50 protein-coding genes and 3 pseudogenes are annotated in these 57,509 nt (G+C 62.2%); 31 read left to right on the forward strand and 22 right to left on the reverse strand.

What is annotated here, in order from left to right; genetic code table 11:
- Together N181_RS14160 and N181_RS14165 are read right to left on the reverse strand one after the other, a co-directional pair.
- On the reverse strand, positions 1–281 hold a 281-nt coding region (locus N181_RS14160), incomplete at its 3' end, for a twin-arginine translocation signal domain-containing protein (protein WP_155621616.1).
- Positions 282–1,362: 1,081 nt separating this feature from the next.
- On the reverse strand, positions 1,363–1,587 hold the full coding sequence (locus tag N181_RS14165) for a hypothetical protein (RefSeq protein ID WP_014329619.1): 225 nt from the start codon (positions 1,585–1,587) through the stop codon (positions 1,363–1,365).
- Between the two features lie 586 nt (positions 1,588–2,173).
- Between N181_RS14165 and N181_RS14170 the strand changes: the two genes are divergently transcribed.
- Entirely contained in the window at positions 2,174–2,383 is a 210-nt protein-coding gene (locus N181_RS14170; RefSeq protein ID WP_234885900.1) for a hypothetical protein, read from the forward strand.
- Positions 2,384–2,536: 153 nt separating this feature from the next.
- Here the strand turns inward: N181_RS14170 and N181_RS14175 are convergent, their stop codons facing one another.
- From N181_RS14175 to N181_RS14185, 3 genes are read right to left on the reverse strand one after another with little or no spacing between them, the layout of a single operon-like run.
- Positions 2,537–3,178 carry a ThuA domain-containing protein gene (locus N181_RS14175; RefSeq protein WP_014329617.1) on the reverse strand — a complete coding sequence of 214 codons (642 nt, stop codon included), beginning with the start codon at positions 3,176–3,178 and terminating at the stop codon, positions 2,537–2,539.
- Positions 3,179–3,204: 26 nt separating this feature from the next.
- Positions 3,205–4,305 (reverse strand): Gfo/Idh/MocA family protein, encoded by a 1,101-nt coding sequence (locus tag N181_RS14180; RefSeq protein WP_037394558.1) that lies wholly within the window; start codon positions 4,303–4,305, stop codon positions 3,205–3,207.
- 45 nt (positions 4,306–4,350) lie between these two features.
- Entirely contained in the window at positions 4,351–5,556 is a 1,206-nt protein-coding gene (locus N181_RS14185) for an ROK family transcriptional regulator (protein WP_014329615.1), read from the reverse strand.
- A 211-nt stretch (positions 5,557–5,767) separates the two neighbouring features.
- Between N181_RS14185 and N181_RS14190 the strand changes: the two are divergent.
- The 4 genes and pseudogenes from N181_RS14190 to N181_RS14205 form a co-directional block, all read left to right on the forward strand.
- Positions 5,768–7,066 (forward strand): annotated as a pseudogene (locus tag N181_RS14190) (ABC transporter substrate-binding protein); the annotation flags it as partial.
- Positions 7,067–7,142: 76 nt separating this feature from the next.
- Positions 7,143–8,081, forward strand: coding sequence for a carbohydrate ABC transporter permease (locus N181_RS14195; RefSeq protein ID WP_014329613.1), 939 nt, complete (start codon positions 7,143–7,145; stop codon positions 8,079–8,081).
- On the forward strand, positions 8,074–8,922 hold the full coding sequence (locus N181_RS14200) for a carbohydrate ABC transporter permease (RefSeq protein WP_014329612.1): 849 nt from the start codon (positions 8,074–8,076) through the stop codon (positions 8,920–8,922). The genes N181_RS14195 and N181_RS14200 overlap by 8 nt, the downstream gene beginning before the upstream one ends.
- Positions 8,923–8,947: 25 nt before the next feature.
- Positions 8,948–10,018 (forward strand): ABC transporter ATP-binding protein, encoded by a 1,071-nt coding sequence (locus N181_RS14205; RefSeq protein WP_014329611.1) that lies wholly within the window; start codon positions 8,948–8,950, stop codon positions 10,016–10,018.
- A gap of 734 nt (positions 10,019–10,752) precedes the next feature.
- Here the strand turns inward: N181_RS14205 and N181_RS14215 are convergent.
- A complete protein-coding gene (locus N181_RS14215; protein ID WP_037394568.1) occupies positions 10,753–11,862 on the reverse strand; it encodes a flavin-containing monooxygenase in 1,110 nt (369 codons plus the stop codon).
- Positions 11,863–12,388: 526 nt separating this feature from the next.
- Between N181_RS14215 and N181_RS33725 the strand changes: the two genes are divergently transcribed.
- The 14 genes from N181_RS33725 (at position 12,389) to N181_RS14275 (ending at position 29,697) form a co-directional block, all read left to right on the forward strand.
- On the forward strand, positions 12,389–18,481 hold the full coding sequence (locus N181_RS33725; protein WP_060563452.1) for an RHS repeat-associated core domain-containing protein: 6,093 nt from the start codon (positions 12,389–12,391) through the stop codon (positions 18,479–18,481).
- Entirely contained in the window at positions 18,478–18,825 is a 348-nt protein-coding gene (locus N181_RS34275) for a DUF7668 domain-containing protein (RefSeq protein ID WP_162130045.1), read from the forward strand. The genes N181_RS33725 and N181_RS34275 overlap by 4 nt, the downstream gene beginning before the upstream one ends.
- A gap of 440 nt (positions 18,826–19,265) precedes the next feature.
- Positions 19,266–21,356 carry a type II secretion system secretin GspD gene (gene gspD, locus N181_RS14225; RefSeq protein ID WP_037394575.1) on the forward strand — a complete coding sequence of 697 codons (2,091 nt, stop codon included), beginning with the start codon at positions 19,266–19,268 and terminating at the stop codon, positions 21,354–21,356.
- A 10-nt stretch (positions 21,357–21,366) separates the two neighbouring features.
- A complete protein-coding gene (locus N181_RS14230; protein WP_014329606.1) occupies positions 21,367–21,840 on the forward strand; it encodes a prepilin peptidase in 474 nt (157 codons plus the stop codon).
- 3 nt (positions 21,841–21,843) lie between these two features.
- The gene (gspG, locus tag N181_RS14235; RefSeq protein ID WP_050984032.1) at positions 21,844–22,305 is read left to right on the forward strand and encodes a type II secretion system major pseudopilin GspG; all 462 of its coding nucleotides are present in this window, start codon (positions 21,844–21,846) and stop codon (positions 22,303–22,305) included.
- 127 nt (positions 22,306–22,432) lie between these two features.
- Positions 22,433–23,350: a PilN domain-containing protein gene (locus N181_RS14240; protein ID WP_234885899.1), complete on the forward strand. Its 918-nt coding sequence runs from the start codon at positions 22,433–22,435 to the stop codon at positions 23,348–23,350.
- Complete coding sequence (gspM, locus tag N181_RS14245) at positions 23,347–23,940, forward strand: type II secretion system protein GspM (protein ID WP_037394578.1); 594 nt, start codon at positions 23,347–23,349, stop codon at positions 23,938–23,940. Before N181_RS14240 ends, gspM begins: the two co-directional genes overlap by 4 nt.
- Positions 23,937–24,473, forward strand: coding sequence for a hypothetical protein (locus tag N181_RS14250; RefSeq protein ID WP_014329603.1), 537 nt, complete (start codon positions 23,937–23,939; stop codon positions 24,471–24,473). Before gspM ends, N181_RS14250 begins: the two co-directional genes overlap by 4 nt.
- A 65-nt stretch (positions 24,474–24,538) precedes the next feature.
- Complete coding sequence (locus tag N181_RS14255) at positions 24,539–25,336, forward strand: general secretion pathway protein GspK (RefSeq protein ID WP_234885898.1); 798 nt, start codon at positions 24,539–24,541, stop codon at positions 25,334–25,336.
- Positions 25,333–26,973, forward strand: coding sequence for a GspE/PulE family protein (locus N181_RS14260; RefSeq protein ID WP_037394585.1), 1,641 nt, complete (start codon positions 25,333–25,335; stop codon positions 26,971–26,973). Before N181_RS14255 ends, N181_RS14260 begins: the two co-directional genes overlap by 4 nt.
- Positions 26,974–27,053: 80 nt before the next feature.
- The gene (locus N181_RS14265) at positions 27,054–28,184 is read left to right on the forward strand and encodes a type II secretion system F family protein (protein ID WP_272951715.1); all 1,131 of its coding nucleotides are present in this window, start codon (positions 27,054–27,056) and stop codon (positions 28,182–28,184) included.
- Positions 28,181–28,654 carry a prepilin-type N-terminal cleavage/methylation domain-containing protein gene (locus tag N181_RS14270; protein WP_014329599.1) on the forward strand — a complete coding sequence of 158 codons (474 nt, stop codon included), beginning with the start codon at positions 28,181–28,183 and terminating at the stop codon, positions 28,652–28,654. Before N181_RS14265 ends, N181_RS14270 begins: the two co-directional genes overlap by 4 nt.
- On the forward strand, positions 28,638–29,033 hold the full coding sequence (locus tag N181_RS31755; protein WP_037394589.1) for a type IV pilus modification PilV family protein: 396 nt from the start codon (positions 28,638–28,640) through the stop codon (positions 29,031–29,033). Before N181_RS14270 ends, N181_RS31755 begins: the two co-directional genes overlap by 17 nt.
- Positions 29,023–29,697 (forward strand): prepilin-type N-terminal cleavage/methylation domain-containing protein, encoded by a 675-nt coding sequence (locus N181_RS14275; RefSeq protein WP_037394592.1) that lies wholly within the window; start codon positions 29,023–29,025, stop codon positions 29,695–29,697. The genes N181_RS31755 and N181_RS14275 overlap by 11 nt, the downstream gene beginning before the upstream one ends.
- 548 nt (positions 29,698–30,245) lie before the next feature.
- Here the strand turns inward: N181_RS14275 and N181_RS35535 are convergent.
- Positions 30,246–30,375, reverse strand: a pseudogene (locus N181_RS35535) (transposase); the annotation flags it as partial.
- Positions 30,376–30,399: 24 nt separating this feature from the next.
- Positions 30,400–30,732, reverse strand: a complete 333-nt coding sequence (locus tag N181_RS14280; RefSeq protein WP_037394595.1) for a hypothetical protein — start codon at positions 30,730–30,732, stop codon at positions 30,400–30,402.
- A 255-nt stretch (positions 30,733–30,987) separates the two neighbouring features.
- Here N181_RS14280 and N181_RS14285 point away from each other — a divergent pair, with 255 nt between their 5' ends.
- The 4 genes and pseudogenes from N181_RS14285 (at position 30,988) to N181_RS14300 (ending at position 34,752) form a co-directional block, all read left to right on the forward strand.
- Positions 30,988–31,977 carry a PQQ-dependent sugar dehydrogenase gene (locus N181_RS14285; protein WP_014329595.1) on the forward strand — a complete coding sequence of 330 codons (990 nt, stop codon included), beginning with the start codon at positions 30,988–30,990 and terminating at the stop codon, positions 31,975–31,977.
- Positions 31,978–32,145: 168 nt separating this feature from the next.
- Positions 32,146–33,152: pseudogene (locus N181_RS14290) on the forward strand (aldo/keto reductase).
- A gap of 530 nt (positions 33,153–33,682) precedes the next feature.
- Entirely contained in the window at positions 33,683–33,919 is a 237-nt protein-coding gene (locus N181_RS14295; RefSeq protein ID WP_014329593.1) for a hypothetical protein, read from the forward strand.
- Positions 33,920–34,173: 254 nt separating this feature from the next.
- Positions 34,174–34,752, forward strand: a complete 579-nt coding sequence (locus tag N181_RS14300) for a hypothetical protein (protein WP_014329592.1) — start codon at positions 34,174–34,176, stop codon at positions 34,750–34,752.
- Between the two features lie 33 nt (positions 34,753–34,785).
- On the opposite strand, the gene N181_RS14305 is transcribed toward N181_RS14300, so the two are convergent.
- Complete coding sequence (locus tag N181_RS14305; protein WP_014329591.1) at positions 34,786–35,184, reverse strand: hypothetical protein; 399 nt, start codon at positions 35,182–35,184, stop codon at positions 34,786–34,788.
- Positions 35,185–35,358: 174 nt separating this feature from the next.
- On the opposite strand from N181_RS14305, the gene N181_RS14310 reads away from it, so the two are divergent.
- The 3 genes from N181_RS14310 to N181_RS14320 all read left to right on the forward strand — a co-directional run bounded on the left by N181_RS14310 (position 35,359) and on the right by N181_RS14320 (position 36,300).
- The gene (locus tag N181_RS14310) at positions 35,359–35,754 is read left to right on the forward strand and encodes a low affinity iron permease family protein (RefSeq protein WP_014329590.1); all 396 of its coding nucleotides are present in this window, start codon (positions 35,359–35,361) and stop codon (positions 35,752–35,754) included.
- A gap of 80 nt (positions 35,755–35,834) precedes the next feature.
- Positions 35,835–36,023, forward strand: coding sequence for a hypothetical protein (locus N181_RS14315; protein WP_014329589.1), 189 nt, complete (start codon positions 35,835–35,837; stop codon positions 36,021–36,023).
- A 34-nt stretch (positions 36,024–36,057) separates the two neighbouring features.
- A complete protein-coding gene (locus N181_RS14320) occupies positions 36,058–36,300 on the forward strand; it encodes a hypothetical protein (RefSeq protein ID WP_037394604.1) in 243 nt (80 codons plus the stop codon).
- Between the two features lie 6 nt (positions 36,301–36,306).
- Here the strand turns inward: N181_RS14320 and N181_RS14325 are convergent, their stop codons facing one another.
- The 6 genes from N181_RS14325 to hutF form a co-directional block, all read right to left on the reverse strand.
- Positions 36,307–36,879: a HutD/Ves family protein gene (locus N181_RS14325; RefSeq protein ID WP_014329587.1), complete on the reverse strand. Its 573-nt coding sequence runs from the start codon at positions 36,877–36,879 to the stop codon at positions 36,307–36,309.
- The gene (locus N181_RS14330) at positions 36,876–38,363 is read right to left on the reverse strand and encodes an HAL/PAL/TAL family ammonia-lyase (protein WP_037394607.1); all 1,488 of its coding nucleotides are present in this window, start codon (positions 38,361–38,363) and stop codon (positions 36,876–36,878) included. Before N181_RS14330 ends, N181_RS14325 begins: the two co-directional genes overlap by 4 nt.
- Positions 38,356–39,183 (reverse strand): quaternary amine ABC transporter ATP-binding protein, encoded by an 828-nt coding sequence (locus N181_RS14335; RefSeq protein WP_050984033.1) that lies wholly within the window; start codon positions 39,181–39,183, stop codon positions 38,356–38,358. The genes N181_RS14330 and N181_RS14335 overlap by 8 nt, the downstream gene beginning before the upstream one ends.
- Complete coding sequence (locus N181_RS14340; protein ID WP_012709247.1) at positions 39,176–40,033, reverse strand: ABC transporter permease; 858 nt, start codon at positions 40,031–40,033, stop codon at positions 39,176–39,178. Before N181_RS14340 ends, N181_RS14335 begins: the two co-directional genes overlap by 8 nt.
- Before the next feature lie 135 nt (positions 40,034–40,168).
- Positions 40,169–41,203, reverse strand: coding sequence for an ABC transporter substrate-binding protein (locus N181_RS14345; RefSeq protein WP_014329585.1), 1,035 nt, complete (start codon positions 41,201–41,203; stop codon positions 40,169–40,171).
- 35 nt (positions 41,204–41,238) lie between these two features.
- Positions 41,239–42,615, reverse strand: a complete 1,377-nt coding sequence (hutF, locus tag N181_RS14350; protein ID WP_037394609.1) for a formimidoylglutamate deiminase — start codon at positions 42,613–42,615, stop codon at positions 41,239–41,241.
- A gap of 132 nt (positions 42,616–42,747) precedes the next feature.
- On the opposite strand from hutF, the gene hutC reads away from it, so the two are divergent.
- Both hutC and N181_RS14360 read left to right on the forward strand, forming a co-directional pair.
- Positions 42,748–43,491, forward strand: coding sequence for a histidine utilization transcriptional repressor HutC (gene hutC, locus N181_RS14355; RefSeq protein WP_014329583.1), 744 nt, complete (start codon positions 42,748–42,750; stop codon positions 43,489–43,491).
- A 30-nt stretch (positions 43,492–43,521) separates the two neighbouring features.
- A complete protein-coding gene (locus N181_RS14360; RefSeq protein ID WP_037436888.1) occupies positions 43,522–46,449 on the forward strand; it encodes an aminotransferase in 2,928 nt (975 codons plus the stop codon).
- Positions 46,450–46,451: 2 nt separating this feature from the next.
- Here the strand turns inward: N181_RS14360 and N181_RS14365 are convergent, their stop codons facing one another.
- Positions 46,452–47,393 (reverse strand): AraC family transcriptional regulator, encoded by a 942-nt coding sequence (locus N181_RS14365; RefSeq protein WP_037394615.1) that lies wholly within the window; start codon positions 47,391–47,393, stop codon positions 46,452–46,454.
- Between the two features lie 220 nt (positions 47,394–47,613).
- Here N181_RS14365 and N181_RS14370 point away from each other — a divergent pair, with 220 nt between their 5' ends.
- The gene (locus N181_RS14370) at positions 47,614–48,660 is read left to right on the forward strand and encodes an NAD(P)-dependent alcohol dehydrogenase (RefSeq protein ID WP_037436889.1); all 1,047 of its coding nucleotides are present in this window, start codon (positions 47,614–47,616) and stop codon (positions 48,658–48,660) included.
- Between the two features lie 253 nt (positions 48,661–48,913).
- Here N181_RS14370 and N181_RS14375 read toward each other — a convergent pair whose 3' ends face one another.
- Together N181_RS14375 and N181_RS14380 are read right to left on the reverse strand one after the other, a co-directional pair.
- Positions 48,914–49,378 carry an Lrp/AsnC ligand binding domain-containing protein gene (locus N181_RS14375; RefSeq protein WP_014329579.1) on the reverse strand — a complete coding sequence of 155 codons (465 nt, stop codon included), beginning with the start codon at positions 49,376–49,378 and terminating at the stop codon, positions 48,914–48,916.
- Between the two features lie 23 nt (positions 49,379–49,401).
- Complete coding sequence (locus N181_RS14380; RefSeq protein WP_037394617.1) at positions 49,402–50,565, reverse strand: M20 aminoacylase family protein; 1,164 nt, start codon at positions 50,563–50,565, stop codon at positions 49,402–49,404.
- Between the two features lie 151 nt (positions 50,566–50,716).
- On the opposite strand from N181_RS14380, the gene N181_RS14385 reads away from it, so the two are divergent.
- Together N181_RS14385 and N181_RS14390 are read left to right on the forward strand one after the other, a co-directional pair.
- Positions 50,717–51,823: a D-alanyl-D-alanine carboxypeptidase family protein gene (locus N181_RS14385; RefSeq protein WP_037394619.1), complete on the forward strand. Its 1,107-nt coding sequence runs from the start codon at positions 50,717–50,719 to the stop codon at positions 51,821–51,823.
- Between the two features lie 58 nt (positions 51,824–51,881).
- Positions 51,882–53,021, forward strand: coding sequence for a CobW family GTP-binding protein (locus tag N181_RS14390; protein ID WP_037394716.1), 1,140 nt, complete (start codon positions 51,882–51,884; stop codon positions 53,019–53,021).
- A gap of 33 nt (positions 53,022–53,054) precedes the next feature.
- Here the strand turns inward: N181_RS14390 and N181_RS14395 are convergent, their stop codons facing one another.
- The 4 genes from N181_RS14395 to N181_RS14410 all read right to left on the reverse strand — a co-directional run bounded on the left by N181_RS14395 (position 53,055) and on the right by N181_RS14410 (position 57,328).
- The gene (locus N181_RS14395) at positions 53,055–54,878 is read right to left on the reverse strand and encodes a M10 family metallopeptidase C-terminal domain-containing protein (RefSeq protein WP_060563454.1); all 1,824 of its coding nucleotides are present in this window, start codon (positions 54,876–54,878) and stop codon (positions 53,055–53,057) included.
- A 192-nt stretch (positions 54,879–55,070) separates the two neighbouring features.
- The gene (locus N181_RS14400) at positions 55,071–55,553 is read right to left on the reverse strand and encodes a methyltransferase family protein (protein ID WP_037394622.1); all 483 of its coding nucleotides are present in this window, start codon (positions 55,551–55,553) and stop codon (positions 55,071–55,073) included.
- Positions 55,554–55,664: 111 nt separating this feature from the next.
- The gene (locus N181_RS14405; protein WP_014329573.1) at positions 55,665–55,901 is read right to left on the reverse strand and encodes a sulfurtransferase TusA family protein; all 237 of its coding nucleotides are present in this window, start codon (positions 55,899–55,901) and stop codon (positions 55,665–55,667) included.
- Positions 55,901–57,328 (reverse strand): L,D-transpeptidase family protein, encoded by a 1,428-nt coding sequence (locus N181_RS14410; protein WP_037394625.1) that lies wholly within the window; start codon positions 57,326–57,328, stop codon positions 55,901–55,903. The genes N181_RS14405 and N181_RS14410 overlap by 1 nt, the downstream gene beginning before the upstream one ends.
- Between the last annotated feature and the right edge of the window lie 181 nt (positions 57,329–57,509).

Genomic DNA, 57,509 nt, shown 5'->3' on the forward strand with positions numbered 1-57,509 from the left:
TCCTGGCCCGGATAGTAGACGTTGTTGCTCACCAGGCTCGGCGTGGGCCGGTAGTAGGGTGGAAGCGTGATCCCGCCGCTCGGCACCCCGCCGTAAGGGTTTTTCGCCTGGGCTGCGGCTGGTGTATCCTCAGCCGTCTGCGCCGTTGACACGGCGCTCGTTGTTAGCGCCGCCACTCCAGCCAGACCCGCTGTTTTGATTGCATCGCGGCGGCTCATATTTCCGTGACCAGCGCCAGCTTCGCCACTTGTGATCTTTTTTCCTGTTGATTCCGGATTCATGGCTCGTTTTCCTCACCGATGGAAGCCTTTCCGGGGCGGTTTCAAAATCTCAGCCTCGAGGCAAAACCCTAGCAGTAGTACACACCAACCGCGCAGCGCCGCACCGTGCGCCGTGCCACCCCGGCGACGCTGACCGGGGTACGTGGTCGTCCAACCCTGGCCTCGGCGGTCGTCGGCAAGCCCCGGACGAACCGGTTCATTCTGACCCGACACTAGACAACGGCGCGCTCGAAACCATCGTAACCTGGCCTCAATCCTCAGAACGGGATCGTTTGGAATGAAACAATCGCGATGTGGCCGTGATCCGCTCGGACCCGAGAGGGTTTCCTCGACACATATCGCCAAACGCACTACTGGCAATTACAAACACCAGTTCAGCGAGTTTATCTTGAAGTGAGAGGTGACCCAGGCGTGCAGGCAGGCTGATGGAACCCGCCACATATTTGGCCGCGGCTTTACTTGCTCCCGATTGGCCGAAACGGCCTCCATACAAGCATATTCTACTATAGCGTACTCCGCAAATGCAGCTCCGTCCATAGGTTGGCTCCGCATTGCTTATGGCGTTGCTGGTGCGTTGAAAGACCTTTCGTTCAAAGGGTTTCGCAAGACGGCCTCGATATCTGCGACGTCGAGTTTGAGCATGCCACGCTTGAATGGGGGTTTGCGTTGACGCATCGCGGAAAGCTAAGCCACCTCTATTTGCGCCCGACGCTCTAAATGGACAACTGAAGCGCAACTTCTGTCGCAAAAGTCGGTCGCGGGATTCAGACATTTGCGACTGAGATCTGCGACATACGGGCAGCGGCGTCGGAGACATGGTAACGGATTGTAGTGGGTCGCGCGTTTCCGGAATTTTGACACCCAAATCCGGAAAGATCGACATGCCGCAAGCTGAAAAGCTCGTGAGGAGGATGATCGTGCTTTCAGGAAGGCATCAGAAATCCGGTCGACCTGCGCGAAAGGACCAAAGACCGGTAGGGCAGATTGCCGGTCATCCGGGCTAGTCAACCCATGCCGTTGCGGCGATAGCTATAGCAAGAATAGCGATAGCAAGAATAATTGCAGGGGCTGCGAGCGCAGCTCAAGCGCCCTCCTCATCGCTCGCTAGTAATTCCTTCAGAAGCTCCTCTCTGTCCGTCAAATCAAACTCGCGGATCATGTAGAGAACTCTCAGCCCCTCCATCACAGCCGTATGGCTTATCGGGTCCACTTGATGCATTTTGCACCAGTCAGAAACGACCTGTTCCACAAGCTCGGCCTCGGTCTCTTTCGTTGGCGACGTGTTCTTTGCTAAACGCTTGGCCATTGTGGTTCCTCCCAGTCCAAGCAGGTGAAACTTCAACCACCGTGATGGCTTCGTGAAAACCTTGTCCCGTGCCTGGCTTCTGAGTAGGCCGGATCTTAGCGCGGCTTCGCGTTATCTGTTATTTGCGGCGTGTAGACAGCTGTTTCGGTCTTCTTCTCCGACCACGCCCCGCCGATTGCCAAGTAGGCCAGGATAGCGCCCACGGCGAGCAGAAGTAGGCCGATCGGGAAAGCAGTTGAGTGCGTATCATGGCGGGGTAACATTTATACACTCCCGTTCGCAGGGAGAGAACGAATGTGGCGTTTCCGGGTTCCCGCGCGCCCTGCCCAGGGGACTTAAGTCCGACGTGAGACTCGTCAAAGGTCGTATCCCCTTGCCACGCACTTTTCCCGATCCATATGCGATAGAGCGTGCCCCGGAAGAAGGGGTAAAACCCCGCGTAGGTGCGATGTCCCAGAGCGATGCCGCCCGTCCCTTCAGCAGAGCTCTGGGATTGCCGGCCGCCGGCGAATAAAGGCCGGCTCAGCTTGATTCTCAGGCAGGCGAAAAAATGTCACTAGTTCGAGTCGGCAGAGCCCGCTTGGCGATGGCCCTGCCGCGGTTTCGAAAGCAACTGCTCTCCGTGAAGAGCCGCAAGTCGGATGATCTCTTCGAAGCCTATGCGCTTGCGGCACGAACTTTGGAAAAGCTGCACTTGGGAGACCAGCCCGAACTGCTCGCCGAATACGAGACGACGTGTTTGCAAATCCAAGCTGAAGTTCTGCGGTTGCTGGGTGAAGGTGAGCGCTGTACCTAGCGAGCCGTAAGGATCAACTCGCGAGCCGCAGTACCTTTTCCGCCGCCGACCGAATAGGTCACTTGCGCCTCGTGCAAGGCGAAGTGCGCGAACGTCTCCCCACGGCCAGATCAACGCAAGCAGGCCATGTGCCAGAGCGCTCGCCGACGCGAGTCAGCGTGCCGCCCAGTTGGCACCGCGGCGGAAAATCGTGCGCATTTCGGGAACATCGAATTCCTTCGACACATGGCCAAGCGAAGAGTAGAAGACCCGGCCCTTGCCGTGCTTCCGCTTCCAGACGACCGGCATTACAACACCCTCGATCCACCAGGCGTGCTCGCCGGAGAAGGTCGTCGTCGCCAGCACCTCGTTCGACGGGTCGGCATGCATGTAATATTGCTCGGACGTGTAGGGAAAATCGGTGATGCCCTCCATCAGCGGGTCGTCCGGACGCGTGATGTTCACGCGGTAATCGATGATGTTGCCGGGATGCGCCACCCATTGGCCGCCGATGATGAACTGGTATTCGACGCATTCGCGGAAAGCGTCGCCCGCGCCACCATGATAGCCGGCAATACCGACGCCTCCTTCAACGGCGGCGGCGAGGTTCTTCACCTCCTCCTTCTCGATCTTCGACATGGTCATGATCGGCACGATCAGCGACAGGTCGTGGATCGAGGGATCGGCGAAGGCTTCGGTCGTGTGCTCCAGATAGACCTTGAAGCCGTCCTCCTGCAGCATATCGCGGATAATATTGGCGCATTCCTGCGGCTCGTGGCCGCTCCAGCCGCCCCAGACGATCAGTGCCTCACGCATGTCGAACTCCTTCTCAAGAATCTGGACTAGCGGCCGATGCGGCCGTCGACGAGCGATGCCGAAAGCGGTGCCGGACGCTCGATCTTCGTGGTGATGCTGATGGTTGTTCCGGTCTCCGCCGCCTTGCCGAAGGCCTCCATGACTTCGAGTACATGCAGCGCCAAATCTCCGCTCGCCCGGTGTGGCCTTCCCGAGCGAATGGCGTGCGCCATGTCGGCAACGCCGAGCGAGCGGTAATTGCCGTCCGCATAGGGATCCGTGGTGGCGACCGGCTCGAAGGCGCCGCCCTTTTTCAGAAGCTCGATCTGGCCGCCGAAATGGTTCGGGTCCGGTACGATCAGCGTACCCTCGGTTCCGTAGAGCTCGAGTGGCACATGCTTGTGTCCCGCCACGTCGAAACTCATGCCGATCTGTACGACTGCGCCGTTCTCAAAGGCCATCACGCCGGCGACATGGGTCGGCACGTGAACGGGTATGCGTTCACCGTTGCGTGCGGCACTGGTGATCGTGCGTTCCTTCCGCGCGGCCGTGGCAAAGCCGGCGACCTTGGCGACGGGGCCGAAGAGGTTGACGAGATCGGTGATGTAGTAGGGGCCCATGTCGAGCATCGGACCGCCGCCGACCTCGTAATAGAAGTGGGGATTGGGATGCCAGCGCTCGTGACCAGGGCACATGAAGGTGGCAGTGCCGCCGACGGGCGTTCCGAGCACGCCGGCATCGACGATTGCGCGGGCCGTCTGGTGCGAGCCGCCGAGGAATGTATCGGGGGCGGCGCCAATGCGCAGGCCTTTCTCCCGCGCAGTCGCCACCAGCTTTCGTCCGTCCGCAAAGTCGGTGGCGAGCGGCTTTTCCGAGTAGGTGTGCTTGCCTGCCTCCAGCGCCTGCATCGCCACGGTGACATGCGCCTTAGGCACGGTCAGGTTGACGATGAGTTCGATCGAGGGATCGGCGAGGAGGTCGGCGACGTCCCGGGCCTTGAGGTTGAACTCCGCGGCGCGCTGTTCGGCGAGGCTGCGGTTCAGATCGGCGATGCCGCGGATGTCGAGAATGGAGAAGGACGCCATGGCCTTCAGGTAGGCCGACGAGATGTTGCCGCAGCCGATGATGCCGATACCGAGTCTCTCCATTACTCTCCTCCCGAAGTGAAAATCGCGAAAGACCGGCGCATGGCGTCAGAGCCCCGGCGCCGGTCCGGTCGTCCCCCAGGGGGACTCGTAAAGTTCACAGAGCGCTACGACGGCCGCGCCCTGTGCCCAGGTCTCGTCGACCGACTCGTCGAAGACGAGTTCCGCGACTGAACGGATCGAGGGCGGGATTGCGGCCTGATAGGCCTCGCGGATGCTTTCCACGAAAACGCTGCCGAGCGACAGGCTCGACCCGACGATAACGACGCGGGGCGGTCCGAACAGGGTGACGATGTTGGCAACGGCGAGCCCAATCGCCTCTCCCGCCCGTGCCGACGCCGCGATCAGGGTATTGTCCTCCGCCGCGATGAGTGCCTGCGCATGCGCCATGCCGCGTCCGAGCCGCACCGCCTCGGCGAAACGCCCGTCCATCGGATGTTCGCCAAGGATGGCGCTCTCGCCGGCAAGGGTGGCGAGCCGGACGGTCTGGCTGTGGCCGACACCGAGCACGAGGTCGCCGAGATTGTGGCTCAAGCCGCCGGCTCCGCGGAAAAGCTGGCCGGCGTGCAGCACGCCGAGACCCAGCGTCTGCTCCAGTGAAACGAGCACCATGTCATCGAGATCGCGGGCTCGGCCGAACCAGTGATGGGCAAGCGTGATGGCGTGCGCGTCGCTCTCGACGATCGTGGCGACCTTGAGCCGGCTCGTCATTTCGCTGGCGAAATCGACATCCGTTTCGCGGAAGATCGGGCTCGAGCGGACGCAGCCGGTGCGATGCTCGATGACGCCCGGAAGGCCGATGCAGATCGAATCGATATCCTCGAGCGAAAGGTCCGCGTCGACCACGCAACGGCGCACGCCGTCCTCGATCAGGTCGGCGATGACGGCGATGGGCTGGCGGTCGACCCTGATGGGCAGGGTCAGATCCGACAGAACCTCGCCGCGGAAGTTGGTGACGGCGAAGACCATCCGATTGGCTGCAATCTTGGCGCCGACGACGCGGGCGGCATCCGGGTTGAGCTCCAACATGACGCGCGGCCGCCCCCTTGCGGCGGCGTTGCGGATGTCGCCCTCGTGCCGCGTCAGAATGAGGCCGTCGTCCAGCAGCGATGCGGTGATGGCGGAAACGGTCGTGGTCGACAGTTCGGAGCGCTCGCTGATCTCGACGCGGGAAATGGGGCCATGCCGACGGATCGTGTCCAGCACGTTGAAGCGGTTTATTGCGCGCATCAATTCGGGATCGGCGGTCTTCATGGTCTGCGGATGCTCGGGTGCTCGTGGCTGGCGGAAGCTGATGATTATTTTGTCGGAACACGAATTTAATAACCGGCAATCTGAGGTCGCTGTCAAGCGGAATGCCCGAATTATTTGCGTCGGCTGTTGACATTTGCCGGCATCTCATCTGAATTAATCCGCATTGGGGAAAAATTGGTGAGGATGTTTTGCCCCTGGGAGGAGATAAATGATGATGTTTGAACGCCGTTTGGCGCCCTCGCGCGCCGCCAAACTGTCCGCGCTTGCCGCCGCCGGCATGGCGCTTCTCTTCAGCACGAGCCAGGCATCCGCCGAGACGGTGGTCAAATGGCTCCATCTCGAGACGGTCCCTGCCCATCTGAAGATGTGGGAGGACATCGCCGCCAAATACGAGTCGGAACATCCCGGCGTCGATATCCAGATGCAGTTCCTGGAAAACGAGGCTTTCAAGGCAAAACTGCCGACGCTGCTGCAATCGGATGACGCGCCGCATTTCTTCTATAGCTGGGGTGGCGGCGTACTGAAGCAGCAGGCGGAGACCGGCGCGCTGATGGACCTGACGGAGGCGATGCGCGCCGACGGTGGCGCCTGGGAGAAGAGCTACAATCCCGCCGCGGTCAAGGGGCTGACCTTTGACGGCCGAATTTATGCGGTTCCCTTGAAAATGGGAACGATCAGCTTCTTCTACAACAAGGAGCTTTTCGGGAAGGGGGGCGTCAAGGCCGAGGACATCAAGACCTGGGACGACTTCCTGAAGGCAGTGAAGACGCTGAAGGACGCCGGAATCACGCCGATCGCCGGCGGCGGCGGCGACAAGTGGCCGCTGCATTTCTACTGGAGCTATCTCGTCATGCGCAACGGCGGCCAGCCGGTGTTCGAGGACGCCAAAAACAATGAGGGCGAGGGCTTCCTGCACCCTGCAATGATCAGGGCCGGCCAGCAACTCGCCGAACTCGGCAAGCTCGAACCGTTCCAGGGCGGCTATCTCGGCGCAACCTGGCCGCAGACGCTCGGCCTGTTCGGCGACGGCAAGGCGGCGATGATCCTCAGCTTCGAGCATACCGAGGCGACCCAGCGCGCCAATTCCGGCGACGGCAAGGGGCTTGCAATCGATAATATCGGCCGCTTCCCCTTCCCGACCGTCGAGGGCGGGGCGGGCGCCGTGACCGATACGCTGGGCGGCCTCAACGGCTGGGCCGTGACGAAGAACGCTCCGCCCGAAGCGCTCGACTTCCTGCGTTACCTGACCAATGCGGAGAATGAGCGTCTGATGGCAAGCATCGGCATGCTCGTGCCGGTAGCGGTCGGCGCCGAGGATGGCGTCACCAATCCGCTGGTTCGCGCAGCGGCCGATCAACTCGCTGCTTCCACCTGGCATCAGAATTATTTCGACCAGGATCTCGGCCCCTCCGTCGGCCGCGTCGTGAACGACGTTTCCGTCGAAATCCTTTCCGGGCAGATGTCCCCCGAAGAGGGCGCCCGGATGATCCAGGACGCGCGCGAACTCGAGCGAGTACGCAAGGCGGCGCGGCGGTTGAGCCGCCGCCCGGCCTTCGACCAGCCGGTACGAACAGCACGAGGACACCATGACCGACGTGACTGCGACAATGACCGCGGTGCCGCCCGCGGTGAGCCGCAAGAAAGCGCGCTACAAGAGCCCGACCGTGCGGGGGCGGCTTCCGGTACTCATCCTCTTCCTGCCGCCGGCATTGTTGCTCTTCACCGTTTTCGTCATCCTGCCGATGGGCGAGGCGGCCTGGTATAGCCTCTATCGCTGGAACGGCTATGGACTGCCGCAGCAATTCGTGGGCGTCCGCAATTTCGAGGTCCTGTTCAACAACGCGGCCTTCTCGCAGGCGCTGATCAACAACGGCATCATCATCCTCGTGTCGGTGCTTTTGCAGATTCCGCTCGCCCTTTGGCTTGCAATGATGCTCGCCCACAGGATCGCCGGCGTCGTTGCCTTTCGGCTGATCTTCTTTCTCCCTTATGTCCTGGCCGATGTCGCGGCCGGCCTCATCTGGCGCTTCGTCTATGATGGCGACTACGGGCTCTTTGCGGCAGTCGCCGGCTTCCTCGGTGTCGCAACGCCCTATGTGCTCGCCGACCGCAGCCTCGCCATATACGCGGTGCTCGCGGTGATCATCTGGAAATATTTCGGCTTTCACATGATGCTGTTCATCGCCGGCCTGCAGGCGGTGGACAGGAGCGTGCTGGAGGCCGCCGAGATCGATGGAGCGACCGGCTGGCAGAAATTCCGCTATGTGACGCTGCCGCTGCTCGGCTCAACCGTCAGGCTGTCGATCTTCTTCGCCGTCATCGGCTCGCTGCAGCTCTTCGACCTCATCATGCCGCTCACCGGTGGCGGACCCTCCAATTCGACCCAGACCATGGTGACCTTCCTCTACACGTACGGCGTCACCCGCATGCAGGTGGGGCTGGGAAGCGCGGTCGGCGTCGTGCTCTTCGTCATCTGTGTCACGCTCGCCTTCGGCTACAAACGGATCTTCATGCGCCATGACTGACACGACCTCTGCCGTTCGCATGACCACAGGCACCCGCATCTATCTCTACGTGTCGCTATCGCTGGTGGCGATGCTCGTCTTGATCCCGTTGGTGACGACCGCGCTCGGCGGTTTCAAGTCACTCGGCGACCTGCGCGTCAATCCCTTCGGGCTGCCTTCGGAATGGGTGTGGTCCAACTATCTCGATATCCTTTTCGGCGACCGCTACTGGCGGCAAATGCTGAACTCGCTGTTCATCGCGATCGTGACGGTGATGTTGACGGTCATCGTTTCGGCTATGGCCGCCTTCACCTTCGCCCATGTGAAGTTCTTCGGCGCGAACCAGTTGCTGAACTACTTCCTGATCGGGCTCATGTTCCCGGCGGCGACCGCGATCCTGCCGCTGTTCATCCGCATCCGCGATCTCGGCCTGCTCGATACCTACTGGGGCGTCATCCTGCCTCAGGTCGCCTTCGGCCTCGGCATGAGCATCCTGCTCTTCCGCAACTATTTCCGGAATCTCCCGGAAGAACTCTTCCAGGCGGCTTTCGTCGACGGTTGCGGCTATATCCGCTTTTTCTGGCACATCTCCATGCCGCTTTCGCGCCCGATCGTCTCGACCGTCAGCATCATCACCTTCGTGCACAGCTGGAACAGCTACATCCTGCCGCTGATCATGCTGAACACGGAGACGAAATACCCGTGGCCGCTCGGCATTATGGTCTATCGCGGCGAATTCGGCACCGAGTGGCAACTCGTGCTCGCCTTCATCACGTTGACGATCCTGCCGACGGTCATCGTCTTCTTTGTTGCCCAGAAGCACATCATCGCGGGCCTGACGGCCGGCGCGGTGAAATCCTGAGCCATCGTTTCAAGGAGCAAGCATCATGGCATCTGTCGAACTCAGGGACATACGCAAGAGCTACGGGGTTCTCGAGGTGATCCACGACGTGTCGCTGTCGATCCGGGAGGGCGAGTTCATCGCGCTCGTCGGCCCTTCCGGCTGCGGCAAGTCCACGTTGTTGCGCATGATCGCCGGCCTGGAAGAGATCACCGACGGCGAGGTGCTGATCGGCGGCAAGGTGGTCAATCCACTGACGCCGCGCGAGCGCAACATCGCGATGGTGTTCCAGTCCTACGCGCTCTATCCGCACATGACGGTGGCCGAAAACATGGGCTTCAACCTCAAGCTCTCCGGGCTTTCCAAGCCGGAGATCAGCAAACGAGTGGGCGAAGCGGCGCGCATGCTGGCGCTGACGGAGCTTCTCGATCGCAAGCCGAGCCAGCTTTCCGGCGGCCAGCGCCAGCGCGTCGCCATGGGTCGGGCGATTGTCCGCGATCCGGCCGTGTTTCTGTTCGACGAGCCGCTGTCCAACCTCGATGCGAAGCTCAGGGTCCAGATGCGCACCGAGATCAAGGCCTTGCACCAGAAGGTCGCCACTACCTCGATCTACGTGACCCACGACCAGATCGAGGCGATGACGCTCGCCGACCGCATCGTGGTGCTCAACGGCGGCAGGATCGAGCAGGTAGGTACACCCTTGGAGCTCTACCGCACGCCCGCCAACCTCTTCGTCGCGGGCTTCATCGGTTCACCGGCCATGAACGTGCTCGACGGGACGGTCGATGCCGAGGACGGTGAACCGGCGGTACGCCTCAGAGACGGAACGGCGATCCGCATTGCGCCGGAACGCAAGGTGCGGCGCGGCCAGGCGGTCCGGATCGGGCTACGGCCGGAGCATTTCGTCGCCAGTGGCGAGGGCAACGCCATTGCCGGCCCGACGCGGCTCGTCGAGCCGACCGGTGCGCAGACGCATGTCCTCTTCGAGTTCGCCGGGGAACAGATCACCGCCGTCGTCGACGGCGACCATCCTGCTCGCCACGGGACCCTGTTCAAGGCGGCGATGGACCGCAGCCAGATTTACGTCTTCGACCGCGCCACCGGCGCCGCGTTATAGCTAGTCTAATGGACCGGTCTTCGATGCGTCTGGCTCCGATCCCATCTGCAAAGCCCCAAAACCGAACGATTGGAACACTCGCCCGAGCCGAGGGCGAAGGGCCGGGCGCGGTGTCGGAATCTGCCGCGGGGTGAAGGCCAGCGACTGTTCCGCATCAGGGCGATCGTCTGTCGCGGATCGCTCGAAGTTCCGCATGACAGGCAGTTCCGGCGCCTGCGATGCTCACCAGTCTTTTCATTTCGGAGTTGGCGGGATGGCTCGTCCGCAAGGTGCTTGGCGCTGACCGGCCTGATGATTGTCGCCCGGTCGCTGGCGCGACCGGGCGGGTTGGGCATTGTCACTGGAGTTGCGATATTTCGCTCCCTGGTTCAAGCGCAACGGCTTGCCGGGGGTTGTCATCCCGGTTCCCGGCCTTCGACCGGCTGCGCAAGCTGAACCTCCTGCGGCGACCCTTCTCGTCCAACAATTCGTCGTAAGCCCCGTTCCAATCCGCATAAGCGACAATCTGCCGTTTGACCCGACCGCGTCGCGAAGCGGCGCCGATAAGCGCGTCCGGACCGTTGAGCAAGCGTCCCACCCGGCTCATGGTGGGCATGCACCATGACCACGCGCCAGCGCGAGTCCCAGGCTGTCCAAATTTTTTGGTGAGCGTAACGCGTGTTTGAAAATCATGCCGAAAGATCATAGGTCAATTTCTGAGTCAAAGATGCGCCAGTAGAGGTTTTTTGCTGCAATCATCTTGTGCTGCTCCGCCGCTTGATATCATTGGTCACCGCAACCGCCTCCCTGCCGATCTCTCTAAGCAGGCCGGTAACCGGATTGTGGAAACCGACGAGATAGAGGCCGAGCTCGGAGGCCTGGCGAGTGACGCCGCTCTTGCCGGGCCACAATTCCGTCGGCAGGAATTTCTCGAAACCCGGCCGGTAGCCGGTGGCGAGGATGACGCTGTCGAACTCCGCCTGCCTGCCGGAAACGAAAATGGCGCCGTGCTCAGTGAAGCGCTTGATGTCGGGCGCCACTTTTATGCCACCGGACTTGATCGTCTCCACCGTGCCGACATCGATGACCGGGATGCGTCCGGCGTCGACCTGTTCAAGGATGCCCTGCTTTGGCCTGACGATGCCGTATTTCTCGAGCTTGCCCAACGCGAAGTCGAGGACGATCGGGAACAGCCTGTCGTTCACCGCCTGCGGCATCGGTTGGCTGGCGATGGCGATCATCTGGATCGGCACACCGAACAGCTGGAGCGGCACGATGTGGACGCCGTTGCGTACCGACAGCGTCGGACGGGCGCCGCACTCGGCAAGGTCGAGCGCGATCTCGGCGCCGGTGTTACCCATGCCGACAACCAGCACCGACTGGCCGGTGAAGGGCGTGGCCTCGGTATAGTCAGCGCTGTGCAGCCGCCTGCCTTTGAAAGCGTCGATTTCGGGCAGGTCGGGAACGACGGGCTCTGCATTGCTGCCGCTGGCGATCACGACCTGGCGCGCGGAGAAGGTGTTCGTTCCGGTCTCGACCAGGTAGCCGCCGTCCTCGCGGAGGATGGAGTTGACCGTCTCGCCAAAGCGCGGCCGGAGTTCGAAACGCTCGGCATAGGCGTCGAGATAGGCGAGCACCTTCTCGCGCGGCACGTAGCGCGGATAATCCTTCGGGAATGGCATATGGGGCAGCGAGGAGAACGACTTCACCGTATGCAGGTGCAGCCGCCGGTAGTGGCGCCGCCAGACCGGCGCGATCTCATGCGCCTTTTCGAGGATGACGAAATCAAGCCCCGCTCGTCTCAGGCAGGCGCCGACTGCGAGGCCAGCCGGTCCGGCGCCAACGATGACGACATTCGTATGCAAGCGATCGTCCTCTCCGGATGGAGGCAATTTCGACAGGGCTGGAGGGCAAGTGGGCGGTGCGCCGCCTTCCCTTATCCCCCGCCTGCACCGCCCGGAGAGCGCTTCCATGCCTGCCGAGGTGCTTTTCGAGCACGGCAACGGCCGCCTGGTCATTGCCGCCCCATTTAGGCGGATTTCATTTTTCGCGGCAAGAAAAAAAGGGTGAGGGGAGGCCAGAAGCCCACGATCTGATCGCATAATGTATTCAAAGGGACTGCGCTCCGGAGCCTGCGATTATCGAATAATCCTTACAAGTGATACGGTCTGCGACACGGGTGTGAAGACGCGGATCGGCTTCGGCGCCGGGCGGACATCGGCCTAGAGGGGCTAGCATTCTGTCGAGTCGCCGTGCCGAATTTTTCAGCTCGTTAACCTATTGACTCGTTCCATTATTTTTTAGTGTGGGAATTCGTCGATACCCCATTGAGTTGCGATCGATTCCGTCTTAGCCATGCTGCAATCATTAGTGGCAGGTGGCACTCTCTCTATGCGTGTTGGCGGTTTCTTCGTTTCTTCGGTCTTCTTCCTTTCTCTCCTTTCCAATCTCCACGCCCAGACGACCGAGGTGCACGTCAATCCCGACGGCGCCAACGAGGCGGTCCGGCGCATTGAGATGGGGCAGCCGGAGGTCGGAAACAACGGAGTCTTCACCTATAACTATCCGATCGAAATCCCGGCCTTCCGTGGGCTCGAGCCGAAGCTCGGGCTGAGCTACAACTCCGGGCGCAAGACGAAGACCGGCGGCGAATACCAGGGCTGGCTCGGCTATGGCTGGGGGCTGTCCGGTGTGCCGGTGATCGAACGGGCCGGTTACCAGCTCGGCGTGCCGCAATATCTACCGGAGGACGTCTTTCTCCTCAATGGTGAGCCGCTCGTCAAATGCGCCACCGACACCGAGGGCGCTTCGTGTGATGCAGGCGGCAATTGGGTCTCGGAAGTCGAGAACTATCTGAGGATCAAGTTCGACAGCGCCAGCAACACCTGGCAGGTGACCGGCCGTGACGGCACGGTGACGACCTTCGAGTCGGTCGGCAAGATCGCCGGCTCGACGGCCACGGCGGAGGATGCCAAGGATATCGCCTTCAATTACCGCTGGCTGGCGAGAACGGTGAGGGACACCTACGGCAACACGGTCAGCTATAGTTACGACTGCGCCGACATGCCGGTCTGCTATCCGAAGACGGTCTCCTACAACGGCCGGACCATCCAGTTCTTCTACGAGACGCGGCCGGACTATATCACCGCCGCCAACGGCCACACGATCTCGACGATAACGAAGCGGATCAAGGCGATCCTGGTGAAGACCACCTCGACCGTGTCGGCCGGCTATGCTCTGTCTTACGATCCCGCGCCATTGAGCCAGGCGTCGCGGCTCGTCTCGGTGCAGCATTTCGGCGGCAATGTCGCCCTGGACGAGGCGGAAACAATCACCGGCGGCACGGCGCTGCCGAAAACCACCTTCGACTATAACGACGCGAGCGGCACAGGCTTCTCGGCGAAATCGATTGCCGGCCTGACCGGCATGCCTCACCAGCGCCGACGCGTGACTATCGTCAAAGACAATTTCCCTGAACGCGACACTTATAGCTATCGCACCTACTGGAAGCCTGCCTTCGCGGTTGCCGATGTCGACAGTGACGGCGTCACAGAGATCTTCAGGAGCAGGTTCGATTCCTGGGGCGACACGAGTTGCGCCTACATGTTATACCACAGCCCGAACCGCGATGCCGTCTTTTCCACGCAGAATATCCCTACGGTTGGCTGCCCGGGCTTCCTCTTCAACCAGGCGAATCTCGAGGACGCCAGCCTTGTCAACGGCCTTGCGGTTGGCAACTTCGCAAGCGATAAGACGGTGCGGCAGGCGGTCGTGCTCAGCAGCAAGGATGCCGCTGGCGTCGCGAATGTGTTTCCGCCGAGGGTGCGCTGGCAAGCGAGCTTCGACAAAAGCGGCGATACGTTCGCCATTACCGTCAAGGATTGCCTGGCCGCCGCCGGCGCGAGCAACGAGATCACTGACGCACGGCTGAAGGCGCTCTGCCCCAGCGGCTCGAGCAATGCCATCGACTGGGACGGCGACGGTCGCGACAGTCTCGCTGGGCTGGGGAAAGGCTACGGCAACTTTTTCGGCGACGGCCGCACCCAGAGGGTCGGTGCCAGCGGCTTCAACAATGGCGGGGTTCCCGTCACGCTCAACGTCAGTCAGAACGGCGTCAGCGAGACGCCCACCATCGGCATCGCCAAATGCGGCTCCACCTACAAATGCGGCAAGAACTGGGTGGCGCTGGACCTCAACGGCGACGGTCTTGACGATCTCGTCAATTTTTATTTCGGCGTGAGCGACGGCGCCGAAGCCGATGGCTTTATCTCGATCTATCTGTTCACCGGCGACCGGCTGGTCCCGTGGAGAGAGAAGCTTCCTGTCGATGATATGGAAGAGGCGACGTCGCCGTTCGTTTCCGACGTCGACGGCGACGGCAAGAGCGAGCTCGGCCTCGGGGTCTTGCCTAGCAGAAGCGCCAGGCTTGTCAATCTTAGCAACAGCAAGTGGTTTTCCTTCCGCATGCACCAATCGCAGGAGGGCTATGCCTTCCCCCAGACCTATCTCGGCCGGTCGACCAGTTTCATGACGGCTGGGGATTTCAATGGTGATGGTCAGACGGATCTGTTGGCTGCTCCGGCAACGCTGGCGGCGCCGTCGACGAACCCGTATGATCCAGACTACAGCGACAAGCCGCCGCTGGAAAATTCCGACTATACGAGCAAGCTCTTCGATCATTTCGCGAATACTCCATACACGATCCTCTACGGCACAGCGGCAGGCGGTCCAGCCAATCTGCTGAACACGGTGACGAACGAGCAGGGTGGGCAGGTGAAGACGGCCTATCGTCCGTCGACGGCTTATGCGAACAAGTTCCTGCCCTTCGTGCTACCGACGGTCGCCACGGTATCGGCACTCGATGGTCGCGGCGAGACGGCGACGACATCGTATAGCTATGCGAATGGCTACTACGATGCGAGCCGGCGCCGCTTCCTCGGCTTCGGCACGGTGACGAAGAGCCTGCCGAAGATTGCCGGTGAGACCGCGGCACCGGTGGTCCGAACGACCTATGTCCTGTCCAATGCCGCGATCGGTCTGCCGTCGAAGATCGAATATCTCGACGACGACGGCGTCGTGCGCCGCACGGTCAGTGAGACCTACGCACTGAAGACGGCGACGCTGCCCTATTCGGCGCTGAACACGGCGACGACCACGACCCGCACCGAAGGCAGCGTCACCCGGACTTTGAAGACGACGCGCAGCTTCGACGCCTGGGGCAACATTACCGCCGAGATCAACCACGGCCGCACCGACAAGGAGGGTGATGAGGTTCTGGTCGACACCGACTACACCGTCAACACCGCGAAATACATCATGTCGTTGCCGCACCGGCAGCGCACCTATGACGGTGTCGATCTGACCGGCACATTGCTGAAGCAGACGCTGTTCTTCTACGACGAGAACGCCCATGCGGCCGCACCGGATCAAGGCAGCCTCACCGCTCGGCGCGACTACACGACGGCGAGCAGCTACCAGACCTCGACCTTCACCTATGACGTCTATGGCAACCGGCTGACGGCGACCATCAGCGGCGACGAGACGACGACGTGGGTCTATGACCCCGGCTACCATCTCTATGTCGTGAAGGAGACCAATCCTCTCGGACATGTCACGACCTTCGTGCCGAACGCGCCTTGCGGCGCGCCGGCCTCGAAGACCGATCCGAACGGCGTCGCCACGACATATAGCTATGACGTCTTCTGCCGTCCGACCCTCGTCGAGAATGAGGTCACCGGCTCTTACGTCAAGACCAGCTATGCCTCCTTCGGCGATCCGCTGAACCAGCGCATCACCACCACGACGGGCCGCGCGAACCACACCGGCACCGGCGACCAGGCGCAGTACTTCGACGGTTTCGGTCGCGTCTGGAAAGTCTTGACGGCCGGGGATGGAAGCTCTCCGACCTCCTATGTCGAGACCCAATACGACGACCGCAGCAACAAGATGAAGGTCAGCCTGCCCTATGAAGCGGAGCAGCCGCCCTACTGGACGACGACGACATTCGACTGGGCGAACCGGCCGCTGAAGGTGACCAACCCGGACAGCACCTTCAAGAGCTACGCCTATGCACTTCCGGATGCGAACGGCGGCAGCAGCAATGTGCTCATGGACCGCACCCAGGTGACCGACGAAGAAGGCATGTCGACCTTCACGCACGTCTCGACCGGCGGCGACGTCACCGAGGTGGTGCAGCGCACCCCGACCGCCGCCGACGGGACCTATACGTCGCGTCGGCTCTATGGCGCCAGCTATGACGGGCTGCACCGCATGCTCAAGGTCATGGACGCGGCCGGCTCGGTCTGGAGCTACAGCTACGACCTGATGGGCAACCGGCTCGTCGCCGACGATCCGGACCTCGGCAAGTGGCTCTACGTCTACGACGACGCCAGCCGGGTGATCCGCCAGACGGATGCGCGCGGCAAGGTGACGACGATCACCTATGACAAGCTCGGCCGGCCGGTGACGACGCGCGCCTACGACGATCTGGCCGACGCGACGGCCGGCACCGGTGGCACGCTTATCGCCCAGAACGGCTACGACAACATGGCGGAAGCCGGTTATTACAACAAGGGTCAGCTGACGAGTTCCGTGAACGGCGCCGCGTCGCAGCAGTTCGACTACAATGCCGACGGCCTCTTGCAGAAGAAGATCGTGACGATCGACGGCGTCCAGCACATCGACCAGACCGGTTACGACAAGGGGCGGCTGCCGCTCTGGAAGGATTACAACTCGGATACTGACGCGCTCGACGTCGGTACCAGCACGAGCAAGTGGAGCTACAACCGCAAATCCCAGCTTTACGCCATCCCCGGCTATATCACCGCGATCGAGTATGAGCCGGACGGCCAGACCTCGTCGATCACCTATGCCAATGGCGTCAAGACGACCTTTGCCTATTCGCCGACGCGGCGTTGGCTCACAAGCTTCAACACGTCGCGCGACCCCGGCAATGGCGATCCGATCGTCACCATCGTCAACGGCAGCTACGGCCGCGATAAGACCGGCCGCATCACCTCGATCAACGCCAGCGGCACGGGCAACGATTGGACCTACGACTATGACGGCTTCGGCCGCCTCTTGGGCGTCACCCATGCCGGCAACAAGGAATCGGTCTATTCCGAGGACTTCACCTATTACACCAACGACAACCTGAGAACCCGCACGCGGCTGACGGGCGGCTTCGTCTATCCCGCGGCAACCGCCGACCGGCCGCACGCGCCGCTATCCTTGAACGGCGTCGCCTTCAGCTACGACGCCAACGGCAACCTGCTTTCGGACGGCGAGCGTAGCTTCACCTATGACCGCGCAAACCGCGTCTCGCAGGTGGTCAACGCCAGCGGCTCAACCGTCACGCTGTCCTACGGCCCGGACGGGGCGCGGGCGAAGAAGAGTTGGCCGCTCGGCACGACGCTCTATCCGGATGCAAGTGTCGAATGGGATCCGGCCGATCAGGTGTTCACCCGCTACCCGCACATGGACATCAGCGTCGTCGGCACGACGAAGTACTTCCTGCACCGCGATCATCTCTCGTCGGTCCGGGCCGTCACCAACATCAACGGCACCGTCGCCGAGAGCACCCGCTACGCGGCCTTCGGCGAGCCCAGCAACAAGGCGATGACGACGCAGAAGAACTATGTCGGCGAGCGCTTCGACCCGGAAACCGGGCTGATGTACCTCAACGCCCGCTACATGGACCCGACCTTCGGTCGGTTCATCTCGCCGGACGATTGGAACCCGACGCTCGCAGGCGTCGGTACCAATCGGTACGCCTATGCCGCCAACGATCCGGTGAACCGGAGCGATCCGAACGGGCATGTGTGGAGCGGATTGGAGTCGAAGTTCGATCAACGGTCGGAGCGCCCAGAGCAAAAGGAGGTTGCGGGGCTTAACGACGGTACGAAGACGCAGTCGACCAAGTCAACGAAGTTCGCGGGCGGGTACGACAGCGATAAAAATGACGATCGGATAGATGATGATTACCAGCTTTCAGATGATCTTAGCCTTCCCAGCAACGCAATCGAAAGAATCTCCCCCAACGGTGACCGTTTGGAAGACGGGCGCAGGATTTTTGGCATTGGGGAGATTGGTGGCGGAGTGCGTGGCGTTACGGTCGGTGGTAATACGAGCATCGCTCCGACCGTAGGGGGTCTTCGTGCCAACGGCCTCAAGGACGCTCACCACATCATCCAGGATGCGGCAGTTCGAAAACTAGAGGGATACCGCACGAACGCCGCGCCTGGAGTAGTACTTAAAGGTCCGTCTAACCTATCTGGGACTGCTCACAATCTCGCAACGGCGGTGCAGCGACAAGCGGGTGGCGGAACTTATGCGGCTGAAAGAAGAATCGGATATAAAGCTCTGCGTGCTGCAGGTTTTTCAGCAGAAACAGCCCGATCTGCCATTGAGCGAGCAGATACCTACTTCGAAAGCATTGGAGTCACACTGGACACCATTACGCGCATACCGGGGAACAGACGATGAGCACATTGGATCGCCGCATTGTTGCACTTCTCAGACAAGTAATTGCATGGCTTGTCGATCGAGATTTCGTTGCTGTTGAGGCCCGCTCAAGGGGTGTTCGTCTGTCCGCTGACTTGATACGACAAGCGGTAGACGAGTATGGCCGGACACTGGTCACGCCCCCTGATGAAGCATTTTGGGACATTGATGCTATCCCTGTGGCAAATTCAGACGAGCGAGTATGGTCGGTTCGGTTCGATCTATGGACGCAGGAAGAGGGCCGATCTGATCTATCTTTGGAATGCACCGTTATCATTGACCGTGGTTCGCTCCACTTAGAAATCGATAACATCCACGTTCCATAGTCGCGAAACGAAGAGGATGGCGGCCGTGCTATGGCCCAAGAGCATGATCGGTCGACGTGTGAGTCAGATTGGTGAAGCGCTGAAAGTCATCTGCTCTTCCTTGCTGTTTTTGCCTTGGCACTGCCAGGGCGAGTGTTTATCGGAAGCGCGGACGAACAAGTCCACAAAGTCCTAGCCGGGACGCGACCTGCATGAGGAGGTCGCGCGGAGATGCCATGGCAGCGCGCTGATGTCGATCCTGGTCAGTACCGTTTGTGGTTACGCTGCTCGAGCAGGGGGTGCATTGCGGGCTTCCCGCTCCTCGGCATGCTTTCAATAAAACTGTGGAAAGGCTCGATCGTCGTTAACAGTGGAATCCTCGTTGCTGAGTCCCTCCTGTAAGAGATTAAAAGCAAAGGTTGAGGGAATCCGGTGTGCGCAGGGGTCGGTTTGTTGTTTACATGGCAATTGCCATGCTCGCCGGTTGCGCCTCGGAGAATGGCGACGAGCGCTGGAATGCACTGATGGAAGGTGTTGGAAAACCTGCAGGTTCCAGCGCGCACGGTTATCCGACCTCGAAGGCGATCACCGGAGCGCGCGGCCCGAATTCCGCGCCGCGCGGCTTTGCGCAGATCGGCACCGGTGAGTTCACCGGAGAATCACTATCTGCAATCTCCGCTGGCAAGGCGGCGGATGGGTCGGAGGGCTACACGATCAATCTCGTCGATGCGCCGATTGCCCAAGCAGCCAAGAAAATCCTCGGCGACATCATGGGCTACAACTACCTCGTCGACCCGAAGGTCACCGGCAACATCACACTGCAGACGTCGAGCCCGATGTCGCGCCAGAGCCTCCTCGACATCCTCGAAGTCTCGCTCGCGACCAATGGCGCGGCGATCGTCAAGAAGGCCGATCGCTACGAAATCGTGCCGATCTCGGAGGCGACCGCCTCGAATGCCATCATCGGTTCGCGCGTGCCGATGAACGAACCGGGGATGAAGGTTCAGGTCCTGCAGCTCAACTATATCGGCGCCGACGAGATGCGCGAGATCATCGAGCAGGTGAGCAAGAAAAGCGCGGTGCTGAGGACCGATCCGACCCGCAACTATATCGTCGTTGCCGGCAACAATGGCGAGCTTGCCGCCATTCGCGAGGCGATCTCGGTCTTCGACGTCGACTGGATGAAGGGCATGTCGACGGCGCTTTATCCCCTCAAGGCCTCGCAGCCGCAGGAATTGGTCAAGGAGCTCAACTCCGTCTTCGGCGTCGATGGCGGCCCGAATACGAAGACAATCCGGTTCATCCCGAACACGCGCCTCAACGCCATCCTGGCGATCACCTCGCGGCCGAGTTACCTGCCGAGGGTCACCTCCTGGATCGCCAAGCTCGACAAGATCGCCGAGACGAATGAGGAGCAGCTCTTCGTCTACGAGATCCAGAACCGGCCGGCGGCGGAGCTTGCAAAAGTCTTGCAGAGCGTGCTGGCAACAGGCCCGGCGGGCGACGGAACCGTCGTCCGGCAGAGCGTCGTTGCTCCCGATCTCGTGGCCGAAACCGTTGCCGCAGGCGGGGAGGGCGCCCCGATGGAAATGCCGCCCGAAGCCGCGGTCGAAGCGCCTAGCGTGCCGGTCAGTTCCGTTCCCTCCGTCGTCGCCGACATCGAGAACAATGCCTTGCTGATCTCGACCACCGCACGGGAATACCAGCGGATCGAACAGATCCTTCGCCAGCTCGACGTGCTGCCGACCCAGGTCTTCCTCGAGGCCATCATCGCCGAAGTGAGTTTGAACGATGAGCTCAAATTCGGCCTGCGCTGGTATTTCGAGCACAACAGTGACGCCTTCGGGCTGTCCGATCTTGCCTCGGGCGCGGTTGCAGCCAGCTTCCCCGGCTTCAACTGGACACATCTCGCCGGCGACGCCCAGATGGCGTTGCAGGCGCTCTCCAGCGTCACCAATGTCAAGGTCATTTCCTCGCCGAACCTGATGGTAATCAACAATCAGCAGGCCAAGCTGCAGGTGGGCGACCAGGTCCCAACTGTCACGCAAACGAGCACCAGCACGACGTCGGCCGATGCGGCAATCGTCAACTCCGTCGAGCTCAAGGATACCGGCATCATTCTCGCCGTCACGCCGCGGATCAACAGTTCCGGTCGCGTCATGCTGGACATCCAGCAGGAAGTCAGCAACGTCGTCGAAACGACGACTTCAGGCATCGACTCCCCGACGATCCAGCAGCGCAAGATCTCGACGCGGGTGGTCGTCAACGATGGCGAGAGCCTGGCGCTCGGCGGCCTGATTCAAGAGAAGAAATCACTCGGCCAAAAAAAGATGCCGGTGCTCGGTGATATCCCGGTATTCGGGAACGCCTTCAAGTCGAAGACCGATGGCATCAATCGCACGGAGCTGATCATCTTCATCCGGCCGCGGATCGTGCGCGACGTCCAGGAAGCGCGGCAGGTCACCGACGAATTCCGCCAGCAATTCGATTTCGGCCGTACAGACACGCCGGGCAGGCGCATGCAGCGCGACCTTGTCCGCGTTGCCAATTAGGGGGAATGGTGTGGAGACACTCGTCTTTGCCATCCTCATGGTGCAGCTCACGGTGATCGCGCTGATCGATGCGCGAAGATCCATCATTCCCGATGTCTGCAACGCTCTTCTCGGGCTTACCGGCGTCGCGGCACATTGGCTGCTCGGCAGCTTCGATGTGCTTCGGATCGTTACAGGCGCGGTCGTCTTTGGGGGGACATTCGCGCTGGCCCGTGCGGTGCATTTTCGCGCTCGCGGGCAGGTCGGGCTGGGGCTCGGCGACGTCAAGATGGCCGCTGCGGCGGGATGCTGGATCACCATTGCAAGCTTCCCCTTGTTTCTCGCGATCGCCAGCCTCAGCGCGCTTCTGTTCGTGCTCGCCATGCTGCCGGTCTGGAAGGGAGCCCTTCAGAAAAGGAGAGTGCCGTTCGGTCCCTTTCTCGCCCTGGGTCTCGCCTTGAGCTGGCTCGCAGAGGCCAGCTCCGTGTCCGTTTTGGAGATATGACACATGCCCTTGCTGCTTGGCATCCGCAAAGCCCGTTCCTCCGACCGATGCTCTAGCGACGACGGCAATGAGGCAGGCTTTACGCTCGTCGAGCTTCTTGTCGTCCTGGCGATCATCGGGTTGACGACCGCAATCATTGCGCCGCGTGTCTTGAACTATCTCGGCACCGCGAAAGCCGACAGCGCCAAGATCCAGATCCGAAACCTCGAAAGCGCGCTCGAACTCTACTTCCTCGACCTCGGAGAATACCCGACGGCCGAACAGGGTTTGGCCGCGCTCTCGAGCGCCCCGCAGAATGCTAAGAACTGGAACGGCCCCTATCTGAAGAATGCAGCTGACCTAAAGGATCCGTGGGGAAGCGTCTATCGTTACCAGGCGCCCGAGGGCGATCTGTCGTTCGTGGTCAGCTCCTTGGGGCGCGACGGCAAACCGGGAGGAGAGGGGGAGGACCGTGACTTTCCGTGAGCTTGCCCCGTCTCTCTACGGCGCCACGCTCGGCCTCAAGGACTTCCTTGTCTGGTGGCGGAACGAACTTCGGCGCTCGCTTCCGCCCTTCCTGGAATCGCGGATGCGCTCTGGACGTCCAGCCCCGGTGCTCACCATTTCGCGAGACGGCTGCGAGCTGACAGAAGATCCAGAACGAATACCGCTTGCGGACCTTGGGGAGAGGTTACGAGCGCTTCTGGCAGCGGGTGCGTTTAAGGGAAATGGCATCAGAGTCCATCTTGCCCCTGATCGCTGCCTCCGCCGCACCGTTTCTCCCCGGCGTCTGCCGATCTCCGCGCTTCGGCGAGCGGCCGAGCTCGACGTGGAAACCCAAACCCCGTTCGACTTGAGCGCCGTAAAGATTCTTGTCCCGGCCGAGCAGGGCGGCGCATCGGCCTATTATCTCGTTCGAAGCAGCACTCTCATCCAAGTGCAGGAGCAGCTGCAGAACGCCGGCCTTGAAGTGCTGGAGCTTTCAACGGGTGGAGAGAGCGGTGCAACCGTTCGGTTGGCAATTGGCGGCACTGCGCTTCGTGCCGGACGGCGTGTGCGACCAGCCAAAACCCTGATGGCAGCGACGATCGTGACGACCGCCGTGCTTCTTTTTCTTTCCTGGTATCAGCTCCACTCGAAAACAACTGCCGCGAATAGCCAACTCGATGCGGAAATCGCGCGCGCCGAAGGCGACGCGAGGAACGCCCGTCGGTCGTACGACGCTTACGTCGCAAAGACTTCCCAGCTCGAAGCCTTGAAGTCGCAGAGCGAGGGCTCCATGCGCGCAACAAGGATGTGGGAGGAGTTGAGCAGGATCATTCCCGATGCCAGCTATCTGACCAATCTTACGGTGAAAGACAAAGGCATCGAGATATCCGGTTTTTCGAAGGCATCCTCCGAACTCATCCCCATTATCGAAGGCAGCGATCTCTTCGAAGCGGCCGAGTTCGTTTCGCCGGTCGTGAAAGTCCCGGGTTTCGAAGGGGATCGCTTCACCATTTCCTTCAGGCAGAGCGGAGCGAGGCAATGATGCTGAAGCTCGTCAATGCTCAGCCTCGGGTCCAGCGCGCGGTTGCCCTGTCCTTGCTTGTAGTTTGCGCTGCTATCGTGCTTTGCACTATCGGCGCAGGGCTGAGCAGTCTGGGCCAGAGCTTCTCCGAGATTGAAGAGAAGCGGCGGCTCCTGGGCAGGCTCGAGGCGATCAAGTCGGCTGCCGCTGTTTTCCTCAAAGCCACTCCGATGCCAGCCTCTGACGGTAATCAATTGTTCCTTCATGGCGAGAATGAAGCTGTCATCTCTGCCGGTCTGCAGGGCCAGCTACAGGAGCAAGCCGCCTCGGCGGGAGCACAAATCAACTCGGTCAGCAACGTTCGGAAAGATGGAGAGAATGGCGTCGCCCTGCTTGGGCTGCGCGCCAACTTATCGGGCTCCCTGGAAGCGGTCCACGCGGTCGTTGCGGCCATTGAAGCCAGTCAGCCGAGGCTGTTCATCAAGGAAATGGACCTCCAATCCAACTATCAGGAGGCCTACGGCCTCGACACACCTCCCGAATTGAGCGCGACAATCCTGATGCTCGGCGCGACGGAAAGCATAGAACGAGCGGGGGGAGCCACCCAATGATGCGGGTAACCCTGGCCGCCTGTATCGCGACGTGCAGTCTCAGCGCCGTGTTATTTGCGTGGGCGTACCGGCTGGAGGTGGATCAAACCGCTCTTCCCTACGATTTCACCTTCGAAAAACCCCAGAAGGGCAGCGCCGCGCCTGCAGCGGCCGGCGACGACTCGGAGATCGCCGACGTCATTCAATTCCAGCTGCGCCCGCTTTTTTCTGCTTCGAGGAGACCAGTGCAAGTCGGGAACTCGGAGCCGGCGGCCGAGCCTGTGGATGTCGACGCGCCGCCGCCGGAACCCGTCGCGGAAGTACCGCGGCTCAAATTGCTCGGGACTGAAAAGGCAGGAGGAGGCAGTGCCCTCATCATGGATGAGGACACTGGGGTGAGCAACTGGGTCGTGGCCGGCAGCAGCATAGGCGGCTGGCGCGTTCAGGAGGTCCAATCGGACACCGTTCTGCTGAGGAGTGGCGAACCGACTGCGCTGCCCGAGGGTGAGACCGGACTGACGCTCTCGCTCTATCCTGAACAGGCGGGGCCATGAGAAAGATTCCTTTACCTCTCTGCAACAACGAAGCTGGCTTCGGCCTCGTTTCGGCGCTCCTGTTCGTGCTGCTGATCTCGGCCGCGATCGCGCCGCTTGCGATTGCCGGCCGAGTGCAGACGCTGTCGACGGCCTATACCCATGACCGCCGGGAATTCGAGATCCTGGCCGATGGCCTTGCGCGTACGATCTATGTCCTCGATGCCGACGAACGGACGCCGACACGCCGACAACGATGCGAGACCGAGCACTTCGTTTTCTATGTGGATATTCAAGACCAGAGCGGTCTCGTCGACCTGAACAGCGCAAGCGGGCAGCTGCTCGAGTTCGGCTTCAGATCTCTTGGCATGAACGAAGCCGATGCAGTTGCGGCAGCGACCCTCACCGAGCGGTATCGCAGTCCGAGCGGCGGTGATGCGACGGACCTTGAAGGTAATCCCGTGGATATGAAGCACGCGCCATTCGAGGATGTAAGCGAGCTTGCCGACATCATTGGTGCACGGGCGTTCGGGAAGAGCCAGGTTTCGCGCGTCTTCACCGTTTTCAACAAGATGGACACCGTTGCCCTGAAGCATGTCGATGACAGTCTGCGCCAGATTATCGAGGAGGGCAGGGGCTCGGAATTTGTAGCTGACGGCGCAGGCAACTCGTCCGTCTCGGAAATCACCATCGTGCGCCTACGAAAGGGTCGCCCCAGCGGTTTCATGCTCAAGGCGATGATGGAACGCCCTGCAGATCTGAGTGACGTACCGCGCATGCAGCGACGCGACGTGAGCGTGGTCGAGGAAGGCGATCGCTTACCATCGGAGTCCAGACGCTGCGGCGGCGTGGCCGAATTGTTGCTGCGGAACTACGATTCGTGAACGCCTCGAACCCCCCATCGATCTCCGGCTTCATCGCATTTCTGCAGGACAAGGGCAGGTGGTCCCACGAGGCCGGCCAACGAGTCCGTGCGGCCCTCAGCACCTCCTATTTACCCTTCGACGTAGTCGTCACGGAGCTGAGCATAACCCGAGACGACGATCTCGCCGAATGGCTCAACGACTATCTCGGCGCCGCGCAAGTCAGCATGCCTGAAACCAAAGCCCTGTCGCAAAGCTGCGAAGGCTTCGATCTCGCCTTCGGCCGTGCGCATGCAACCATCCCGATCAGCGGCGAGGGGGCTGAGCAAGTGGTTGCCTTGGCGAATCCTCTGGATGAGGCGGCGGTTGCTCTGCTTGAGTATTACTTCGACACGAAGCTGCAGATCAGGGTGTTTCCACGAAGAGAGATCGTTTCGGCCATAGACGGGCTTCTGTCGCTCGAAGATGGCGCGGTCAACGAAATTTCTTCGAACAGCCCTCTCGCCTTCGAAGACGATGTGGACAGGCTCCGCGACATCGCTTTGGAAGCGCCCATTATCAGTCTGGTCTCAACCATCGCTCAGTCCGGCTTTGACAGCGGGGCGACGGATATTCATATCGAACCGTTTCAGGACCGAATCCGGATCCGGTATCGTCGTGACGGACTCCTCTCCAACAGCGAATATGTGCCCAAGCAGGCGCTCGCAGGCATTGCGACACGCATCAAGATTCTTGCGGGGCTAAACATCGTCGAACGCCGGCTGCCTCAGGATGGTCGGATGCGACTGGCTCTCAGGGGCAACGAGGTCGATTTTCGTGTCTCGATCATTCCCAGCGTTCACGGCGAAACAATCGTCCTTCGCCTTCTGCACGCCCAGGTTCCGTCACTCGACCTGTCGAAACTCGGTTTCGATCCGGCCGCCCGCGACGCCGTCGCAGAGCTTGCCCGCTCTCCGCACGGCGTGCTGATCGTCACCGGGCCAACCGGCAGCGGCAAGACAACCACGCTCTATTCGCTCGTAAGACAGTTGAACAGGGAAGGCGTCAAGATCTTCACAATCGAGGATCCGGTTGAATATCAGATGGAAGGCGTCACCCAGCTTCAGGTCAATTCGGCGGTCGAGCTGGACTTTGCGCGCGCACTGCGCTCGGTCTTGCGACAAGACCCAGACATCATCCTGGTCGGCGAGATCCGCGACCGCGAAACCGCGCAAATCGCCATACAGGCGGCTCTCACCGGTCATCTGGTGCTGACAACGCTGCACACGAACACTGCCGCCGGCGCGGTCACCCGACTGCGGGACATGGGCATCGAGGAATACTTGATCTCGGCGACGCTGCGCGGCGTCATTGCGCAGCGCCTCGTTCGCGTTCTTTGCTCTTGCGCGAAGAGCGACGGCGGCGGCGAGCCAGGGACTGCATGCCAAAGCTGCGGGGGGCAAGGGTACTCCGGTCGCCGCGCAATCTACGAAATTCTGCGGATGGGACCGGGACTTGCAGGCGTACTCGAGAGGGGCGCCTCCGAAGCCAGCATCGAACAACAGGGGATTGCGGATGGAATGATTACGATGGGTGTCTGCGCAGAACGTCTGGTTCGTGACGGCGTGACGGACCAGAAGGAAATCGCGCGCGTTCTCAACACATCGGATGTCTCATGACCACGTTCGTTTATCGCGGATACAGCGGTGAGGGCGTCGAGACATCAGGAACCGTGGAGGCGGTCGACAAGCAGGAGGCGATGCGTCTTGTTCTGAAGAGCGGCTGCCGGCCACTGTCGCTCGAGGTTGCGGCAGCAAGAACTCATCCTCTCCGCCGGGATTGGTCGCTTCGACCCGCCTTCAGGAGCTTCGATTTCGGGCGGTTCTTTTCCGAGTTGCAGATCCTGTTGCAGTCCGGCTTCACGATCGATGCCGCCTTGCGCACGGTCGCCGATGACCGCCAAATGTTGGCCGGCCGTGGGGCGCTGTCAAACCTCGTCGCATCGGTAATGTCCGGCGGTTCGTTCTCGGACGCTTTCTCCCGGCTGCCGAATGCCCCGCCTGAGGTGACGGCGTTGCTGGTCAGCGGTGAGCAGGCCGGACGCCTCGATGAAGTCGTTGCGTCTCTCGCAAACACCTTCGAGGAACAAAAAGCGCGCCGCGCCGAGACGATCGAAACGCTTCTCTACCCGGCTTTCCTGTTCGCCGTCATGCTTTTTGCCATCGGCGTGATCATGTTCGTACTGGTGCCGGCGATCGAGCCGGTCTTCGAGGGGGCCGAGGCAGCACGGCCGATGCTGATCTCCATGCTTTCGGCGGGACGGCGCCTGCTTGTCGACTGGGCCTGGCTGATACTACTGGCGCTTATGTTCGCAATTGCCGGTGCGATGGCAGCCTACAGGACTTCTTCCGGGCGCCGCGCGCTCTCGAACTTTCTGCTGCGTATGCCGATCGTCGGCGGCATGGCGCGCGCCGAGGCGTGCGCCCGATACCTGCAGGTCCTGGCATCGCTAACGGCAAACGGTGTCGCCGTGAAGAAAGCACTGGAGCTCGCCGCCCACGCGTGCCCCTTGGCCGCCTATACCGAGCCGCTGCTCGCAATCAAGGACCGAGTTGTCGGTGGAACCTCGTTGCGGGTGGCCATCGAAGCAGCCAATCTCTTTGAGCAGTCGACGCTGTCGTTGATCAGGGTCGGGGACGAGTCGAACAAGCTTCCCGATGCGCTGAAGCGCGCGGCGTTCCTGCTGGAGCGTAAGGCAAGACTGGCGCGGCGCCGCTTGTTTGCAGTTCTGACCCCAGCCTTGACAATCGTGATGGGCGCTCTAGTCGGAGGCGTCGTGATCTCCGTCATGACCGCGCTGCTCAGCATCAACAATCTGGCTGCACAATGATGGACTTCGATGTTCACTGGCGGCGAGAAACGGCTGGTTTTACGCTGGTCGAAATGCTCGTGGTCCTTGCTGTAGTGGCGGCCGCCACCGGCGTCTCGTTTCTCGGCGTCCGCGCCATACGCGCGGTGAATTCGCCTGACGCTTTCGCTCACAGGATCGGCGAGAGCTTGGTGGCGCTGCGCTATAGGGCGCTTAATACGGGACGAGCCCAATCGGCTCGCTTCGATGTTCAGCGAAAAAGGATGGTTGCCGCCGTAGGCGGCTCCGAGGTAATCCTGCCGGCCGAATATTCCCTGGTCGTGACCGCGGGCAAGGAGGCAGTTGAGCGCGACTTAGGTTCCAGCATCACGTTTCTGCCGGACGGCTCGTCCTCCGGTGTTGAAATAAGCATCTCCGACCTTCGAGGAAATGACGCCAAGCTGCGCGTCAACTGGCTGACCGGTCTTGTTGACTATGCCCCCCACGATTGAACGAGAGGGGGGGTTCACTCTCCTCGAAATGCTGATCGCCTTCCTGATCTTGTCGACCGCTCTCGTGGCCGCCAATCAGAGCGTTTCTTCCGCAGTAAGGGCATTTTCCAAGACTCGAGACATCGGGGTGGCGGATCGATTGGCCAGCGAGATTTTCATCGAGCATTTCGACGGGCGAGGAACGGTGATCGGAGATCAGGGTGGTCGATCCCCTGAAGGCTACACCTGGCGGATAAGCCGAACACGCGTATCAGGAGGAGCAGTCGATGGGCGAGCGGTGCGCGCGTCAGTGAGCGTGCTTAACCCGCAAGGGAAGCTCGTCCGCACCTATGTCACGTATTTCGCGACGTTTGAAAGCGATCAGCCCGATGGCGACTAAAGATGGACCGAACGTGGTTGCTTCTGGGATGAGTATTTCGCCCACAATGCCAAATCCGCCGAGTTCAGGCGCGAAGGACGGATATACCCTTATCGAGGTGCTCGTGGTCCTGGCTATCGCTTCGATCATGGCTGCCATGATGATTGGTGGCGTGCGCCAGTTACGAGGTCTGTTGGATCTCGGTGAAAGGTCTGCCGCCCACTCTGTTGCGGAGGCTGTTGCTGATCACGTGGCCGATAATTTGACGGGTGCATTGGAACTCCCGCTGCTGGGATCCGCCTCGGACGAGCATGTCTCATTGGTGGGCTCGCGTGACGAAGTTCGGTTCAATGCGGTGATCCGCATCGGCTTCCTGACACGGGCACTCAGGGAGGTCGCCTTCGGTGTTAAGACACCTGGTGGTCGAAGCGCCCTGGTCCGAACATCGCTACCGCGTCGGTTGGGCAAAACTGAGCGGAGAAGCAGCGAAGAAGAGCTCGTGTTGCACCCCGACGTAGTGGGGATCACCTTTCGATACATGACCATGGATCTGGCCGGCAACACCATCTGGTCGGATGACTGGAGCGGGCGGCCCCTCTTACCGATTGCCGTTCAGTTCCAGATAGCGGTCTCCACAAAGGGCGAACAGATCAGAGTTTCGAGGACGGTCGGCATGCTACATTGAGGCGGCCTCGGACATTGCCGCAGGACCCTCTCGCCAGTAGCGGGAAAAGCGCGTCACACGCCCGCCACTATCATCCAGCCGAGCCTGCTGCTCTTGATGAGCCGCTCTCGAATCTTACGCCAAGCTGCGCGACATGCAGCGGTCGACCACCACCGCCGCATCGGCGCGACGAGTATCTATGTGATGCACCCGGGACAGGAGCGGCGGCTATGTACGACCGGATCGTCGGCAATTTCGCAGATATAGCTGCGACCATTCCCTGTTAGCTCCACGAGGGAATTCACCTGCTAAGCAGCTGAGTGAGCTTGTGAATTTCTCCTGCCGAATGTGCCTGAGAGGGTCGATTTCTCAAGTGTTCGCTGTAAACATGCCCATTATTCAGAGAATTCACAACCCGAGACGGGTTCACGACCGACTGGCCGCCCTACCAGGCAGTTCTTTGTGTCCGCCCCGGAGACATAGGTAACATCTTGTACCTAAGACATGGGTGACAACCTCGTGTCGAACGGGTTGTCGATGGTTTGCAAAGTCCTCTGCTTGAGGTCGATTTATCCCAGATCACAGTGCATGAATCTTATGAGCCAAATGCCCCCGGATCAGGTCCGGGCAGGCTCTGTCGACGTCCTTGATGCCGAGTTTCTGGCCGGCCAGCACCGTCGAGATGTTGATCTTCTTGCGGCTGATCAGCGTAGGGAAGTTGGGCTACTTGCATCCCTTGCTTTTGATCGACGATTCGATCGCGTTGACCTTGCCTTTGGAAACGGCGAGCTGGCCTTCCTTGTCACCGCCAAATGTGCTCGACATGGGAACGCCGATCAGGAATACGCCGACCGCGTCGCCCGTCGCGGCCTGGTTCTGCTGCTTTGAGAGGCTGGCCAGATCGTTTTGCTCCTTGAGCAGCTCTTGCGCCAGGCCTTCACAACTCTGATTACTATATGCTGCCATTGGAATGTCGACTGGCACGATAGCGTCCGGACGTTTCGCGCAGGAACCTATTGCCAGCGCAGACGCCAGCATGATGTATCGGATTTTCACGGATGCCCCTCAAGACGAATACTACCCCGGCAGGAACTAAGCATGGGGGATCACGGTGTGGGAAGGGCGGATCTGGAGAAATATCGGAAATTCCACAGCCGCGCGTATGACTGGTTGCCGCTCTGGAGGTCGACGAAACTCGCTCTCGAACCGACCAGCCGATCACTTCATCGTGATGCCCGGGCTGCGGCTTGAAACGACTACAAGCCGCTCCAATTCCCTCCAGCAATGTCAGCTTGTGTCCGGAGCGCGCCGATGGACGTCTTTGCCGCTAGAGCCGGTTTTCTCGCGCTCGCCGCTGTCGCGACTGTCGCCTCCGGCGTCGCCGGCCCGGCACGGGGCGAACTGCTTGCCCGCGTTCCCGCCGCGCGTCAAATGGCGGTCTGCGGCGACATGTTGTTCGTCGGGACCAAGGGCTCCTCGGTCTATGCCGTGCCGTTGTCCGGCGGCCGCGCCCGGCGGGTCGCCTCCGGATTTTCCGCTCCGAACGGTGTCGCATGCTCCGGCGGCCGCTTGTTCGTCGCTTCCAGGGATAGCGTCACCGCCTTTGATATCGGGCGCGGCGGCGCTCTGAGCGGCCGGCGCGATATTCGTCGGGATCTGCCGAATTCGGGAGCCCACAGTTTTCGCTATATCGGCATCGGCCCCGATGCGCGGCTCTATGTGTCGTTCGGATCGCCTTGCAACATCTGCTTGCCGCGCGGGCTGCAGGGCACGATCGTCAGCATGAACCAGGACGGCTCGAACCTTCGACGCGTCGCGTGGGGCGTGCGCAATTCGGTCGGCTTCGACTGGCGCGGCGGCACCATGTACTTTACCGACAACGGCGCCGACCGGATGGGCGACGATATCCCGCCCGACGAGCTGAACGCGCTTCGGCCGGGCGGCTTTTACGGCTTCCCCTATTTCGGTGGCCAGATCCGGCTCAAGGGGTTTGAGGACGCGCCGCCGCCGGCGCGTCAGATAGCGCCGGTCTTCAACTTTCAAGCCCATGTCGCAGCCTTGGGGATCCATTTCTTCCGCAGCCTCGGCGGCGATGCTCTGGTCGCCCAGCACGGCAGTTGGGACAGGTCGGTGCCGGTCGGCTATCAGGTCGTACGGCTGCGCTTCCGGGGCGGGCGGGCGGTCTCGGCGACACCCTTCCTCAGGGACGTCGGCCGGCCGGTGGACGTCAAGGAAGCGCCGGACGGTTCCGTCCTCGTATCCGACGACGCCGGAGGCGCGATTCACGTCTACAGGCGATGAGCGCGAGGGTTTCCTTTCAACCGGCGCCTCCTTCGCCGCGCTGTTTTCGTCTCCGGTCGTCAAGCGTGTTTTTCATTCTTGAAAAACATCTTGCGCAATCCAAGCTTCCGATCGCCAATATCCGATGACATGGTGGGTGAGCACCGTAGCACAATGGAAGGGAACCCCATGCTCGACATCGCCGTGAAAGGACGCAGACCATTGGGACGGTCCGGCCTGTCGGCCGGGGCCATCGGCCTGGGCGGTTGGGCGATCGGAGGCTTTTTCACGCTCAACGGCAAGCCGGACGGCTGGGGGGAGGTCGACGACGAACAGTCGATCCGCGCCATTCGGCTGGGCCTCGAAATGGGCGCGTCGCTGATCGACACGGCGGATGCCTATGGAACGGGGCACAGCGAGGAGGTGATCGGCCGGGCGCTCAGTGGACGACGAGGCGATGCGATCATCGCCACCAAGTTCGGCTATACCTATGATCGCGCCGCCCGCGCCCTCGTCAGCACCGATGTCAGTCCCGCCTATATAAGGGAGGCCTGCGCGGCATCGCTGCAGCGGCTCGCAACCGACTATATCGACCTTTATCAAATCCATGTCGGGCAACTCTCACGCGATCAGGCGGACGCGGCCGGCGAGACGCTCGAGAAACTGGTGGAAGAAGGCGCCATCCGTTTCTGGGGCTGGAGTACGGACAATGCCGCCGCGGCAAGACGAATGGTGAAGTTCCCGCATTTCGTCGCGGTTCAGCATGAGCTCAATGTTTTCACGGACGGGCCGGACATGCTTGCCTTTGCGAGAGCAACGATCTCGCCAGCCTCAATCGCTCGCCCTTGGCGATGGGATTCCTGACCGGCAAGTTCGGGAGGGAGACGCGCTTGCCTGCAAACGACGTGCGCGCGGCGGGGCACAGCTGGGTGCGGTTCTTCGAGGACGGACGGCCGCGTGCCGATGATCTGCAGCGCCTCGGCGAGGTGCGGGAACTTCTGACGACCAGCGGCAGGACCTTGGCGCAAGGGGCGGTTGGCTGGATTCTCGCCCGATCACCCAACACCTTTCCGATCCCCGGCTTCAAGACGGAGGCGCAGGTGCGCGAGAATCTGACCGCCCTGGAAATGGGGCCGTTGCCGGCGGCGACGATGGCGGCAATCGACACGGCCCTCGGCAACAGGGACGACCAATGATCACTCGGCCGGGTTGACCGCCGCGATCAGCCCCATGCAGGCTCCGGTTGGACCGGCCGCTCGAGGTCGGGCCAACATGTTCGTCTCGAGCCGTGCTGGGAACGGCCGGAGACGGTAAACCGCATGTATGCCGGCACACCGCCGTTGGGAGCACCAAAGTGTTGCGGTCCTGCAACGGATCCGGTGACGATTGCTGCAATCCGAAATTGTGTATTTGCCAATCGGCCGGACTCGTGTATGTTCGCGTCACTTGCAATTCAAGCCAGAGGAGGCGTGAAATGGATACTATTGTCGTGACTGTGCGCCTCACTCGCGGAACGGCCGCTGTGGCTTCGATGCATCGTGCATCCAGCCCGAGCCAGTTTTGTGTCCAGGGCTACTAAGCCCGGATTTCCGCCGATTGGCGCTATCCCAATTTGATTTGACGTGACCGGCTGACGGAGCGATTTGCTCGTATTTCGCGTCCGCATCCGTGCGTCTTTCTGACCTTCGAGAGGACCTGGCTGCGTCGTGCGCCGGGACGGAAAATCATGCGCGAAACACAATTGTTAGTTGTTGATACCCTTGCCACAACGGTCGATGACCTATTCCGGAAATTCGGCGCTCGGAAGACTGCGCGTGCGTTGCTTCTGGCACTTTGGAGACATCGTCAAATGACGAACCAGGTCTCCCATCTGTCCGATCGCATGCGCCGCGACATCGGTCTTCCGGAGAATGAGGACCGGCTGCTGGAAGCCAGATTTTCCCTTTGGGATCTACGGCTTTGAGGTGCCGCCCGACCGAGGCGAGCGCGAGGATCCGGGGAGGGGCGCCATGGGCGCCCCTCCCACGTTTCTTGGCCTGCTCGATCAGCGGGGGCCAACCCGATATCAGCGGTCGCGGGCCGGGTAGGGGATTTCCTGCTTCCCGCGTGATCGAGAACGGAACTAACCCAATCGCATGAATGGCGCGCAGACGTAGCCCGCAGTATTATGGCGCCCTGCTCCTCGCGGGAGACGGTGGAGCGAGGGAGGACCGAGCCATGCCTATGTCTTCGGTGGTGCGCTGCCTGTGGGTCAATTGTCTGGCGGCAGCCATTGCTTTCATGTCCGCACAATTGGTGAATGCGTCCGACAAGCTTCCGCCGGAGCTCGAGAAGCTCAAGGCGTCGCTTGAAAAATACCAGGATCCGGTGGTTGCCGTGCGCGACGGCTATTTCTCGACGTTGGGCTGCGTCACATTCGCGACCGGCACGATGGGGGTGCATTTCCTGAACCCCGCCCTGATCGGCCCGGAGCCCGATCCGATGAAGCCGACCCTGCTGGTCTACGAGCCGGTTGGCGACAAGCTACAGCTCGTCGCCGTCGAGTGGCTGATACCGCTCGCAACGGGTATCAAATCGAAGCCTGCGCTGTTCGGCCAAGCCTTCGACGGGCCGATGGAGGGCCATGAGCCGCTCCTGCCGGCGCAGCTGCATCATTACGATCTGCATGCCTGGATCTTCAAACCGAATCCGCTCGGCCTGTTCCATCCGGTCAATCCGGACGTCAAATGTCCTGATGGGCCCTATACGTTCCTGGAAGAGGTGCCGAAATCCGTGCCGCATCACGGAGTTCAGTGAGAGGCGATGGCGAGCCGAGACCCCGTCCTGTGGTCAGTGATCCCGGTGTCGGACGGTGCCGTTCATGGGGCCGTCCAGGGCGGATGTGAACGGCGGGAAGCGATACTCGTCGAGCGGCGAGAGGTCCTTGATCTCGGCGGATGCACGCTTGTGTCTCCGCGGCGCCAACATCTCGGCGCCAAGGTTGTCGAGATATTCCAGAGCCTGCTTGGCGGCCTCCGCTGTCACCGTGCTGCCGTCCTCTTCGGCCGCGCTCCGCAGCTCGTTTCGGATGTCATCCACGGCTTCTGCAATGAAACGCTGCGGGTCGTCCGTCTGCGCGGCTATCCAGCGCAGCAGGCGGCACGTCAGCATTTCGTTGACACGCATCGCGGCGACCGTCTGGCCGAGCATCAGTGTCAGTTTCTGAAGCTTGTTTTCTTTCTGAGGCATCGGGACCTCTTCCGTCCTGGTCCTGCGTTCTCCTCCACCTTGGCCGGTTGCGTCGGCATTGGCTGAACGGCAGGAGGGATGATTTGTTCCGTGTGCAGGCTCAGCCGGCAACCCCCTCCACAGGAACCAACAAGGCCGTCGCCGCGTTCGCGCATTTCAGAAGGAGGCCGCCAGATGGAGCCGATCTTTACTCGCTTCTCCAACAAGATTTCCGATCTCGCTGGACGACCGACCACCTTTACCGTCGCGCTTGCGGCGATCGCCATCTGGGCCATTCTCGGCCCGCTTTTCGATTTCTCGGCAAGATGGCAGCTCGTCGTCAATACCTGCACGACGATCATGACATTCTGGATGGTCTTCGTGCTTCAGAATTCCCAGAACCGTGACCGTATCGCGCTGCAGGCCAAGATCGACGAGCTCATCCGCGTGAGCGACGCCGAGAACCGCTATATCGGAATCGAGAAGCTCGACGAGCGTGAGCTGAAGGAGGTTCGCCGCAACTGCATGCAAGAGGGTGCCGACGCGCGGGAGGCAGAGAACGGCGTCACGAGGACCGACTGCAAGGCGTGACGTGTTCCCAGAAGCTTGGCGAAGGCGTGGAACCAAAACAGACCGGCGGACGTTGTCTCGACAGAGGTGGGAGGTAAAGTATGAGACACATGGACATCCGTAAGCTCGAAAAATCCTATGCCAAGCATGTCTGGGACGTGGCGGAGTATTGCCGGCGCACCGGACTTCACAAGACCGAGGAGCAACGCCTGATCAAGGTTCTCGGCAGGTATGCTTCGTGCCACGAGCTTCAGATGAATGTCGTGCGTCCCCAAACGCGCACACGCTAAGGCGTGATTGCGCGTCGTTTTGCGGAGCAAGCGCGTGTGGGCCGTCCTCGCCGGTGCATTCCTGTTTATCTGCGGCGTTCTCGTCATGACGTGGGAAGCGCTTGGCCGGCGACGGCTGAGCGGGCCGCCGCATCCCTTCGACAATGATCCACAGACGTTAGAACCAGGGCATCAGGGCTTGCGTTTCCTGGGCCTGACGCGGAACTGGCACGCGGCGGCGCTGATGGCGCTCGGCGCCATCCTCCTGCTCTTCGGTGCGATCCGCTACGCCTGGTGATATGAACTACGCGGAACTGATCTCGATAAGGAACACTTCGGAGGCGATGTCGGCGGACAGAGTGACGGCGACAGGCTGAAGCACTGCCGTGTCCAGCGCATGCAGGGTCGCAGAGACGCCTTCCGTTGACAGCGTGACGCTGCCGCGGTGGCAGAACAGAATGAGTTCGCGGGCGTGCGACGTAATCGGTTGCGAATGATCGACATGGAGCTTTCGCACCCGGTGCCTGAGCGACTGCCGGCGGGTCATGACATTCAGGTCGGTGATCGGGCCGTTCGCGAGTTTCGCCGATGTGGTGACATCGGCGGGGAAGGAGAGGGGGGCGTCGGCCGTTGTCAAAAGCCTCGGCGGGCGGCCCTCGATCAAGAGCGTCATGCCGGCGCCTTCGAGAATGGAGAGCGTCCGGTCGATGCCCGGAAAGCTGGAAAACAGGCCGTCATTGGCAACCGTCGCCATGCTGACGCGCCAATCGAAATCGGAAAGCGGCGCGCGATCCGGCGACACGGCGATTTCGACAGTCTCGCCGCCGCCGTTCTTCCAGGGCATGTGTCTGTAGTCGTTAGCGCGAAGGATTTTCATGGTGCCACTCCTCGCATGAGGTCGCACATCCGGTCGAAATCCTCGTTCATCGGCCGGTCGTCGGCATAGGTTGAGATTGCTCCGCGAATGCGGCCATAAAGTGCATCGGTGCGCGGCGCCTTGCCGCGGGACTTCGGCTGCAGGTCATAGGCCTGCGCTGCCGCCAGCAATTCGATCGCGACGATCCGTTCGAGATTGTCGAGGATCGACAAGACTTTCCATGCGGCAGGCGTGGCGTGGGTCAGGATATCCTCCTGCAACGCAGAGGTGATGCCGCCATCAAGGCTGGCTGGCGCTGCCAGCCGGCGGTTCTCGGCGACAAGGGCCGCGGCCGTGTACTGGGCAATCATGAAGCCGGAGGAGACGCCGCTGTCATCGGCAAGAAACGCCGGAAGACCGCTGACCAGAGGGTTTACGAGACGGTCGATGCGCCGCTCCGAAATCGAGGCGACTTCGGCCGCGGCGACGGCGAGACCATCCATGGCGAGGCCGAGCGCCGCCCCTACGGCATGGGCCTGCGAATGCACTCGCGGAGCCTCCGGCGAACCGGAGACGGCCGGATTGTCGGTGACGCTCGAAAGCTCGCGGTCGACGATCTCGGCTACGTGGTCGAAGGCATCGCGCGCCGCGCCGTGCACCTGCGGCACGGCTCTGAGGCTCAAGGGGTCCTGTGTGCGGCGACCGGCCGTCTCGGCGAGCATCGGGCTCTCGGAAAGCCAGTCGCGCAAGCGCTTGCCGACCGCCTGGAGGCCCGGCGATTGCCGCAGTGCCAGTGGTCCCTCGGCAAAGGGCTCGGCCTGGCTGCCCAGATTTTCATAGGTCATCGCCGCGGCCGCATCGGCCCAGCCGAAGAGCCGTTCCGTGCGGGCAAGCGCCAGCGCAGCCTGACCGGTGGCGCAGGGCGTGCCGTTGACGAGGCTGAGTCCCTCTTTCGCCTGCAGCCTCAGCGGCTTCAGCCCCACCCGGGCGAGCGCCTCCGTGCCGCGGAGCTTCTCGGCTCCGCGCGCGGCCGTGCCATGACCGAGCAACACCAGGCCGATGGCGGCGGCGTGGGTGAGATAGCCGACGGAGCCGCGCGAGGGGATGAGCGGAATGATGTCGGCGTTGAGCAGTGCCAGCAGCGCTTCGACCGTCTCGATCCGGACGCCGGAGTAGCCGTGCGCGAAATTGGCGATCTGCGCCGCCATCACGGCGCGGGCTTCGGCCTGCCCGAGCGGATCGCCGACGCCGCAGGCGTGGCTCAGGATGATGTTGTGCGACAGGGTCTGCTGGTTCTCGCGGCTGATCACGACATCGCAAAGCGCACCGACGCCTGTATTGATGCCGTAACCGCGGATGCCGCGATCGACCAGCGCATCGACGATCCGGCGGGCATCGATGATCCGCTGACGCGTCCGCTCGGACAAGGTGAGGCGGGCGCCGTCAGCAACGCTGGCGATCTCGCGCCATGTCAGCGGTCCATCGATGATGATCGTTTCAGCCATGCTTCTCGGGTCTTCCCTGCCGGCGCTGGACGAAGCGCGCGACATAGTCGTTTGCCGGATTGTCGAGAATATCACTGGGCGAGCCGACCTGCACGACCTGACCGTCTTTCAGGATGGCGATCTCGGATCCGATGCGCAGCGCCTCGTCGAGATCGTGGGTGATGAAGACGATGGTCTTTGCAAGATTCTGCTGGAGTTGCAGCAATTGATCCTGCATGTCGCTGCGGATCAGCGGATCGAGGGCGCTGAACGCCTCGTCCATCAGGATCACGTCGGTATCGGCGGCGAGCGCCCGTGCCAGCCCGACGCGCTGCTTCATGCCGCCCGAGAGCTGATGCGGGAATTTCGCATCATAGCCCGATAGCCCGACCGTCTCGATCCATTTCATGCCGATCTCGCGCGCGTCGGCCTTCGAGACGCCGCGCACGCGCTGGCCGTAGACGACATTCTGCATCACGGTCCGGTGCGGCATCAGCGCGAAGCTCTGGAAGACCATGCTGACGCGCCGCATCCGGAAAGCGCGCAGCGCCTTGGCGTCGAGGTCGAGGATATTGCTGCCGTCGAACACGACCTCGCCGCTGGTCGGTTCGATCAGCCGGTTGATGTGGCGCACCAGGGTCGACTTGCCGGAGCCGGAAAGGCCCATGATCACGAAGATCTTGCCGGCGCCGATCTTCAGGCTGACATCGTTGAGACCGACGCTGCAGCCGGTCCGGGCGAGGATATCGGCCTTGTCCAGGCCGTCCTTGGCCATGGCGAGCGCGGCCTTCGCATCATGCCCGAAGATTTTGTAGACGTTGCGGATTTCGATATCAGCCATTGCGGGCGTCCTCCGTCCGGGGCTTGCCGAAGCCCTGCGTGATGCGGTCGAGCACGATTGCGAGGATGACGATGCCGATGCCGGCCTCCAGGCCCTTGCCGACGTCGAGCGTCTGGATGCCGTTCAGCACCTGTTCGCCGAGCCCCCGCGCGCCGATCATCGAGGCGACGACGACCATCGACAATGCCATCATGATCGTCTGGTTGAGGCCGGCCATGATGGTCGGGGTGGCGAGCGGCAGTTCGACCCCGAACAGGATCTGCGTCGGACTGCCGCCGAAGGCGGTCGCCGCTTCGACAACCTCGCCGTCGACCTGGCGGATGCCGAGATCGGTCAGGCGGATCAGCGGCGGAACCGCGTAGATGATGGTCGCCAGGATCGCCGGCACCTTGCCGAGGCCGAAGAGCATCAGCGCCGGGATCAGGTAGACGAAGCTCGGCATGGTCTGCATGACGTCGAGAACCGGCAGGGTGACATTGCGGACGACCCGGCTCTTGGCGACCAGGATGCCGATCGGCACGCCGATCACCACCGAGACGATGGTCGCCATCAGCATCAGGGCCAGCGTCTGCATCGTCAGGTCCCAGAGACCGAGCACGCCGACGGCGAGAAGCAGGACGCCGACGGCAAGCGTCAGCGTCCAGCGCTTCGAACTCTGCCAGGCGAGCGCCATGAAGGCGAGAATGACGAGCCACCAGGGCAGCCCGCGCAGGATCCATTCGATGAACAGCACAGCCTTCAGGATGACGCCGCTGATCGCCTTGAACACCCAGCCGTAGTTCGTGACGAGCGCCTGGATGAATTCGTTCACCGGGGCGCGGATCGAAAGATTGAGAGAGTCCGGAAACATCGGAACCGTTCCTTGCTCAGAGAGCCGCGGGCGATCCTTGTCGCCTGACCGCGGCAGCTTGGCAGCCTGCGCGCCGCCGCATCCTTCCGTCATGGAACGGTAAGGCGCGGCGAACGCATGCGGGTTAAGCTCGCCTTACTTGAGGCTTGCCTCGATCTTGCTGCGCGCCTCATCGGAGACCCACTTGCCCCAGACGTCGGCCTTTGTCTTCAGGAACTCGGCGGCGGCAGCGACGGCATCGACCTTGTTGTCTGTCATATAGGCAAGGCTGCCGTTGACGTCTTCGAGCGGGAAGGTCGCCTTCTCGAGGATCGCGACAATCTCGGGAGCCTCGGACGCGAAGGTGCTGTTGACGCCATAGGCTACATCGACCGAGGGGAAGGCACAGCCCTGGTCACGCTTGCCGTTGGCGCTGCTCAGCTCTTTCCAGCAGGCTTCGTTGTAGGCGGGCTCCTCGAGCTGGATCAGCTTGAATTTCCCCATGATCGCGGTCGGCGACCAGTAGTAGAAGAGGATCGGCTCGCCCTGCAGATAGGCGGAGGTGATCGCCGAATCGAGCGCCGTGCCCGTGCCGGGGCGGAAGTTCACATAGGCCTCGCCGAGCTTGTAGGCCTCGAGCTTGGCGGTGCTTACCCCCTCGCAGGTCCAGCCGGAGGGGCAATTCAGGAAGCGGCCCTTGGAGGGCTCCTCCGGATCGGCGAAGACTTCGACGACCTTCGGGTCGGAAAGCTGGGAGACGCTCTTCAGATCCGGCGCCTTGGCTTCGATATTGCGAGCCGGATCGCCGTGGACGACATAGTCCGGCACGAACCAGCCCTCGCTGGCGCCCACGAAGGTCTTGCCGACAGCAACCACCTTCTTTTCTTCGACCGCCTTGTTCCAGATGTCCGAGCGGCCGAGCCATTCCTCGGCAAAAATCTGCACGTCGTTGTTGGCGGTCGCCTGCTCCAGTGTCACGGAATTGCCGGGGATCGAATCGACCTGGCAATCGTAACCCATGGCGAGGATCGTTTTCATCACCTCGGTGATGAAGGCGCCGCTTTCCCAATCGATGCCGGCGAAGGTCACGGTCTTGCCGTCGCCGCAATAGGAAGCATTGGCAGCGCCGGTAGAGACCGCCAGCATCAGGCCGGCGGCAGCGAAGGTGAGTTTCATTGTGCTGATCGACATGCGCATTCCCCTTTTTTTGATCGTCGACTGGATTGCTATTTCAACTTGGTCAGAACCCGCCCGAAGGCGCGGTCGATGTCTTCCTCCCGGTCATGGTGTCCGTTGCGGATCTTCCATTGGCCCGCGATCATGACGTCGCGGACCGCCTCGCCGCCGAGCGCAAAGAGCCAGCGGTCGAGAATCTGATTGCCGCTTGCGGCGGCGATGTAGGGATTGGCACCGTCGAGCACGACGAGGTCCGCCCGTGCACCGGCCTTGATACCCGACGTGCCGAGGCCCGCCGCCTGGGCGCCGCCCGTGAGCGCGGCGTCGAAAATTGTTCGGCCGACGGAAGCGCCCGGACCGGAAGCGAGCCGGTTGCGCCGGCGGTCGCGCAGCCGCTGGCCGTATTCGAGGAGCCGCAGTTCTTCCGCGACGCTGGTCGCCACATGGCTGTCGGTGCCGATACCGAAGCGCCCGCCGGCCGCCAGAAAGTCGGTGGCCGGGAAGATGCCGTCGCCGAGATTGGCTTCGGTCGCCGGGCAAAGGCCGGCAATTGCTCCCGACTTCGCCAGCCGTTCGGTTTCCGCCGCCGTCATGTGCGTCGCATGAATGGCGCACCAGCGCTGGTCGACCGGCATTTCATCAAGCAGCCAATCGACCGGGCGACGGCCGCTCCAGGCGAGGCAGTCCTCGACCTCGCGGGTCTGTTCGGCGACGTGGATGTGGACCGGTCCGGAAATCGGTGCGGCGCCGAGAATTCGTCGCATCTCGTCCGGCGTCGCGGCGCGCAGCGAATGAATGGCATAACCGAGCTCGGCGCCGGCTTCGGCGCATGCCGGGACGAGGCGCTCGAGAAGGGCAAGGAAGCGATCCGGATCGTGCAGGAACGGGCGTTGTCCCGGATTGGGTGCCACGCCGCCGAAATTGGCATGCGCGTAGAAGACCGGCAGATGCGTAAGGCCGATGCCCGCCGCTTGCGCAGCGTTGACGATGCGCAGCGACATCTCCGCCGGGTCGGCATAAGGAGTGCCGTCGGCCGTGTGATGAAGATAGTGGAACTCGACGACGCGGCCGAAGCCGCCCTTCAGCATCTCCACATAGAGCTTTGCGGCGATCGCCTCGACATCGTCGGGATCGACGAGGCCCACAGTGCGGTACATCGCCTCGCGCCAGGTCCAGAAGCTGTCGTCGCCGCTGCCCGCCACTTCGGCAAGGCCGGCCATGGCGCGCTGAAAGGCGTGGGAGTGCAGGTTCGGCATGGCCGGAACGACGGGACCGGCGGCGCGCCCGTCGCCCGGAGCTGGCGCCTGGCCGGCTTCAACAGCAGCGATGCACCCGTCACTGTCGATGGAAATGACGACGTTCTCCGCCCAACCCGTCGACAGAAGCGCCTGCTCGGCGAAAAGCCGGTGAGCGGAAAAGGCAGGCATCGCGTCCTCCTGTACGTGGTTGTATATGGAACTATAGATATTTTCTGGTGGCGCGCAACCTCAAAATCGTCGAAAACAGTTCCTGATTTGCCGGGTGGCATGTCGGTCCCGCACCGACGAACGGAGCATTATATGACGCCAATGGAGCGCAAACGCGACATAACCGCCTTCGAGGATGGACCTCTTCCGCGCTACGAAGCGGTGAAGCAATTCATCCGTAGCCGCATCGAAAGCGGCGAGTGGCCGGCGCATCATCGCATCCCATCCGAGAACGACATCGTCGCCGACCTCGGGGTCAGCCGGATGACCGCAAACCGCGCCTTGCGCGAGCTGGCGAGCGAGGGCGCCATCACGCGGGTGCAGGGCGTCGGGTCCTTCGTTGCCGCGCACAAGGGCAGCACGGCGCTGCTCGAAGTCCGCAACATTGCCGACGAAATCCGCGAGCGTGGTCATCGTCATACCTCTCGCATCGATCTCCTGGAGGAGAAACCAGCAAGTCCCGAAATTGCCGATGCGCTGGGCCTTGCGACCGGAGCGCGGGTCTTCCACTCGATCATCGTTCACGCGGAAAATGGCGTGCCGATCCAGATCGAGGACCGCTTCGTCAATCCCGTGATCTGCCCCGACTACCTGGCACAGGATTTCGCCAGCTTGACGCCGAATGCCTATCTGACGCTCGTCGCACCGATCACCCGCACCGAGCAGATCGTCGAAGCGGTGTTGCCGCAGTCCTGGGAATGCAAGCTGCTTGCGATCGGCCGCAACGAACCTTGCCTGATGATCCGCCGTCGGACGTGGTCGGACACCAGGAACGTGACAGTGGCGCGGCTGCTCTACCCCGGCACGCGTTATCGTCTCGAGGGCATTTCGCAGTAATGGCACCCTCGAAGAAGATGGGAGCGAAATATGGAAGAGGACTCGCTGAAGCGCCGCACTGAGCTCACAAGGCCCGATGTGTCGGCCGACGAAGCGAAGACGATTCTGCTGGAGCACTACGGCCTCTCCGGCGAACTCACCGAACTCGGCAGCCAGCAGGACCGCAACTATCGCATCGACACGGCCGAGGGCCGCTTCGTGCTGAAGATAGCAAGGGCGGAGTATGAGCGCGTCGAGCTCGAGGCCCAAAACGCGGCCCTGCGTCATGTGAGCGCCAAGGCCGATGCGCCGACGGTGCCGCAAGTCGTCCCGGCGCTCGACGGCGAGGAGATCGTCTCCGCAGCCATGCGCGACGGAACCTACCAGTTCCGGCTGCTGACCTACCTCGAGGGCACGCCGCTGACACGCCGCAAGCACCTCGCGGCAGAGACCGTTTCGGCCCTTGGCGACCTCGCCGGACGGCTCGCGGTCGCGCTCGCGGACTTCGATCATCCGGGGCTCGACCGGCAACTGCAATGGGATCTCCGGCGGGCGGGTCCGGTGGCACTTCAGCTGCTTTCGGCGATGGCCGACGTCGACATGCGCAAGCGCATCGCCGAGGCGATGGTGGGTGCGATGCGCCGCGTCCAGCCGCTGATGCCGGAGTTGCGCCTGCAGGCGATCCATCAGGATGTCACCGACGACAACGTGGTGAGCAGGGCCGAGACGAGCGGCCGCCTCGTCCCCGAGGGCGTCATCGATTTCGGCGACGTGCTGAAGGGCTGGCTGGTCGCGGACCTTGCCGTCACCTGTGCGTCGCTGCTGCACCACGCCGATGGCGATCCCTTCTGCATCCTGCCGGCAGTCAAGGCGTTCCACGCCGTCTGCCCGCTGACGGAGGCCGAAATCAAGGCGCTCTGGCCGCTGATCGTCGCGAGAGCCGGCATTCTGGTCGCGAGCTCGGCAAGGCAACTCGAGATCGAGCCGGAGAATGGCTATGTCCGGGACAATGCCGCGCACGAGCGCGAAATCTTCGATGTCGCCGTCTCCGTTCCCTTCGAGCTCATGGATCATGCCATTCATCAGGCCGTCGGCAAGGAGGTGGCGCCGGTTGTCCTGCCGATGGCTGGCCGCCTGCTGCCGGACATCGACTCGGGCCGGGTCGGGATTGTCGACCTGTCGCTACTCGGACCGCATCTGCCCGCCGACCGTTGGCACTATGAGGACACAGAGGCGCTGCTCTTGCAGTCGGCGGCGCGTGCGGCCGGCGCTGCAGCGACCCGCTACGGCGAATTCCGCCTGACGGAAACGCGGCTTCTTCAAGCCCTGGCGCCGCAAACCCATGCCCTCCATGTCGACCTCTGCCTGCATGGTCAGACGGCTGTTCACGCGCCCTTTGCCGGTCAACTGCATGAGCGCGGCGGCAGGCTGATCCTCTCGGCGCAGGGCCTCCACCTTCATCTGCTGGGTATCGAGCCGGCAGGCATAGAGCGTGGAAGCGTCGAGGCAGGCGAGCGGATCGGGACGATTCCCGCCGACCGCACGGCGCTTGGCTTCATGCGCGTTCAGCTCTCAATTGCTGCGGAAATCGACCCGCCGCCTTTCGCCGCGGCGCACCAAGCGGAAGCCTGGCGTCGGCTCTGCCCGTCGCCGGCGCATGTCCTCGGTTTCGATTGCGATGCGCCGCCACCGCAAGCGGCGGCGCTGCTCGACAGGCGCCGGCGCCATTTCGCGCGCCCGCAGAAGAACTACTACCGCAGGCCGCCCGAAATCGAGCGCGGCTGGAAGGAGCATCTCTTCGACGTCGAGGGGCGGGCCTATCTCGACATGGTCAACAACGTCACCATCGTCGGCCACGGCCATCCGCGCCTCTCCGCCGCGGTCGGGCGGCAATGGTCGCTGCTCAATACCAATTCCCGCTTTCATTACGCGGCGGTCGCCGAGTTTTCGGAGCGGCTTGCGGCTCTTGCTCCGGAAGGCCTCGACACGGTCTTTCTCGTCAACAGCGGATCGGAGGCGAACGACCTCGCCATCCGACTCGCCTGGGCCTATTCCGGCGCGCGAAACATGCTCTCGCTGCTCGAGGCCTATCATGGCTGGACGGTCGCCAGCGACGCGGTCTCGACCTCGATCGCCGACAATCCGCAGGCGCTGACGACCCGGCCGGATTGGGTGCATCCGGTCATCTCGCCGAACACCTATCGCGGGCCGTATCGCGGCGAAGGCTCGACCGGGGATTACGTCGGCACCGTCGCTGCGAAGCTCAAGGAACTGGATGAGAAGGGCGAAAGCTTCGCCGGCTTCATCTGTGAAGCGGTCTACGGCAATGCCGGCGGCATCCCGCTGCCGCCCGGCTATCTCGAAGCCGTCTACGCCATGGTCCGGGCGCGCGGCGGCGTCTGCATCGCCGACGAGGTGCAGGTCGGTTACGGCCGGCTCGGTCACTATTTCTGGGGCTTCGAGGAACAGGGCGTCGTGCCGGATATCATCACCGTCGCCAAGGGCATGGGCAATGGCCACCCGCTCGGGGCCGTGATCACCCGCCGCGAGATCGCCGACGCGCTGGAGGAGGAAGGCTATTTCTTCTCGTCCGCCGGCGGCAGCCCGGTGAGCTCCGTCGTCGGGCTGACCGTCCTCGACATCCTGCATGACGAGGCCCTGCAGGAGAATGCCCGCGCCGTGGGGGATCACCTGAAGGGCCGGCTACAAGCGCTCGGACAGCGGTTCCCGATCATTGGCGCGGTGCATGGCATGGGTCTCTATCTCGGCGTCGAATTCGTCCGCGACCGGGAAACGCTCGAGCCCGCGACCGAGGAGACGGCGGCGATCTGCGACCGCCTCCTCGACCTCGGCGTCATCATGCAGCCGACCGGCGACCACCTCAACGTATTGAAGATCAAGCCACCGCTCTGCCTCGGCCGCGAGAGCGCCGATTTCTTTGCCGACATGCTGGCAAAGGTGCTGGACGAGGGCTGGTAAGGCTAACCCTCGCTCAGCATCTCCGGCTCGCCAGCCAAAATGTCGACGAGGCTGCGGCGAACGCGACCGATGTCGCGCATCGGTGGCTCGCCGAAGTGGCGGGCATATTCGCGGCTGAACTGCGACTGGCTGTCATAGCCGACCTGGTGACCGGCATCGCCGGCGTCGAGGCGTTCCTCCAGCATCAGGCGTCGCGCCTCCTGCAGACGGAGCTGCTTCTGATATTGCAGCGGGCTCATCGCCGTGATCGCCTTGAAATGGTGATGCAGCGAGGAGACGCTCATGCTGACCCGGCTTGCCAGGTCCTCGATGCGCAGCGGCCGGGAATAGTGCTCCTTCAGCCAGGCGACGGCGCGGCCGACCTGGTGCGGCTGGCTCTCCGCAGTCGTCATCTGCCGTAGCCTTGCCCCATGCGGCCCGACCAGCAGCCGGTAGAGGATCTCCTGTTCGATGAGGGGCAAGACGACGGCGATCTCGGCGGGCCGATCAAGCAGACGCAGCAGGCGCAGCGCCGCGTCTTCGAGATCGGTCGTGAGCTTGTTGACCGTCATGCCGCGCGACGACGCGGGCGACGCCGCCGGCTGTTCGCCGATCCTGTCGAGCAGCGCGGGGATCTTCGCCGTGTCGATCTGAAAATTCATGCTGAGATAGGGTTCGTCACTGGAAGCCAACGAAATCTGCGAGAAAACCGGCAGGTCGATCGAGGTCAGCAGATAGTCCGATGCCCCATAGACGAACAGCTCGCCGCCCAGGACAACGCGCTTGGCGCCCTGGACGATGATCGCCAGGCTCGGCTTGTAGGCGGCGCAATTCGGCTTGGCGGAGCTCGAATGCCGGTGAATGCTGAGGCCGGGTACGATCGTCGGATGGTCACCGTCCATCCCGGCGATCCTGGCAATGATCTCGATCATCTCCTGGCGCGGCGTCCGTTGCATGTCTGTCATCTTCGGTCGTCTTTCCAGTGCTTTAGGTCTTGTGGGATGGGGCACAGATAGGACGAGGGCGTAAGGCCGCAACTGCCTTTCTGCCATTCTTGCAGGATTGTGCAAAAACTTTGCAGGATCGCACTAACACAGTGGCGCCCGGAACAGCATAGTCCGGCTTGCCGCCCGAGGTCCATGCCTCCGCGCGGCGCGCTATTCCCAGACATGAAGGAAAGACCCCATGGCCATTGCAAGAGGATATGCGGCGACCGACGCATCGAAGCCGCTCGCCCCTTTCACCTTCGAACGCCGCGAACCGCGCGACGATGACGTCGTCATCGACATCCAATATTGCGGTGTCTGCCATTCGGATATCCACCAGGCCCGCAATGAGTGGGGCAACTCGACCTTCCCCATGGTGCCGGGCCACGAAATCGTCGGCATCGTTCGGGCGGTCGGCTCCAAGGTTACGAAGTTCAAGCGCGGCGACCGGGTCGGCGTCGGCTGCTTCGTCGATTCCTGCACGACCTGCGCCAGCCGTGATCTCGATCTCGAACACTATATGCCCGGCCTGGTCGTGACCTATAACGGCGTCGAGGCCAACGGAAAGACCCCGACCCAGGGCGGCTATTCCGATCACATCGTCGTCAAGGAGGGCTATGTTCTCTCGATTCCGGAGAACCTGCCGCTTGATGCAGCCGCCCCGCTGCTTTGCGCCGGCATCACCCTCTATTCGCCGCTGCGCCACTGGAAGGCCGGCCCCGGAAAGAAGGTGGCCATCGTCGGCATGGGCGGTCTCGGCCACATGGGCGTCAAGCTCGCCCATGCGATGGGCGCCGAGGTCACAGTCCTCAGCCAGAGCCTTTCGAAGAAGGAAGACGGCCTGAAGCTCGGTGCCGACCACTATTATGCAACGAATGATCCGCAGACCTTCGAGAAGCTGGCCGGCAGCTTCGATCTCATCATCTGCACCGTAGGAACCGAGATCGACTGGAATGCCTATCTCAATCTGCTGAAGGTCGACGGTGATTTCGTTGTCGTCGGCATTCCGGAAAACCCAGTGCCGGTCCATGCCTTCTCGCTGGTGCCGGCGCGGCGCAGCATTTCCGGCTCGATGATCGGCTCGATCAAGGAAACCCAGGAGATGCTGGATTTCTGCGGCGAGCACAACATCGTCTCGGAGATCGAGATTATCCAGATGCAGGAAGTCAACGCGGCCTATGAGCGGGTGCTGAAGAGCGACGTGCGCTATCGCTTCGTGATCGATATGGCGTCGATAAAGGCGTGAATAGTATGTCTCGTTAGGCATACGGCGGCAGCGGTGAAGCGGGTGTCTTACCCCCCTCTGCCCTGCCGGGCATCTCCCCCACAAGGGGGGAGATCGGCAAGTGGCAACGCCCTGCTTCACCGATATAGTTCGGCGTACCGGGTGCCTTCTGTAGCCGAGATGTCATCGCGGGGGAGGACAGCAACCCCAGCCAATCTCCCCCCTTGTGGGGGAGATGCCCGGCAGGGCAGAGGGGGGTACCACTCGGATCGGCCTAGACGAGCGGCAGCGGCCCGTCGTTCTTGATTTCCTCCATCACCGCGTAGGTGCGGGTTTCCTTGACGCCCGGCAGCGTCCACAGCACCTGGCCGAGGAAATTGCGGTAGGCGGCCATGTCCTCGAAGCGGGTCTTGACGAGGTAGTCGAAGCCGCCGGCGACCATGTGACATTCGAGCACGGCCGGCGCCTGCTTGATGGCGGCGGCGAACTGATCGAAGACTTCCGGCGTCGTCTTGTCGAGCATCACTTCGATGAAGACCAACAGCCCGAAGCCGAGCTTGTGCGGATCGAGGCGCGCCCCGAAGCCGGAGACATAGCCCTCCTTCAGGAGCCGTCGCAGTCGCTCGCTTGTCGCCGTCGGCGAGAGGCCGATGCGGTCCGCCAGTTCGAGATTGGTGATCCGCCCGTCCGCCTGCAGGATGTTGAGGATCCGGCGATCGGTCTTGTCGATCTGATGCATCTGTCCGCCCCCGCTTCCGTCTCTCAGGCGGCAAGCCGCGCTTCGGTGAGCTTCACCCAATAGGAAATCCCGTGCGGGATCACGTCGTCGTTGAAGTCGTAGGCGGGGTGGTGGAGCCCGGCGGATTCGCCGTTGCCGATGAACACGAAGGCGCCGGGCCGGGCGAGCAGCATGTAGGAAAAGTCCTCGCCGCCCATCATCGGGTCGAGCGCGGCGTTGACGTTGCCGTCGCCGGCGACCGTCGCGGCGACCGCAAGGGCGTGGCCGGTTTCCTCGGCATGGTTGACGGTCACCGGATAGTTGCGGCCATACCAAACATCGACGGTCGCGCCATAGGCACCGGCAATGCTTTCGGCGATCTGGCGGATCCGTGCCTCGCCGGTATCGCGCACCTGCGGGGTGAGGGCGCGCACCGTGCCGGCCAGAACAGCCTGCTCCGGAATGACGTTGTGGGCGAAGCCGGCATTGAACTTGGTGACGGAAACGACGATGGAGGCAAGCGGGTCGACGGTGCGCGAGGCGATCGTCTGCAGCGCATTGACGATCTGCGCGCCGATGGCGATCGGGTCGATGGTCTTGTGCGGCTGTGCGGCGTGGCCGCCGCGACCTTTGACGGTGATGGTGAACTCGTCGGTCGAAGCCATGATCGGGCCGACGCGGCTGCCGAAATGGCCGACCGGCATGCCGGGCATGTTGTGCATTCCGTAGACTTCTTCGATGGCGAAGCGCTCCATCATGCCGTCCTTGACCATCTCGTTGCCGCCGCCGCCGCCTTCCTCCGCCGGCTGGAAGATGACGGCGACGCTGCCGGCGAAGTTACGCGTCTCGGCGAGGTATTTCGCCGCACCGAGCAGCATCGCCGTATGGCCGTCATGGCCGCAGGCATGCATCTTGCCGGGCGTGGCCGAGGACCAGGCCTTGCCGCTCGCCTCAGTGATCGGCAGGGCGTCCATGTCGGCTCTGAGGCCGATGGTGCGGCCCGAGCCGAGATTGCCGCGAATGAGACCGACGACGCCGGTCCGGCCGAGGCCGGTCACGATCTCGTCAACGCCGAATTCCTTCAGTTTCTTTTCGACGAAGGCTGCCGTATTTTCCACCGCGAACAGGAGCTCCGGGTTCATGTGCAGGTGGCGCCGCCATTCGGTCACTTCGTTCTGGAGTTCGGCTGCACGGTTCAATATCGGCATGATGCTTCCCTGTGGGTCTGTACGGTGGATGAGCCTGGCGGCCAGATGATTGGGCTTTGCCATCTCCTTGCCATATAGGCTAAATAGCCGGACGATACGAGGCAACTGCGGAAATTCGAGGTTAAGGGTAGTGGTGACAGTTCGACTTACGATGCGCAACAAGGCGAGCGCGGTCAGCGTTCTTGCCGGTGTTTGTGCGGTTTTGGCGGCGGCGCTTCCGGCGTCGGCCAATCCGCGGCTCGTCGTCGACGTCGCAACTCTGCAAGTCTACGAACACCAGGATATCTTCCAGAAATGGTATCCGGCGTCGCTGACCAAGCTGATGACGGCTTATACGACTTTTCGGGCGATCCAGGCTGGACAACTGACGCTCGAAAGCCCGGTGGTCATGACGAAGAACGCTGCGTCGGAGCCTCCGAGCAAGATGTTCTACAAGCCCGGCCAGGCGATGACGCTCGACAGCGCGCTGAAGATGCTGCTCGTCAAATCGGCGAACGACGTTGCCGTGGCGATTGCCGAAACGGTCGGCGGATCGGAACAGGCGTTCATCGACCGGATGAATGCCGAAGCGCGGCGGATCGGCATGACCTCGTCGCATTTCATCAATGCCAACGGTCTGCCGGGCCAGGGCCAGTACACGACGGCGCGCGACCTCGCCGTGCTGGCGATTACGCTGAAGCGCGAATTTCCGCAGTACGCTTCCTATTTTTCGCTGGAAGGCTTCACCACCGGCAAGAAAGACTACGCCAACTACAACATGCTGATCGGCCGCTTCGAAGGTGCCGACGGCATGAAGACCGGCTTCATCTGTGCGTCGGGTTTCAACCAGGTGTCGTCGGCGACCCGTGATGGCCGCAGGGTCGTATCGGTGGTGCTCGGCGAAGACAGCCTCGGCGCCCGCGCCGACGAGTCGGCCCGGCTCCTGCAGATGGCGCTGACCACCAGCGCCGCGGGAAAGCCATCGCTGACCGCGATCGCGCCTTATGGCGAGGGCCGCGAAATGGTTGTCGACGTCAGCAAGGAGATCTGCTCCAAGCAGGCCGCGAAGGTCCGCAGCGAAGGCCGCGACGAGGCCGGCCGGCAGAAGCTGCTTTCGCCCTATATCCACGAGATCGACCGTCCGCTGAAGCTCGCCTTCGCCGGACTTATTCCGGGCAGCGGCGACAAGACGGCCAAGGCGGGCAGCGATGTTGCCGGGCAGGGTGACGTCGCCGAGATCGCCAACATCCCGGTCCCGGTGCCGCGCCCGAGCTTCTAGAACGGAAAGTGTGGGCGGTTTTCCGCGCATCCCGCTCAAATCCAAGACGGAGTCTTCCATGAACGGTCCACTGCCGGTCGTGCCGGTGTCGATCCTCACCGGCTTCCTCGGTGCGGGCAAGACGACCCTTCTGAACCGCTTGCTGAAGGATCCGCAGCTCGCCGACACGGCCGTCATCATCAACGAGTTCGGCGATGTCTCCATCGACCATCTGCTCGTCGAGGCGTCGAGCGACGGCGTGATCGAGCTTTCCGACGGCTGCCTATGCTGCACCGTGCGCGGCGAACTCGTCGACACGCTGGCAGACCTGATGGATCGCATGCAGACCGGGCGCGTCAAACCGCTGAAGCGCGTCGTCATCGAGACGACCGGGCTCGCCGACCCGGCGCCGGTCCTGCAATCGGTGCTCGGCAATCCGGTCATCGCCCAGAACTTCCGCCTCGACGGCGTGGTGACCGTCGTCGATGCGGTCAATGGCGCCCAGACGATTGCAAGCCATGTGGAAGCGTTGAAGCAGGTCGCCGTTGCCGACCGGCTTGTGATCAGCAAGACCGGGCTTGCCAGCAAGGAACAGCTTAGCGCGCTGCATGATGTTCTGATGGACCTCAATCCGCGCGCGCCGATCATCGACGGCGACAGGGAAGAGGCGGGCCGCGCCGAGCTGTTCGCCTGCGGTCTCTACGACCCATCGACCAAGCTCGCTGATGTCGGCCGCTGGCTGCAGGACGAGGCCGGCGGCACTCATGATCACGATCATGACCACCATCACGGCCATGATGATCATGGGCATCATCACCACCATCACGACATCAATCGCCACGGATCGGACATTCGCTCGTTCAGCATCGTCCACGACAAGCCGATCGAGCCGATGGCGCTGGAGATGTTCATCGACCTCTTGCGCTCGGCCCATGGCGAGAAGCTGTTGCGCATGAAGGCGATCGTCGCGGTCGCCGATTGGCCGGAGCGGCCGGTGGTGCTGCACGGCGTCCAGACGGTCTTTCACGCGCCCGAACGACTTGCCGCCTGGCCGGACCCGGCCGATCGCCGGACGCGGATGGTGCTGATCACCAAGGGGCTCGACGAGGCGTTCGTGCGAGACCTGTTCGATGCTTTCACCGGCAAGCCGCGCGTCGACCGCCCGGATGCGCAGGCGCTCACCGACAATCCGCTCGCTGTGCCCGGCATGAAGTTCTGATGCGTCATCCGAACGCGGCGGCGCCCGCGCCCGTCACACGATGAAGAAGTCGGCAGAGGTGATGGCTGCCTTGTTGCCGAGAACGGCGAATTGCACCGCCTTGCCAGCCCCTGAGCCATCGGCATCGTAGAAGAGAGCCCCAGTATCGCCGTCGTAGAGAAGCCGATCGCTTGCATCGACCTTGGCCGCCGCGATGTCCTTGAAGAGTCCCGCCGACAGAGTGCCGGGCGTCAACGCCATGAAGATCTTGCTTGTCAGCACGATCGTATCGTCGATGGCCGAGAAGTCGCGGAGATGATCGACATTGGTCGCCCCGAGCGCCGTGCTGAAGACGAATTGGTCCTTGCCTGCATTCCCCGAAAGCATATCGCTGCCGGCTCCGCCATCCAGCGTGTTGGCGGCGGCATTGCCGGCTATCGCATTCGAGAGCGCATTGCCTTTTCCGCTGACCGCTGCATTGCCGGTCAGCACGAGGTTCTCGATATTGGCCGCAAGCGCCAGGGAAATGCTGCTTCTGACGACGTCGGTCCCGGCGTTCGCCTCTTCTATGACCTTGTCGCCCTTGTTGTCGACGACGTAAGTGTCATTGCCGGTACCGCCGGTCAGGGAGTCCGCTCCCTGTCCGCCATCGAGCGTGTCGCTGCCGGCAGCGCCGCTCAGCGTATTGGCGGCGGCATTGCCGGTGAGCCTGTTGGCGAGACCGTTCCCCGTTCCATTGACGGCGAGGCTTCCCGTCAGGAGAAGGTTCTCGACATTGGCGCCAAGCGTGAAGGAGATGCTGCTCTTCACCAGATCCGTTCCGGCCGAAGCTGCTTCCGAGACGCGGTTGCCCACATTGTCGACGACATAGATGTCGTTGCCGGCGAGTCCCTGCAGCGCGTCGGCTCCGCGCCCGCCATCGAGAACGTTGCCAACTGCATTGCCGATCAGGATATCCGCGGCGGGACCGCCTTCGGCGTTTTCGATCACCACGCTGTTGGCGATGGTAAATCCGCCGGTGAGCCTCTCGGAGGTGGAAAGCCAACCGCCTCCGCCGATTTCGGCCTTCAGCGTCGCGGCACGGAGATCGATTTTCGCCCGGCTGGTGCCCGTATAAGCAATGGTATCATTGCCGCCGGTGTCCCATAGCGTCGTATAGCCCCGGTTGAAATCGACATTGTCGCTGAAGCGATAGAGGTCGTTGCCGGTGTTGTGGGCCTTGGCACCGTACATGTGCTGAAGCGCGGCGATATCGATGGCGCCGAGCGAGCCCGGCTGTGCGTTCAGCGTCGCTCCGAAATCCTTGGCTTTGGTGAACGGGTTGTCCTCGCCCCAGAAGGCATAGGTATAGCCCATGACGGAATAGATCGAGGAGTTGAGCAGCCCCGTGCCCTTGTCATCTTCGTCGACGACCCCGGGCAAGGTTGGACCGGCGAGCGAGTCATGCGTGTGCTTGAGGCCCAGGCTGTGGGCGATCTCATGAAGCCAGACATCCGAGAAGGTGCCGAGACGAATGATCTCGGCGGCCGCCTTGACGCTCTTCGGGTCGATGCCGACGGCGGTCGTTACCGTATCTTCGGTCGGCCCCGGTCCGCCGGAAAATCCGCCGCCGCCGGTGTCGAGCAGCGTCTGCTTCAGCGTCGCATCTGCGACCGCCGTCTCACGAAAGGTCACGTTGATACAGGCTGCGATGTCCGCGAACATCTCGCGATAGAAGTCCTTCCAGTCTCCCTCCGCGAAATCGTCTATGCCGTTCTTGTCGATGTCCTGCTTGGTGAACCCGAAGGTCAGGGTCTTCGACGTCCAGGCATAGCCGCCGATCACGCCGTCGGTGACCGCGTTCTTCGAAGAAGCGACGCGCTTGTAGGTGGTTGCCATCGACGATTTCCCATCCAACCTGCTTCAATCCACGGTCGGATATAGATGGCTCGCGATGCCTGCAACGGGACTTCGCCAGTCTTTCGCGTCAAGCGGATAATGGGTGCGCGATCAGGCGATTTGGCCCGCAGAATTCAGCGGATAGTGGCGTGCTTGCGTCGCGGCGCCGGAGGGCACGGATCCGCCGGTGAGCTACAGCCAGCGGCGGACGCGGGCCTTGTAGGCGCGGTAGACGTCGCCGAACTTCCGCTCGAGATAGGCTTCCTCGCGGGCGATGACGCCGTAACGGATGACGAAATAGAACGGCACCAGCATGATGAGGAGCCACAGGCTATCGAATCCGAGGGCGAGGCCGATCAGGCCGAGGAGCATGCCGACATAAATCGGGTTGCGGCTATAGCGGTAAGGTCCCTCTTCGACGATCGTCGTCGTCGGCTGGACAGTCTGGATATGCGTGCCCGCTCGCCGGAAGGTCGTCGCTGCCCAGATGAGCAGCGCCAGGCCGGCAAGGAACAGGATGGCGCCGAGCCAAGTGGCCGGCATGGCCGACGGCAGGAACGGCAGCGGGAAGACGCCATCGAGCAAGAATCCAACCGCGCCCGCAAGGACCCAGGCGATCGGTGGCCGTACCACCGCACCGGAATTGTCACGGGAGCTGTCATTCGCCTCGTTCATCCTGCCGCCCGCCTCTGCTCTGCATGATAGCAGGAATCCGGTTGGCTTGGAGCCCGGTTGGCCGAGGATGGTGGAAAGCGGGTGAGAGACCGTCGCGCTTGCGCCGATGGGCTACATTTTCTTGCGGATAAGAAAGCGATGGCCGGCCGCGGTCGACGCCGCCTGCTCGAGCCGGTGTCCGTCCTCCTGGCAGAAATGCGGAATGTCGATCACCGCCAGAGGATCGGTCGTTTCGATCTCGATGAGCGCGCCGGGCGCCAGGGTCTCCATGCGTTTGCGCGTCTTCAAAACGGGAAGGGGGCATTTCAGCCCCCTCAAGTCGTAGACGATACTCGGCTCGTCCGGCATCAATTGCCCCAGATCTTCCAGAAGGGGCGCTTCTTCGGCGGCTGTTCCGCCGGTGCGGTCTTTGCCTCGGCTGCAGGGGCGGTGGCGACCTGCGGATTGGCCGAGGCCGGAGCGGCTGCCTGTTGCTGACCGGCGGTTGGCTGTTCGGCTGCGGGGGCCTGCTGTGCGGCCGGTTGGGCCGCACTCTGTCCGGCGGGTGCCGCGTTGGCCGGTGCCGTCGCCTGCGCTTCGGGCTCGCCCTTCGAGAAGAGGTTCCAGAAGGATTTCCTGGCAGGCTCCGTCTGCAGAGCCGCTTGCTGGACGGGGCGTTCGATCGGGCTCTGCTGCGGGACGGGCACGGCCTTGCCGTCACGCGTCGCCTTCTCCAGCGCCTCCTTCTGGACCAGCGCCGCCTGCTTGGCCTCTTCGGCCTCCTTTTGGTCGGCGAGCCGCTTTTCGAGGTCGGTGACCTTCATCAGTTTGCCGGCGTCGAGCGACGTACCGGTCGGCGCATAGGCAAGCTCGCGGCCCTTGCGTTGTTCGGCAACGATCGCCTTGCGCTCCGCTTCGCTCGGTTCGTACCAGACCATGCCGTCAAATTTCTTCACCGACTTTTGATAGTCGCGCTGATAATCCTTCTCGAAGTTCGCCATTGCGACCTGCAAGGCCGGCGGCGTCGACATGGTGGGGCATTGGCCGGACGGATTGAAGCTGCCGTCGGACTGCTGGTTGAAGACGTATTTCCTCTCGCAAACATTGACCTGCGGGGGACGTTTGGTCACTTCGAACTGGTCGTGACCGACCTTCAGCATCTTCCAGAATTCGATATTCGGATTGTCCCGGTGGCGGGCCATGTTCTCCGCCGTCATCCGGAAGGGGAAGGCCTGCAGTTGGACGTTCTCCTGGCCGCCCTTGAAGGCGTCGCGCGCCAGCGCGAAAATCTCGATGATCTGCTCGTCGGTCATCGAATAGCAGCCCGACGACGAGCAGGCGCCGTGGATCATCAGATGCGTGCCGTTGCGGCCGTTCGCCTTGTCATAGGCGTTTGGGAAGCCGGTATTGATCGCCAGATAGTAGCTCGAATTGGGATTCATCTGGTGCGGATAGAGCGGATAGAACCCCTCCGGCGCCTGACGGTCGCCCTCCTTCACCTTGGGGCCGAGCTTTCCCGACCAGGCGCAGATCTTGTAGGTCTTCAGAAGCTGGAAGCGGCTTGACGTATTCGCCTTCCAGACCTCGAGCGTTCCCTCTTCCTTGAAGATGCGCAGCAGGATCGGGGACGTCTTCTGCATCCCCAGCTCGCTCATCTTGCTGACCATCTTGCCGGATAGCTGGTACTCCGTCTTGTTCTTGACGGAGGAGAGGTTGACCGAATCGAGCGTTTCGTTGGTGCAGCCGGTAAGCGCGGCGGCGATGGCAGCGGTGATGACAAGATTCCTGAAACGCATTGGCAAAAGCCCGTTTTAGCCAGATTCATCCGTGTACACCTCATCCGCAAAGGCGAGGCATCAACGAATCAGTAAGACATTATTCTTCACGAAATCTTAACCGTGCAGGCGCCCCCTGCGAACGGCCGTTTCTCATGACCCCATGAATATGGCCAAGATTTGGCCATAGTCCCGATTTCCG

Source organism: Sinorhizobium fredii USDA 205, from assembly GCF_001461695.1.
Classification (GTDB): Bacteria; Pseudomonadota; Alphaproteobacteria; order Rhizobiales; family Rhizobiaceae; genus Sinorhizobium; species Sinorhizobium fredii.

Excerpts from the sequence above, each read along its gene's own strand:
- N181_RS14410 (WP_037394625.1), bottom strand. The coding sequence starts at position 57,328 with ATGCGTTTCAGGAATCTTGTCATCACCGCTGCCATCGCCGCCGCGCTT.
- N181_RS14360 (WP_037436888.1), top strand. The coding sequence starts at position 43,522 with ATGGAAGAGGACTCGCTGAAGCGCCGCACTGAGCTCACAAGGCCCGAT.
- N181_RS14390 (WP_037394716.1), top strand. The coding sequence starts at position 51,882 with ATGAACGGTCCACTGCCGGTCGTGCCGGTGTCGATCCTCACCGGCTTC.
- N181_RS14265 (WP_272951715.1), top strand. The coding sequence starts at position 27,054 with ATGCGTCTTGTTCTGAAGAGCGGCTGCCGGCCACTGTCGCTCGAGGTT.
- N181_RS33725 (WP_060563452.1), top strand. The coding sequence starts at position 12,389 with ATGCGTGTTGGCGGTTTCTTCGTTTCTTCGGTCTTCTTCCTTTCTCTC.
- N181_RS14400 (WP_037394622.1), bottom strand. The coding sequence starts at position 55,553 with ATGAACGAGGCGAATGACAGCTCCCGTGACAATTCCGGTGCGGTGGTA.
- N181_RS14345 (WP_014329585.1), bottom strand. The coding sequence starts at position 41,203 with ATGTCGATCAGCACAATGAAACTCACCTTCGCTGCCGCCGGCCTGATG.
- N181_RS14375 (WP_014329579.1), bottom strand. The coding sequence starts at position 49,378 with ATGCATCAGATCGACAAGACCGATCGCCGGATCCTCAACATCCTGCAG.
- N181_RS14275 (WP_037394592.1), top strand. The coding sequence starts at position 29,023 with ATGGCGACTAAAGATGGACCGAACGTGGTTGCTTCTGGGATGAGTATT.
- gspG (WP_050984032.1), top strand. The coding sequence starts at position 21,844 with ATGCCCTTGCTGCTTGGCATCCGCAAAGCCCGTTCCTCCGACCGATGC.
- N181_RS14170 (WP_234885900.1), top strand. The coding sequence starts at position 2,174 with ATGGCCCTGCCGCGGTTTCGAAAGCAACTGCTCTCCGTGAAGAGCCGC.
- N181_RS14285 (WP_014329595.1), top strand. The coding sequence starts at position 30,988 with ATGGACGTCTTTGCCGCTAGAGCCGGTTTTCTCGCGCTCGCCGCTGTC.
- N181_RS14300 (WP_014329592.1), top strand. The coding sequence starts at position 34,174 with ATGCCTATGTCTTCGGTGGTGCGCTGCCTGTGGGTCAATTGTCTGGCG.
- hutF (WP_037394609.1), bottom strand. The coding sequence starts at position 42,615 with ATGCCTGCCTTTTCCGCTCACCGGCTTTTCGCCGAGCAGGCGCTTCTG.
- N181_RS14185 (WP_014329615.1), bottom strand. The coding sequence starts at position 5,556 with ATGAAGACCGCCGATCCCGAATTGATGCGCGCAATAAACCGCTTCAAC.
- N181_RS14325 (WP_014329587.1), bottom strand. The coding sequence starts at position 36,879 with ATGAAAATCCTTCGCGCTAACGACTACAGACACATGCCCTGGAAGAAC.
- N181_RS14270 (WP_014329599.1), top strand. The coding sequence starts at position 28,181 with ATGATGGACTTCGATGTTCACTGGCGGCGAGAAACGGCTGGTTTTACG.
- N181_RS14370 (WP_037436889.1), top strand. The coding sequence starts at position 47,614 with ATGGCCATTGCAAGAGGATATGCGGCGACCGACGCATCGAAGCCGCTC.
- N181_RS14175 (WP_014329617.1), bottom strand. The coding sequence starts at position 3,178 with ATGCGTGAGGCACTGATCGTCTGGGGCGGCTGGAGCGGCCACGAGCCG.
- N181_RS14195 (WP_014329613.1), top strand. The coding sequence starts at position 7,143 with ATGACCGACGTGACTGCGACAATGACCGCGGTGCCGCCCGCGGTGAGC.
- gspM (WP_037394578.1), top strand. The coding sequence starts at position 23,347 with ATGATGCTGAAGCTCGTCAATGCTCAGCCTCGGGTCCAGCGCGCGGTT.
- N181_RS14405 (WP_014329573.1), bottom strand. The coding sequence starts at position 55,901 with ATGCCGGACGAGCCGAGTATCGTCTACGACTTGAGGGGGCTGAAATGC.
- N181_RS14295 (WP_014329593.1), top strand. The coding sequence starts at position 33,683 with ATGCGCGAAACACAATTGTTAGTTGTTGATACCCTTGCCACAACGGTC.
- N181_RS14385 (WP_037394619.1), top strand. The coding sequence starts at position 50,717 with ATGCGCAACAAGGCGAGCGCGGTCAGCGTTCTTGCCGGTGTTTGTGCG.
- N181_RS14315 (WP_014329589.1), top strand. The coding sequence starts at position 35,835 with ATGAGACACATGGACATCCGTAAGCTCGAAAAATCCTATGCCAAGCAT.
- N181_RS31755 (WP_037394589.1), top strand. The coding sequence starts at position 28,638 with ATGCCCCCCACGATTGAACGAGAGGGGGGGTTCACTCTCCTCGAAATG.
- N181_RS34275 (WP_162130045.1), top strand. The coding sequence starts at position 18,478 with ATGAGCACATTGGATCGCCGCATTGTTGCACTTCTCAGACAAGTAATT.
- N181_RS14340 (WP_012709247.1), bottom strand. The coding sequence starts at position 40,033 with ATGTTTCCGGACTCTCTCAATCTTTCGATCCGCGCCCCGGTGAACGAA.
- N181_RS14205 (WP_014329611.1), top strand. The coding sequence starts at position 8,948 with ATGGCATCTGTCGAACTCAGGGACATACGCAAGAGCTACGGGGTTCTC.
- N181_RS14200 (WP_014329612.1), top strand. The coding sequence starts at position 8,074 with ATGACTGACACGACCTCTGCCGTTCGCATGACCACAGGCACCCGCATC.
- N181_RS14330 (WP_037394607.1), bottom strand. The coding sequence starts at position 38,363 with ATGGCTGAAACGATCATCATCGATGGACCGCTGACATGGCGCGAGATC.
- N181_RS14165 (WP_014329619.1), bottom strand. The coding sequence starts at position 1,587 with ATGGCCAAGCGTTTAGCAAAGAACACGTCGCCAACGAAAGAGACCGAG.
- N181_RS14250 (WP_014329603.1), top strand. The coding sequence starts at position 23,937 with ATGATGCGGGTAACCCTGGCCGCCTGTATCGCGACGTGCAGTCTCAGC.
- N181_RS14180 (WP_037394558.1), bottom strand. The coding sequence starts at position 4,305 with ATGGAGAGACTCGGTATCGGCATCATCGGCTGCGGCAACATCTCGTCG.
- N181_RS14380 (WP_037394617.1), bottom strand. The coding sequence starts at position 50,565 with ATGCCGATATTGAACCGTGCAGCCGAACTCCAGAACGAAGTGACCGAA.
- N181_RS14310 (WP_014329590.1), top strand. The coding sequence starts at position 35,359 with ATGGAGCCGATCTTTACTCGCTTCTCCAACAAGATTTCCGATCTCGCT.
- N181_RS14335 (WP_050984033.1), bottom strand. The coding sequence starts at position 39,183 with ATGGCTGATATCGAAATCCGCAACGTCTACAAAATCTTCGGGCATGAT.
- N181_RS14365 (WP_037394615.1), bottom strand. The coding sequence starts at position 47,393 with ATGACAGACATGCAACGGACGCCGCGCCAGGAGATGATCGAGATCATT.
- gspD (WP_037394575.1), top strand. The coding sequence starts at position 19,266 with ATGGCAATTGCCATGCTCGCCGGTTGCGCCTCGGAGAATGGCGACGAG.
- N181_RS14305 (WP_014329591.1), bottom strand. The coding sequence starts at position 35,184 with ATGCCTCAGAAAGAAAACAAGCTTCAGAAACTGACACTGATGCTCGGC.
- N181_RS14395 (WP_060563454.1), bottom strand. The coding sequence starts at position 54,878 with ATGGCAACCACCTACAAGCGCGTCGCTTCTTCGAAGAACGCGGTCACC.
- hutC (WP_014329583.1), top strand. The coding sequence starts at position 42,748 with ATGACGCCAATGGAGCGCAAACGCGACATAACCGCCTTCGAGGATGGA.